The organism is Mesorhizobium sp. M0991 (assembly GCF_040318915.1).
Taxonomy (GTDB): Bacteria; Pseudomonadota; Alphaproteobacteria; order Rhizobiales; family Rhizobiaceae; genus Mesorhizobium.
Genome location: NZ_JAMYNE010000028.1, coordinates 1 through 54,570, shown reverse-complemented (window position 1 = coordinate 54,570; position 54,570 = coordinate 1). Strand labels below are relative to the sequence as shown.

The 54,570-nt window shown below is 60.7% G+C and carries 57 protein-coding genes and 7 pseudogenes (1 of these 64 only partly in view); 30 read left to right on the top strand and 34 right to left on the bottom strand.

The window, feature by feature from the left end; translation table 11 throughout:
* Window positions 1-293, top strand: a pseudogene (gene ligD, locus NKH70_RS28640) (DNA ligase D) (it extends 1,497 nt beyond the left edge of the window).
* A gap of 209 nt (window positions 294-502) precedes the next feature.
* On the opposite strand, the pseudogene NKH70_RS28635 reads toward ligD, so the two are convergent.
* From NKH70_RS28635 to NKH70_RS28610, 6 genes and pseudogenes are all read right to left on the bottom strand, one after another.
* Window positions 503-927 (bottom strand): annotated as a pseudogene (locus NKH70_RS28635) (alcohol dehydrogenase catalytic domain-containing protein); the annotation flags it as partial.
* Between the two features lie 80 nt (window positions 928-1,007).
* On the bottom strand, window positions 1,008-1,790 hold the full coding sequence (locus NKH70_RS28630; RefSeq protein ID WP_502908419.1) for an alpha/beta fold hydrolase: 783 nt from the start codon (window positions 1,788-1,790) through the stop codon (window positions 1,008-1,010).
* A 38-nt stretch (window positions 1,791-1,828) separates the two neighbouring features.
* Window positions 1,829-2,734 (bottom strand): oxidoreductase, encoded by a 906-nt coding sequence (locus tag NKH70_RS28625; RefSeq protein ID WP_352912380.1) that lies wholly within the window; start codon window positions 2,732-2,734, stop codon window positions 1,829-1,831.
* Window positions 2,735-2,802: 68 nt separating this feature from the next.
* A pseudogene (locus tag NKH70_RS28620) lies at window positions 2,803-3,316 on the bottom strand (cytochrome P460 family protein).
* Window positions 3,317-3,340: 24 nt separating this feature from the next.
* A complete protein-coding gene (locus tag NKH70_RS28615; RefSeq protein ID WP_352979336.1) occupies window positions 3,341-4,402 on the bottom strand; it encodes an alpha/beta fold hydrolase in 1,062 nt (353 codons plus the stop codon).
* A gap of 72 nt (window positions 4,403-4,474) precedes the next feature.
* Window positions 4,475-4,891 carry an organic hydroperoxide resistance protein gene (locus NKH70_RS28610; RefSeq protein WP_352912377.1) on the bottom strand — a complete coding sequence of 139 codons (417 nt, stop codon included), beginning with the start codon at window positions 4,889-4,891 and terminating at the stop codon, window positions 4,475-4,477.
* A gap of 401 nt (window positions 4,892-5,292) precedes the next feature.
* Between NKH70_RS28610 and NKH70_RS28605 the strand changes: the two genes are divergently transcribed.
* Window positions 5,293-8,154: an ATP-binding protein gene (locus NKH70_RS28605; protein WP_352912375.1), complete on the top strand. Its 2,862-nt coding sequence runs from the start codon at window positions 5,293-5,295 to the stop codon at window positions 8,152-8,154.
* 474 nt (window positions 8,155-8,628) lie between these two features.
* Here NKH70_RS28605 and NKH70_RS28600 read toward each other — a convergent pair whose 3' ends face one another.
* Window positions 8,629-8,949 (bottom strand): hypothetical protein, encoded by a 321-nt coding sequence (locus NKH70_RS28600; RefSeq protein ID WP_352912460.1) that lies wholly within the window; start codon window positions 8,947-8,949, stop codon window positions 8,629-8,631.
* Between the two features lie 134 nt (window positions 8,950-9,083).
* Between NKH70_RS28600 and NKH70_RS28595 the strand changes: the two genes are divergently transcribed.
* Window positions 9,084-11,081, top strand: coding sequence for a conjugal transfer protein TraG (locus NKH70_RS28595; RefSeq protein WP_352912373.1), 1,998 nt, complete (start codon window positions 9,084-9,086; stop codon window positions 11,079-11,081).
* Entirely contained in the window at window positions 11,065-11,520 is a 456-nt protein-coding gene (locus NKH70_RS28590; protein WP_352661268.1) for a CopG family transcriptional regulator, read from the top strand. The genes NKH70_RS28595 and NKH70_RS28590 overlap by 17 nt, the downstream gene beginning before the upstream one ends.
* A 79-nt stretch (window positions 11,521-11,599) precedes the next feature.
* On the opposite strand, the gene NKH70_RS28585 is transcribed toward NKH70_RS28590, so the two are convergent.
* Entirely contained in the window at window positions 11,600-11,830 is a 231-nt protein-coding gene (locus NKH70_RS28585) for a hypothetical protein (protein WP_352912372.1), read from the bottom strand.
* 105 nt (window positions 11,831-11,935) lie between these two features.
* Between NKH70_RS28585 and NKH70_RS28580 the strand changes: the two genes are divergently transcribed.
* Window positions 11,936-12,112, top strand: a complete 177-nt coding sequence (locus tag NKH70_RS28580) for a hypothetical protein (RefSeq protein ID WP_352912370.1) — start codon at window positions 11,936-11,938, stop codon at window positions 12,110-12,112.
* Between the two features lie 641 nt (window positions 12,113-12,753).
* Here NKH70_RS28580 and NKH70_RS28575 read toward each other — a convergent pair.
* Together NKH70_RS28575 and NKH70_RS28570 are read right to left on the bottom strand one after the other, a co-directional pair.
* Complete coding sequence (locus tag NKH70_RS28575) at window positions 12,754-13,185, bottom strand: hypothetical protein (protein WP_352912368.1); 432 nt, start codon at window positions 13,183-13,185, stop codon at window positions 12,754-12,756.
* 686 nt (window positions 13,186-13,871) lie between these two features.
* Window positions 13,872-14,755 (bottom strand): annotated as a pseudogene (locus NKH70_RS28570) (hypothetical protein).
* A gap of 272 nt (window positions 14,756-15,027) precedes the next feature.
* Between NKH70_RS28570 and NKH70_RS28565 the strand changes: the two are divergent.
* Entirely contained in the window at window positions 15,028-15,150 is a 123-nt protein-coding gene (locus tag NKH70_RS28565) for a hypothetical protein (RefSeq protein WP_352912366.1), read from the top strand.
* A 218-nt stretch (window positions 15,151-15,368) separates the two neighbouring features.
* Here NKH70_RS28565 and NKH70_RS28560 read toward each other — a convergent pair whose 3' ends face one another.
* Together NKH70_RS28560 and NKH70_RS28555 are read right to left on the bottom strand one after the other, a co-directional pair.
* Entirely contained in the window at window positions 15,369-17,387 is a 2,019-nt protein-coding gene (locus NKH70_RS28560) for an amylo-alpha-1,6-glucosidase (protein WP_353026714.1), read from the bottom strand.
* 52 nt (window positions 17,388-17,439) lie between these two features.
* Window positions 17,440-17,538, bottom strand: a pseudogene (locus NKH70_RS28555) (hypothetical protein); the annotation flags it as partial.
* An 864-nt stretch (window positions 17,539-18,402) separates the two neighbouring features.
* Between NKH70_RS28555 and NKH70_RS28550 the strand changes: the two are divergent.
* Both NKH70_RS28550 and NKH70_RS28545 read left to right on the top strand, forming a co-directional pair.
* Entirely contained in the window at window positions 18,403-18,576 is a 174-nt protein-coding gene (locus NKH70_RS28550; RefSeq protein WP_352912362.1) for a DUF2905 domain-containing protein, read from the top strand.
* A gap of 436 nt (window positions 18,577-19,012) precedes the next feature.
* Window positions 19,013-19,138, top strand: a complete 126-nt coding sequence (locus tag NKH70_RS28545; RefSeq protein WP_352912360.1) for a hypothetical protein — start codon at window positions 19,013-19,015, stop codon at window positions 19,136-19,138.
* 203 nt (window positions 19,139-19,341) lie between these two features.
* Here the strand turns inward: NKH70_RS28545 and NKH70_RS28540 are convergent, their stop codons facing one another.
* On the bottom strand, window positions 19,342-19,560 hold the full coding sequence (locus NKH70_RS28540; protein WP_352912459.1) for a DUF3072 domain-containing protein: 219 nt from the start codon (window positions 19,558-19,560) through the stop codon (window positions 19,342-19,344).
* A 309-nt stretch (window positions 19,561-19,869) separates the two neighbouring features.
* Here NKH70_RS28540 and NKH70_RS28535 point away from each other — a divergent pair, with 309 nt between their 5' ends.
* On the top strand, window positions 19,870-20,910 hold the full coding sequence (locus NKH70_RS28535) for a GSU2403 family nucleotidyltransferase fold protein (RefSeq protein ID WP_352912358.1): 1,041 nt from the start codon (window positions 19,870-19,872) through the stop codon (window positions 20,908-20,910).
* Window positions 20,911-21,085: 175 nt separating this feature from the next.
* Here NKH70_RS28535 and NKH70_RS28530 read toward each other — a convergent pair.
* Window positions 21,086-21,208 (bottom strand): annotated as a pseudogene (locus NKH70_RS28530) (IS110 family transposase); the annotation flags it as partial.
* A gap of 239 nt (window positions 21,209-21,447) precedes the next feature.
* Here NKH70_RS28530 and trbB point away from each other — a divergent pair.
* The 11 genes from trbB (at window position 21,448) to NKH70_RS28475 (ending at window position 31,250) form a co-directional block, all read left to right on the top strand.
* Window positions 21,448-22,461 (top strand): P-type conjugative transfer ATPase TrbB, encoded by a 1,014-nt coding sequence (gene trbB / locus NKH70_RS28525; RefSeq protein ID WP_352912356.1) that lies wholly within the window; start codon window positions 21,448-21,450, stop codon window positions 22,459-22,461.
* Between the two features lie 74 nt (window positions 22,462-22,535).
* Window positions 22,536-22,799, top strand: coding sequence for a TrbC/VirB2 family type IV secretion system protein (locus NKH70_RS28520; RefSeq protein WP_352474837.1), 264 nt, complete (start codon window positions 22,536-22,538; stop codon window positions 22,797-22,799).
* Window positions 22,799-23,062: a VirB3 family type IV secretion system protein gene (locus tag NKH70_RS28515; protein WP_352912354.1), complete on the top strand. Its 264-nt coding sequence runs from the start codon at window positions 22,799-22,801 to the stop codon at window positions 23,060-23,062. Before NKH70_RS28520 ends, NKH70_RS28515 begins: the two co-directional genes overlap by 1 nt.
* A gap of 10 nt (window positions 23,063-23,072) precedes the next feature.
* Window positions 23,073-25,580, top strand: coding sequence for a conjugal transfer protein TrbE (gene trbE / locus NKH70_RS28510; protein WP_352979306.1), 2,508 nt, complete (start codon window positions 23,073-23,075; stop codon window positions 25,578-25,580).
* The gene (trbJ, locus tag NKH70_RS28505) at window positions 25,577-26,326 is read left to right on the top strand and encodes a P-type conjugative transfer protein TrbJ (RefSeq protein WP_502908418.1); all 750 of its coding nucleotides are present in this window, start codon (window positions 25,577-25,579) and stop codon (window positions 26,324-26,326) included. Before trbE ends, trbJ begins: the two co-directional genes overlap by 4 nt.
* 12 nt (window positions 26,327-26,338) lie before the next feature.
* On the top strand, window positions 26,339-26,707 hold the full coding sequence (trbK-alt, locus tag NKH70_RS28500) for a putative entry exclusion protein TrbK-alt (RefSeq protein WP_352912352.1): 369 nt from the start codon (window positions 26,339-26,341) through the stop codon (window positions 26,705-26,707).
* Window positions 26,704-28,074, top strand: coding sequence for a P-type conjugative transfer protein TrbL (gene trbL, locus NKH70_RS28495; RefSeq protein ID WP_352912350.1), 1,371 nt, complete (start codon window positions 26,704-26,706; stop codon window positions 28,072-28,074). The genes trbK-alt and trbL overlap by 4 nt, the downstream gene beginning before the upstream one ends.
* On the top strand, window positions 28,071-28,757 hold the full coding sequence (trbF, locus tag NKH70_RS28490; protein ID WP_352912348.1) for a conjugal transfer protein TrbF: 687 nt from the start codon (window positions 28,071-28,073) through the stop codon (window positions 28,755-28,757). The genes trbL and trbF overlap by 4 nt, the downstream gene beginning before the upstream one ends.
* Window positions 28,754-29,818, top strand: coding sequence for a P-type conjugative transfer protein TrbG (gene trbG, locus NKH70_RS28485; protein ID WP_352912346.1), 1,065 nt, complete (start codon window positions 28,754-28,756; stop codon window positions 29,816-29,818). Before trbF ends, trbG begins: the two co-directional genes overlap by 4 nt.
* A complete protein-coding gene (locus NKH70_RS28480; RefSeq protein ID WP_352912344.1) occupies window positions 29,815-31,026 on the top strand; it encodes a TraB/TrbI/VirB10 family type IV secretion system protein in 1,212 nt (403 codons plus the stop codon). The genes trbG and NKH70_RS28480 overlap by 4 nt, the downstream gene beginning before the upstream one ends.
* On the top strand, window positions 31,023-31,250 hold the full coding sequence (locus tag NKH70_RS28475; RefSeq protein WP_352912342.1) for a DUF2274 domain-containing protein: 228 nt from the start codon (window positions 31,023-31,025) through the stop codon (window positions 31,248-31,250). The genes NKH70_RS28480 and NKH70_RS28475 overlap by 4 nt, the downstream gene beginning before the upstream one ends.
* Before the next feature lie 289 nt (window positions 31,251-31,539).
* On the opposite strand, the gene NKH70_RS28470 is transcribed toward NKH70_RS28475, so the two are convergent.
* Window positions 31,540-32,706 (bottom strand): ATP-binding protein, encoded by a 1,167-nt coding sequence (locus NKH70_RS28470; RefSeq protein WP_352912340.1) that lies wholly within the window; start codon window positions 32,704-32,706, stop codon window positions 31,540-31,542.
* 227 nt (window positions 32,707-32,933) lie between these two features.
* Window positions 32,934-33,821, bottom strand: coding sequence for a LysR family transcriptional regulator (locus NKH70_RS28465; RefSeq protein WP_352912338.1), 888 nt, complete (start codon window positions 33,819-33,821; stop codon window positions 32,934-32,936).
* A 346-nt stretch (window positions 33,822-34,167) separates the two neighbouring features.
* Between NKH70_RS28465 and NKH70_RS28460 the strand changes: the two genes are divergently transcribed.
* Window positions 34,168-35,151, top strand: a complete 984-nt coding sequence (locus NKH70_RS28460) for a GHMP family kinase ATP-binding protein (protein ID WP_352912336.1) — start codon at window positions 34,168-34,170, stop codon at window positions 35,149-35,151.
* Window positions 35,148-36,194: a pyridoxal-phosphate dependent enzyme gene (locus tag NKH70_RS28455; RefSeq protein ID WP_352912334.1), complete on the top strand. Its 1,047-nt coding sequence runs from the start codon at window positions 35,148-35,150 to the stop codon at window positions 36,192-36,194. Before NKH70_RS28460 ends, NKH70_RS28455 begins: the two co-directional genes overlap by 4 nt.
* 45 nt (window positions 36,195-36,239) lie before the next feature.
* Here the strand turns inward: NKH70_RS28455 and NKH70_RS28450 are convergent, their stop codons facing one another.
* The 6 genes from NKH70_RS28450 to NKH70_RS28425 all read right to left on the bottom strand — a co-directional run bounded on the left by NKH70_RS28450 (window position 36,240) and on the right by NKH70_RS28425 (window position 41,891).
* Window positions 36,240-36,971 carry an amino acid ABC transporter ATP-binding protein gene (locus NKH70_RS28450; protein ID WP_352912332.1) on the bottom strand — a complete coding sequence of 244 codons (732 nt, stop codon included), beginning with the start codon at window positions 36,969-36,971 and terminating at the stop codon, window positions 36,240-36,242.
* On the bottom strand, window positions 36,968-37,624 hold the full coding sequence (locus NKH70_RS28445) for an amino acid ABC transporter permease (RefSeq protein ID WP_352912330.1): 657 nt from the start codon (window positions 37,622-37,624) through the stop codon (window positions 36,968-36,970). Before NKH70_RS28445 ends, NKH70_RS28450 begins: the two co-directional genes overlap by 4 nt.
* A gap of 105 nt (window positions 37,625-37,729) precedes the next feature.
* Complete coding sequence (locus tag NKH70_RS28440; protein WP_353015577.1) at window positions 37,730-38,476, bottom strand: ABC transporter substrate-binding protein; 747 nt, start codon at window positions 38,474-38,476, stop codon at window positions 37,730-37,732.
* 169 nt (window positions 38,477-38,645) lie between these two features.
* Window positions 38,646-39,938 (bottom strand): threonine synthase, encoded by a 1,293-nt coding sequence (locus NKH70_RS28435; RefSeq protein WP_353026712.1) that lies wholly within the window; start codon window positions 39,936-39,938, stop codon window positions 38,646-38,648.
* Window positions 39,935-41,128: a M24 family metallopeptidase gene (locus NKH70_RS28430; RefSeq protein WP_353026710.1), complete on the bottom strand. Its 1,194-nt coding sequence runs from the start codon at window positions 41,126-41,128 to the stop codon at window positions 39,935-39,937. The genes NKH70_RS28435 and NKH70_RS28430 overlap by 4 nt, the downstream gene beginning before the upstream one ends.
* Window positions 41,118-41,891 carry an IclR family transcriptional regulator gene (locus NKH70_RS28425; protein WP_353026708.1) on the bottom strand — a complete coding sequence of 258 codons (774 nt, stop codon included), beginning with the start codon at window positions 41,889-41,891 and terminating at the stop codon, window positions 41,118-41,120. The genes NKH70_RS28430 and NKH70_RS28425 overlap by 11 nt, the downstream gene beginning before the upstream one ends.
* A gap of 146 nt (window positions 41,892-42,037) precedes the next feature.
* Between NKH70_RS28425 and NKH70_RS28420 the strand changes: the two genes are divergently transcribed.
* Entirely contained in the window at window positions 42,038-42,298 is a 261-nt protein-coding gene (locus NKH70_RS28420) for a helix-turn-helix domain-containing protein (protein WP_353026706.1), read from the top strand.
* A gap of 27 nt (window positions 42,299-42,325) precedes the next feature.
* Here the strand turns inward: NKH70_RS28420 and NKH70_RS28415 are convergent, their stop codons facing one another.
* Window positions 42,326-42,541, bottom strand: a complete 216-nt coding sequence (locus tag NKH70_RS28415) for a helix-turn-helix domain-containing protein (protein WP_292654544.1) — start codon at window positions 42,539-42,541, stop codon at window positions 42,326-42,328.
* Between the two features lie 127 nt (window positions 42,542-42,668).
* Between NKH70_RS28415 and NKH70_RS28410 the strand changes: the two genes are divergently transcribed.
* Window positions 42,669-43,418 (top strand): autoinducer binding domain-containing protein, encoded by a 750-nt coding sequence (locus NKH70_RS28410; RefSeq protein ID WP_353026704.1) that lies wholly within the window; start codon window positions 42,669-42,671, stop codon window positions 43,416-43,418.
* Window positions 43,419-43,491: 73 nt separating this feature from the next.
* Window positions 43,492-44,124: an acyl-homoserine-lactone synthase gene (locus NKH70_RS28405; RefSeq protein ID WP_353026702.1), complete on the top strand. Its 633-nt coding sequence runs from the start codon at window positions 43,492-43,494 to the stop codon at window positions 44,122-44,124.
* Between the two features lie 196 nt (window positions 44,125-44,320).
* Here the strand turns inward: NKH70_RS28405 and NKH70_RS28400 are convergent, their stop codons facing one another.
* Window positions 44,321-44,794: an Lrp/AsnC family transcriptional regulator gene (locus NKH70_RS28400; protein WP_254818629.1), complete on the bottom strand. Its 474-nt coding sequence runs from the start codon at window positions 44,792-44,794 to the stop codon at window positions 44,321-44,323.
* A 129-nt stretch (window positions 44,795-44,923) separates the two neighbouring features.
* Between NKH70_RS28400 and NKH70_RS28395 the strand changes: the two genes are divergently transcribed.
* On the top strand, window positions 44,924-47,314 hold the full coding sequence (locus NKH70_RS28395) for a thiamine pyrophosphate-binding protein (RefSeq protein WP_353026700.1): 2,391 nt from the start codon (window positions 44,924-44,926) through the stop codon (window positions 47,312-47,314).
* A 141-nt stretch (window positions 47,315-47,455) separates the two neighbouring features.
* On the opposite strand, the gene NKH70_RS28390 is transcribed toward NKH70_RS28395, so the two are convergent.
* Window positions 47,456-47,755 carry a HigA family addiction module antitoxin gene (locus tag NKH70_RS28390; RefSeq protein ID WP_353026698.1) on the bottom strand — a complete coding sequence of 100 codons (300 nt, stop codon included), beginning with the start codon at window positions 47,753-47,755 and terminating at the stop codon, window positions 47,456-47,458.
* 76 nt (window positions 47,756-47,831) lie between these two features.
* Window positions 47,832-47,954, bottom strand: a pseudogene (locus NKH70_RS28385) (type II toxin-antitoxin system RelE/ParE family toxin); the annotation flags it as partial.
* Between the two features lie 233 nt (window positions 47,955-48,187).
* On the opposite strand from NKH70_RS28385, the gene NKH70_RS28380 reads away from it, so the two are divergent.
* From NKH70_RS28380 to NKH70_RS28370, 3 genes are all read left to right on the top strand, one after another.
* Entirely contained in the window at window positions 48,188-49,354 is a 1,167-nt protein-coding gene (locus tag NKH70_RS28380) for an acyltransferase family protein (protein ID WP_352979326.1), read from the top strand.
* Window positions 49,355-49,445: 91 nt separating this feature from the next.
* Window positions 49,446-49,622, top strand: coding sequence for a hypothetical protein (locus tag NKH70_RS28375; protein ID WP_352716686.1), 177 nt, complete (start codon window positions 49,446-49,448; stop codon window positions 49,620-49,622).
* Window positions 49,623-49,831: 209 nt separating this feature from the next.
* The gene (locus tag NKH70_RS28370; protein WP_352716688.1) at window positions 49,832-50,077 is read left to right on the top strand and encodes a hypothetical protein; all 246 of its coding nucleotides are present in this window, start codon (window positions 49,832-49,834) and stop codon (window positions 50,075-50,077) included.
* 476 nt (window positions 50,078-50,553) lie between these two features.
* On the opposite strand, the gene NKH70_RS28365 is transcribed toward NKH70_RS28370, so the two are convergent.
* From NKH70_RS28365 to NKH70_RS28355, 3 genes are all read right to left on the bottom strand, one after another.
* Window positions 50,554-50,871: a YMGG-like glycine zipper-containing protein gene (locus NKH70_RS28365; protein ID WP_352716690.1), complete on the bottom strand. Its 318-nt coding sequence runs from the start codon at window positions 50,869-50,871 to the stop codon at window positions 50,554-50,556.
* 193 nt (window positions 50,872-51,064) lie between these two features.
* On the bottom strand, window positions 51,065-51,466 hold the full coding sequence (locus NKH70_RS28360) for a type II toxin-antitoxin system HicB family antitoxin (RefSeq protein WP_352716692.1): 402 nt from the start codon (window positions 51,464-51,466) through the stop codon (window positions 51,065-51,067).
* Window positions 51,467-51,470: 4 nt separating this feature from the next.
* Window positions 51,471-51,659 (bottom strand): type II toxin-antitoxin system HicA family toxin, encoded by a 189-nt coding sequence (locus NKH70_RS28355; RefSeq protein ID WP_352716693.1) that lies wholly within the window; start codon window positions 51,657-51,659, stop codon window positions 51,471-51,473.
* A 141-nt stretch (window positions 51,660-51,800) separates the two neighbouring features.
* Here NKH70_RS28355 and NKH70_RS28350 point away from each other — a divergent pair, with 141 nt between their 5' ends.
* Window positions 51,801-51,950, top strand: coding sequence for a hypothetical protein (locus NKH70_RS28350; protein WP_352716694.1), 150 nt, complete (start codon window positions 51,801-51,803; stop codon window positions 51,948-51,950).
* Window positions 51,951-52,007: 57 nt separating this feature from the next.
* Here the strand turns inward: NKH70_RS28350 and NKH70_RS28345 are convergent, their stop codons facing one another.
* The 5 genes from NKH70_RS28345 to NKH70_RS28325 form a co-directional block, all read right to left on the bottom strand.
* Window positions 52,008-52,325 (bottom strand): DUF7674 family protein, encoded by a 318-nt coding sequence (locus tag NKH70_RS28345; protein WP_502908417.1) that lies wholly within the window; start codon window positions 52,323-52,325, stop codon window positions 52,008-52,010.
* A 345-nt stretch (window positions 52,326-52,670) separates the two neighbouring features.
* On the bottom strand, window positions 52,671-53,063 hold the full coding sequence (locus NKH70_RS28340; RefSeq protein ID WP_352979328.1) for a hypothetical protein: 393 nt from the start codon (window positions 53,061-53,063) through the stop codon (window positions 52,671-52,673).
* Window positions 53,050-53,385, bottom strand: a complete 336-nt coding sequence (locus tag NKH70_RS28335; protein ID WP_352716696.1) for a hypothetical protein — start codon at window positions 53,383-53,385, stop codon at window positions 53,050-53,052. Before NKH70_RS28335 ends, NKH70_RS28340 begins: the two co-directional genes overlap by 14 nt.
* 172 nt (window positions 53,386-53,557) lie before the next feature.
* Window positions 53,558-53,767: a hypothetical protein gene (locus NKH70_RS28330; RefSeq protein ID WP_352979330.1), complete on the bottom strand. Its 210-nt coding sequence runs from the start codon at window positions 53,765-53,767 to the stop codon at window positions 53,558-53,560.
* Window positions 53,768-53,822: 55 nt separating this feature from the next.
* The gene (locus tag NKH70_RS28325; RefSeq protein ID WP_352979332.1) at window positions 53,823-54,011 is read right to left on the bottom strand and encodes a hypothetical protein; all 189 of its coding nucleotides are present in this window, start codon (window positions 54,009-54,011) and stop codon (window positions 53,823-53,825) included.
* Window positions 54,012-54,570: the final 559 nt, after the last annotated feature.

Here is a 54,570-nt window from a genome sequence, read left to right as displayed (position 1 = left end):
CCCGGCAGTATGCCCGAAAGCTGGCGCAGCACTTGGTCAGCAAGCATCCCGATCGCTATCTTTTGTCGGCTGCGCCGTCGGCTCGTTGTGGGCGCATGTTTCTGGATTACCTCCGCAATGGCCGCGGCAACACAGCTGTCGGCGCTTACTCGCCTCGAGCCCGTTCAAGCTTTCCGATAGCCGCTCCAGTCACATGGACGCAGGTCGAAAAGGGAATTTTGCCAGACGCGTTTACGTTGGAGAGCCCATTTCGGCCGGCGAAGGCCTCCTGGACCACGCGGAAAAACCAATAGCAATCGCGAAGTGTTAGTCCCATGCGCGAAGGCCTTAACCGCCGGCGTCACTGCGGCCGCGGCAAGTGGCCGGCGTCATTGGGGCAGTTGGGTAGATGCCTAGTAGACGCCGGCCCAGCGGGTTGGGGTCCGCCACCGGGAATAATAATGGGTCTGGAAATTCAGTAACTCCGTGATCACGGAATACGAGCCTTTGCGGTCCCGTCCGTTATGTCGGCGGGCTGTACGGGATAGAAATCCGTCGCGAAATGGCTGGCAGTAAGTCCCTGCATCATCACAGCCGCCGCGGTGCGGTCGTCGATTTCGTCGGGAATCGGCACGAGAGCATCGGCCGGTATGGCCGCCCGCTCTGCATAGCTCCCTGCCGCGTAGACCCACGCAACACGGTCCCCAACTCGGACGTTCCCAGCTTCGTCACCAACTGACACGACGCGCCCGGCACCTTCCACGCCTAGAATCTTCGGGTCGAGCCTCTCTGTCCACGCTAGGCCGTGTCGCACGCCGATAAGCATGAAGTTCACGCCCGCTGCAGCGATCTCGACCAGCACCTGGCCGCGACCCGGTACAGGTTCCGGCCGTTCGACAAATTCCATCACCTCTGGCCCGCCCTGCGGGTCATTACGACTGCCTTCATTTCAACATTTCCTGTTGTTGACGGAACAAGCCAGAACTTGGCAAGATCGAAGGCGCCGCCTCACTGCAAGGCACGGCCAGCTAGTGCACGGCCGCCCTCTCAATCAGCCTCGCGACGGGTTCGGGATTTGAAACCATCACCACGTGTGAGGCCCCCTCGACTACGACGGTTTCTCGCGAGTGCGCTCGTGCAGCCATGAATGCGGAAGCCTGCGGAGGGATATTCCTGTCTTTGTCCCCATAGATGAACAACGCGGGTATCTTCTTCCAGGCCGGCGCGGTCTGGGGCTCCTTCAGCGCCGCTTCCGTGATGGGTCGCTGCGTCGCGGCCATCAGCTTCGCCTCGGCAACGGGAACGTCCGCTGCGAATTGATCGCGAAACTTGTCCTGCTGGATATAGAGATCCTTGCCGCCGCCTGAAAGCGGAACCGGCGGAGCGAGGGTGGGACCGAGCGTGCTGCCGGGAAACTTGCCCGCCAGCCCTGCAGCCGTTTCGCCGGCATCCGGTGCAAACGCCGCCACATAGACCAGTGCCTTGACGTTGGTGTTGTCGTTGACGGCTTCGCTGATGACCGAACCGCCATAGGAATGCCCCACCAAGACGACAGGCGACCCAATGCTTGAAAGGATATCGGAAATATACGCGGCGTCATTGGCAACACCCCGCAAGGGATTGGCGGCGGCCACTACGGAAAAGCCGTCCTTCTCGAGGATTTTGACGACGCCGTTCCAACTCGATGCGTCAGCAAACGCGCCATGAACCAGGACGACAGTGGGCTTAACGGGGGCGGGCTTTTCGGCCTGCGCGTAGGTGTTGCCCGATAAGGCCATGGCGATCGTCAATCCTGCCAGCAATCTTTTCATCATCTATTCTTTCGATGGTTTTGGTCGGAGTAGTTATTTCATCGCGATGGACGCAAGGCCAAAAGCGGGGGCGTTTCAGAGTGTCCCTCGGCCGAACCCGAGATGGAACGGACCTGTTGCGGAAAGTCCGTTGAGATGCTCAGCCCGCGCCACCTCTCGAGTTCTTCCAGTTTCGCGAGATCGGCCTGCTCGATGACCTTTACGGCGTCGCTACCGAGCAGTAGGCGCAGCGGCGGGCGGTTCATCGCGGCGATCTCGAGAATCACCTGCGCGGCCCGCGCCGGGTCGCCGGGCTGATGGTTGTTGTATGCCCGTTGCAGCCTGGCGGTTGCGCCGACGACCGAGTCATATTCGGGCCGGCCCTCCCGCAGCGAGGTCGAGGAGCCCGCGAAGTCGGTCCGGAAGCCTCCGGGTTCGATGACGGTGACCTTGACGCCGATCAGCGCCATTTCCAGCGAGAGCGCTTCGGAAAAACCCTCAACGCCCCACTTGGCGGCCGAATAGGGTGCGCGACCTGGCGCGCCCACGCGTCCGCCGACCGACGAGAACTGGATGATGTGGCCAGCGCGCTGTTCGCGCATGACTGGGATGACCGCCTTGGTCACGATGATCGTCCCGAACAGATTCGTTTCGATCTCCCTGCGGAAATCGTCCAGGTGCGTATCCTCTACTGAGTTGACGTTGCCATAGCCGGCATTGTTGACGAGGACGTCGAGGCCACCGAAGCTGTCCAGGGCCACGCGGACGGCTGCCTGTGCCGCAGCCGGGTCCGTAACGTCGAGCGCAACCGTTCGGACGGCATCACCGTAGCGCTCCGTGAGGTCAGCCAAATGCGCGGGCTCTCGTGCGGTCGCGACCACACGATGACCGGCGTCGAGGACCGCTTCCGAGAGGGCACGGCCGATGCCTCGCGAACTTCCCGTGACAAGCCATCTTTGCGACATGGCACTTTCTCCTTCGATAGGGTTACCTACCCTGCAGGGCGTTCACACAAAGACTCCCAGTGAGCCGGTTAGGGCGCGTAGCGCGTGAAGACGTAGTCATTGCCCTGGACCCGCGCCGCATGACAGGCAAAGCAGGTTTGATGCTGGGCCTCGTCAGCCGGCTTGCCATCGACAAATCTGCCGAAGCCCCATCTACCGGTGGTGGCATATTTCTTCGAGTCCTTGACCATTGTCTGAACCGTCGTAGCCGCGCCAGGAACGGAGGCGGATTCGAATTCGGACGATTGGACGTGTTTCCAGGCGAGCTTTGCCAGAACGGTCCCATCAGGGAACGGCAGGTGTTCCCTCGCGGTATGCGTTGATCGCCACGGGGTTGCCGAGGACCGCCCTAAGCTCGTTGAGGGGCTCTGCTTCCTCAGCCGGCGCGACCAGTTCCCATTGCCGATATCCCTCGGGGATGGTGACGCCATAGATCGGAGATGCAGCCTGCGGATTCGCACCCACATTCGAACCGGCCAACACCACGAAGCCGTATGACGCAAGGATCGCACCCAAACATGGCAGGAGATAATGAGGTTTCATCGGAAAGCTCCGCTTCATGGATCGTCAGAACTTGCCGACATCGATGACCGCCTGCGCAAAGGCCTGCGGTGCCTCCTGCGGCAGGTTGTGGCCAATACCACCTGAGATCAGTCGGTGTTCGTACTTGCCGGAGAACTTCTTGGCGTAGGCCGCCGGATCGGGATGCGGGGCGCCATTTGCGTCGCCTTCCATCGTGATCGTCGGCACACCGATCGTCGGCAACGCTGCAAGCTTCTTTTCCAAAGCATCATATTCTGGCTCGCCCGGTGCCAGACCGAGTCGCCAACGATAGTTGTGGATCGAAATGGCGACGTGGTCGGGATTGTCGAATGCGGCAGCGGACCGTTCGAAGGTGGCGTCGTCGAAGGCCCATTTCGGCGAGGCAAGCTCCCAGATCAGGCGGGCGAAATCCTGGGTGTACTTCTCATAACCCGCCCGTCCCCGTTCGGTGGCGAAGTAATATTGATACCACCATTGCAACTCGGCCTTCGGCGGCAGCGGCATCCGGTTCAACTCCTGACTGCCGATGAGATAGCCGCTGACGGAAACCATGGCCTTGCAGCGCTCAGGCCAGAGCGCGGCGATGATGTTGGTCGTTCGCGCGCCCCAATCATAGCCTGCGACCACCGCTTTTTGGATGTTCAGCGCATTCATCAAGGCAACGATGTCGGACGCAAGCGCCGCTTGCTGGCCGTTCCTGGGCGTTGCGTCCGACAGGAACCGGGTCGTGCCGTAGCCGCGCAGATATGGCACGATAACCCGGTACCCAGCGTCTGCAAGCAGTGGCGCGACGTCGACATAGCTGTAGATGTCATAGGGCCATCCGTGCAGAAGGATGACCGGGGGTCCATGCGCAGGACCGTCGTCGGCATATCCGACGTTCAGCGGGCCCGCGTCGATCTGCTTCAGTGGGGAGAACGAGGTCCGCGGCTTAACCGGGCGGGAAGCGGTCGTTTCCGTCCCGCTGCCCTGCGCTCCCGCAATACCGATCGCGCCGAGCTGCGCTGCGGCGACCGTCGCGGCAGCCATGCCGAAGAGATGACGACGATGATGGTCGATTTTTTCCGGGGTTCTGACTGCGTTCATTTGTGCACCGCCTTGTCGTAATGACATTTTGCTGAGAGTGGTCACGCTTGATCGATCAATGTGATCGATGGGCTAGACCAAGGTGATTGCGACTTCGATGTTGCCGCGCGTAGCTTTCGAGTAGGGGCAGGTCTGATGCGCCGCATCCACAACAGCCTGGGCAACGTCGCGGTCGAGCCCGGGCACGCTCACATTGAGCCGCGCACCGAGAAAGAAGGCGCCGTCGGCAACGTTCAGATCCACCTCCGCATCGATTGCGAGGCCAGCCGGCAGGATAATGTTCATCTTGCGGGCGGCGATTGCCATCGCTCCCTCGAAGCAGGCTGACCAGCCGGTCGCAAGCAGCTGTTCCGGATTGGTGCCCCCGCCTGGGCCGCCGGGCGTGGAAAGCCTGATGTCCAGTCGACCGTCGGAACTGCGCGACGTGCCATCCCTGCCGCCAGTGGTGCGGATTTTGGCGGTATACAACAGCTTTTCAGACTGGCTCACGATGTCTGTGTTCCTTGCAAAAGGGCACTAGGAAAATCGATGGAAAATTGCGCGTGGCTTCGCTATCCACGAGAGCGCAAGCACACGGTAAGGGCTTGCGTCCGAAGCGAGTCGCGCGGCACGAGCGATAACTACAGTGCAGGCATCATCATTCTCCCTGGGCTGGTCAGCGGAAGTTCTTGCTGCTTCGACACATAGAGAAGGATCGCCTGGAGCACCCGTTATGCACTATGATGCGGTGTTAGCGCTCGCCAGTGACCGCACGTCTTGGAACTAGGGCTGGGCCAGTATCATGCCCTGCCTCAAATCGTCGCTCGACGAAATCGGAGTTTCTGCGACACAGGTCTTGGACCTGGACCCGAGATTTGCCTAAGCCATCAGGAAACACGAAGAATGATGCCATGATATCGCCAGCCGCGCCGACGAGCGACAGGATATCGTTTGGTCACTTTACGCTGGCGGCGGGTGAGCGGCTCCTGCTGCGGCAAGGCGTGCCTGTCGATCTCGGCACGCGCTCTTTCGATATACTGGCAGCCTTGGCTGCGCGCCCCAACCAGATCGTCAGCAAGAAGGATCTGCTGGCCCAGGTCTGGCCCGACGTCACTGTCGAAGAAGGCAGTCTGCGGTTTCACATCGCCAACCTCAGAAAGGCGTTGGGCGACGGCAGAGACGGGGCACGCTACATCGCCACTCTGACGGGGCGAGGCTACTGCTTCGTGGCCCCCGTCTCGCGAGTGGATGGTCAAAACAGCGTGCAAAGCGAGGTCGTCGTCAGCTATCCGCAAGCCAACCTGCCAAGTCGCCTGATCCGGATGGTCGGCCGGACCGATGATACTATCGCACTTTCAACGCGACTGGCCGGCACGCGCTTCGTTACGGTCGTAGGCACGGGTGGGGTCGGCAAGACCACTGTTGCCGTGGCGGTGGGCCATGACCTAATCGAAGCATTCGCGGGTGCCGTACATTTCGTCGATCTCGGGGCGCTGAGTGATTCCAACCTGGTTGCTGCGACCGTAGCCTCGACGTTGGGGCTGCCTCTTCAGTCCGACGACCCGACATCCGGTCTGGTCGCCTATCTGGCGGACAAGCGAATCCTCCTGATCCTTGACACTTGCGAGCACGTCATCGACGCGGCGGCAGATCTGGCCGCCCGCATCTTCGCCACTGCACCGCAGGCCCACCTGCTGGCAACGAGCCGAGAGCCTCTTCAAGTCGAAGGCGAGTACATCTACAAGCTGGAGCCGCTTCTATGCGCGCCGGACGATCAGGACCTCGCCCCATCTGTGGCGCAGAGCTTCCCTGCAACCCAGCTGTTCCTGGAACGCGCCGCAGCGAGCGGAGCGCGCCTTGACCTCCAGGATGCGGACGCCGCCATCGTGGCCTCTATCTGCCGCAAGCTCGACGGCGTGCCGCTCGCGATCGAACTCGCAGCAGGAAGGGTTGCGAGTTACGGCCTGCAGAAAACCGCCGAACTTCTCGACGAGCGGCTGACGCTGTTGTGGCCGGGACAGCGTAGCGCGCCGCCCAGGCAGAAGACCCTCCAGGCCACGTTGGACTGGAGCTACGGACTGCTATCCGAGCTCGAGCGCCATTTGCTTCGTCGGCTCGCCGTTTTCGTTGGTCATTTTTCGATTGATGCCGTCCTGGACGTCGTGACGAGCGCGACCATCGATGACGCTCTCGTGTTTGGCACCATCGACAGCCTCATTGCCAAGTCGATGGTAGCGGCAAGACCCGCCGGAGCGACGATGCGTTACCGGCTCCTCGATACGACGCGGGCTTACGCCCTTCAGCTCGACGTCGACGATGCGGAACTCGAGAGCCTCGCCGAACGTCATGCGGCCCACTACCTGCGCTGGCTGGAGGAGACGCGAGCCGAGTGGCCGACTTTGTCGAGCGCCGTGCAACGGTCGCTTCACCTAGCGGGCTTGGCCAATGTGCGAACGGCTCTGGACTGGTGCTTCGGGCCCGACGGAAACACTGAAGTCGGCGTCCGCCTGGCTGCCGCGGCGGCTCCGGTTTTTCTGTCGATGTCTTTGCTCGCCGAATGCCATCGCTGGACGGCGCAGGCGGTCCTTGCCCTCGACGACACTACGGGCGGCGGCTTGGAGGAGATGCGTCTTCAGGCCGCCCTGGGGGTGTCCCTGATGTTCACGCGTGGCGGAAAGGATGCGGCGCGCGTGGCTTTGAACAGAAGCCTTGCCATTGCCGACAGGCGTGGCGACGCGCTCGATCAGCTTCAGATTCTTGGCCCGCTGCAAATGTTCCACCTGCGTAGGGGAGAGTTCACGTCTGCGCTGCACTATGCCGAGCGCTGTTCCGTCATCGCCGGAACCCTTGAGGACTCTGTCTCAACCACATTGGCGCATTCCCTGATGGGGATTTCGCTTCACCTCAGCGGAGAGCTCGATCGTGCCCAAATGGCGGTTGAAGCGGCGTTGCGATACGGGCCGCGCTCCGACCGGACCACGACGAACTATCTCGGTTTCGACGGCAGGATTTTAGCCAGCGCGATTCTGGCAAGGACACTCTGGCTGCAAGGCCATCCGGATCGGGCTCGGGAGCGCGCGCTCCTGACGATCAAGGATGCGGAAGTCCTGAACCATCCGCTGACGCTCTCCATTGCACTTGTCTGGGCAATTTCCGTGTTCCTCTGGGTTGGCGACCTGGAGAACGCGGAGGAACAGATCGATCGTCTTTCCTCGCGCGCCGAATTTCATTCCCTCGGCCCCTATCTTGCGCTTGGGCGCGGCTTCAAGGGGGAGCTGGCCATTCGTCGAGGCAACGCAAGCAGCGGTGTCGAAAGCCTTCGAAGCTGTCTTGCCGAGCTTCACGCCGCGCCATACGAATTGCTCACCACGCCGCTCAACGTAGCGTTCATTCAGGGCCTCGCCTCAACCGGCCGATCCGCGGAAGCGCTGTCACTGATCGATGAGACGATCCGGCAGGTCGAGGCAAACGGCGATCTTTGCTATATGCCGGAGCTGTTGCGGGTGAAAGGCAGTCATGTTCTCGCGGCTTTGCGAGCTGACTCCGACGAAGAAGTAGAATTGTGTTTTCGGCGATCGTTGGAACTCAGCAATCGTCAGGGCGCGCGTGCATGGGAGTTGCGGACCGCTGTCGACCTTGCTTCCCTGTTGGCCGCTCGCGGACAACGCGAGGGCGCCCGAGCACTTCTCGAGCCAATTTTCGCGCGATTTGGGGAGGGCTTGGAGACAGCAGACCTGCAGTCAGCCGCACTCCTGCTGGCGAGGCTGAGCTAGTCGACTTGAGCCTTCGCTAACCAACCCTGCCAGTCCGCCTCATGACAGCGGACATAAGGGCTGCCCAAGGTCCACCTGTCAGATCGATCTCGAGTCCGGACACGGCCAAGATGAAGTTGAAAGTACGCCGCTCTGACGCAGTTGACCGGCGCTGGCGTCGTACTTGGGATTATCACCAAAGGCACGCTCGATCCCTTTGGCGAATTGGAGCCGATTGAGCGGCTGTGCACACATCGGCCTCGACCTTGAAGCTGTTTCATCTACCCTGGTGACTTCGCCTCGAGTTGATTTGCTGGCCTCGCTTGACCTTGGATTTGCTGTGCCCGATTGAATGCGGGAAATCGTAGCTCGGGATGGAGGGGCTGACGCGGTCATCTGTCAGGCGCCTTCGCACTGCAGCGGTAAGCGCTACTTGGTCTCAAATGCCCCATCCCCCGCCGAGGGGGCCCAGCGGCTTGGCTGCGGGGGGAACTGTCAGCTAGAGGCCGCTGGGCCTTGACGACCAGCGAGCGTAAGAGGAGGTCCTGTGCTGGCTGCCAAAAACTTGCGCTCAAGGCCACGGAAAAGCATCATTCGAACGAACACTTGCGTCGAGACGAGGAGGGCAGTGAGGCGGTCGCCGGCGCTTTGAAGGTCTCCGGCAAGCCAAGGCGGCGGCTGTGCGTCGACAGAGAACGCCGAGATCATTCCCGGCGGTCGAGGCATGTTGCCCCGCGGCTCCTCCAGAATCCCGCAGCGGATTTCAGCAACGGTCAGCGAGGCGATGAACAAATCCTGGTCGCGCTGGCTCGACATCCATTCGAGACCGCATCGGGCAAGTCTTTTCACGTCCGGATACGCCCTGCTGCTTCGACAGCTCCTTTTGTCTTGCGGATTTAGGAATTCGAGCTTTTCGGTTGTTTCCGATCATCCATTTGGGGAAACGACGGATGCCGGCAAGCAAGGTTTTATGGGGCCAGATCCTCACCGCCTTTCTGATCATCGTCGCGACAACTTGGGGGGCGACGCAGTGGACGGCAGGGCGGCTCGGCTTTCAAAGCCAACTCGGTCCACCGTGGTTCGAACTGGCTGGACAGCCCGTTTATCCGCCGCCAGCCTTTTTCTGGTGGTGGTTTTTCTACGACGCCTACGCGCCGAAGGTCTTCTTGGAGGGCGCGGCGATTGCGGCGAGCGGCAGCCTCATGGCGATCGCCGCAGCGATCGGGATGTCGCTGTGGCGGGCGCGCGAGGCAAAGGACACCACGACCTACGGCTCGGCGCGCTGGGCGACGCGAGACGAAATCAAGGCCGCTGGGATGATCGGTCAGGATGGGGTGGTGCTGGGTATGTTGGACCGACACTATCTGCGTCATGACGGTCCGGAACACGTGCTATGTTTCGCACCGACCCGAAGCGGCAAAGGCGTCGGCCTGGTCGTGCCATCACTACTGACCTGGCCGGGTTCGGCAATCGTCCACGACATCAAAGGCGAAAACTGGGAACTGACGGCCGGATGGCGGGCCCGGTTCGGCCAAGTGCTTCTGTTCGACCCGACCAATGCTGAATCCGCAGCCTACAATCCTCTGCTGGAGGTGCGACGGGGCGAGTGGGAAGTTCGAGATGTGCAGAACGTGGCGGATGTTCTGGTCGACCCAGAAGGCACATTGGAACGCCGCAACCACTGGGAGAAGACCAGCCATGCGCTGCTGGTCGGCGCCATACTGCACGTGCTCTATGCGGAGAAAGACAAGACCCTCGCCGGCGTGGCGAATTTCCTTTCCGATCCACAGCGGCCAATCGAGACAACGCTGCGCGCCATGATGCTGACGCGGCATTTGGGTGATGCAGGCCCGCATCCCGTGGTGGCGTCGGCTGCACGGGAACTGCTCAACAAGTCCGAGAACGAGCGTTCCGGCGTGCTCTCGACGGCCATGAGTTTTCTGGGCCTCTACCGCGATCCAGTTGTGGCCAAGGTGACGTCATGCTGTGACTGGCGGATCGCAGACCTTGTCGAGGAGGCACGGCCGACGACGCTTTATCTGGTCGTGCCGCCATCGGACATCAGTCGCACAAAGCCGCTGATCCGACTTGTACTTAACCAGATCGGCCGCAGGCTCACCGAAGATCTTCACGCGAAGGATCACCGGCGGAGTCTTTTGATGATGCTGGACGAGTTTCCCGCGCTTGGCAGGCTCGATTTCTTCGAAAGCGCGCTGGCCTTCATGGCCGGCTACGGCATCAAGTCGTTCCTGATCGCACAATCGCTCAATCAGATCGAAAAGGCCTACGGACCGAACAATTCTGTCCTCGACAATTGTCATGTGCGGGTGAGCTTCGCCACCAATGACGAGAGGACAGCCAAGCGCATCTCAGACTCTCTGGGGACCGCGACCGAGTTGCGCGCCATGAAAAACTATGCGGGGCACAGATTGTCGCCCTGGCTCGGGCATCTAATGGTGTCGCGGCAGGAAACGGCGCGTGCACTGATGACGCCGGGCGAGATCATGCAGCTGCCGCCGACCGATGCGATCATCATGATCTCGGGCCAGTTCCCAATCCGTGCGAAGAAGGCACGCTACTTTGCCGACCCGCGTCTTGCCGAGCGTGTCTTGCCGCCACCAAGGACCGGAGGGACAACGCAAAACGCTCGCTCTGACGACTGGACCGACACGACACTTTTTGCTGAGCCGGAAGGGAAATCTCGCGAGCTGGGGCCTGCCAGGGATCAGCAGGACGAGGATCCGGCCAATGGCGGCATTCGCCGCCAGCCCGAGCTTCCCGAACACGAAGACATCGCGCCGGAGCGAACGGAACGGCGCGACGATGAGTTCGACCTCGACCGTGACGAGCCCGACGATGACGCTCTGCGTCGTCGCAGTGTCGATCAGGCTATGAGGCGCGCTGCACGCCAGGCCGCCCTTGACCCCAATGATGGCATTGAGCTTTGAGCGCATGAAGAACGCCAAGAAAAGACGTCTGTCTGCCTATCTCGACCCTGACGTAATGAGGGCGCTGGCAGATTACGCTGGGCGGCGCGAGGTCTCGCTGTCACTGGTCGCCGAGGCTGCGCTCGCGTCGTTCCTGTCGCCGGACGCCGAAGAACGAAAGCAAGCCGCGATAACTCGCCGCCTCGACCAGATCGATCGACGCGTGCAGCGGGTCGAGCGAGACGTCGGAATTGCTATTGAGACGCTAGCATTGTTCGTCCGTTTTTGGCTCAACTCGACTCCAGCCTTGCCGGAATCCGCGCAAGCGGAGGCGCGCGCCAAGGGCTTGCAGCGCTACGACAATTTCGTCGATGCGCTCGGTCGCCGGCTCAGTAAAGGCCCAAGGCTGAGGCAGGAGATAGCCGACGATGTCCCGCCAGCGCCGCCAGCGACTGGATGAGCTGCCGGCAAGACAGGCGCTTCAACAGGTGCCCGATTGGGGAGCCATTTTGCGCAGCTGATACCCATCAGATCACCTTTCATCGGAGTGGCGGGCCTCGGCATTCGTCTCCATAGTCGATCTCAGGCAGGCGGTGTGCGTTGCCGGATTTGAGTTCAGATGACCGCGCATGCTTGGTGAAATTTCGAGCCTCGCGCGCGCCGAAACGGTTCTTGCCCGGGCCGTAACCAAAGATTGCAGATGAAAATCGGTTTGAACTGCCCGGTGACAAAGAAGGCTTATTGACAGCATCGCTGTCGAAACCGGACATCGAGCCACAACCGATGCCCAGGGCTTCTTCTCAGGCGCAATAACTTTGAAACAAATCCTGCCGGCAGGCGTTCCAGCATGGCGGGCGGCGTTGCCGGAGGACCCAATGCCCGACGAATACAATGACATCGTCATCCCCCAAAACCACGATGCATCGCCACTTCGGGAGGAGGAGTATTTCGTCGTCTGCCCGGCGTGCGGCCAGGCGTTCGACATCAGGTGTATGGCAGAGGCGCTTCATCACAACGAGCTGGGCCACGAGCCCTACGACCTCGACTCGTAGGCGGCGGTTACCGACGACCGTCGACGAAGGTCGATCCTGGTCGAGACGAACACCGAGGCTAGTTCTCGCTCTTCTGGCTGGCATTACGGTCTGATCGGCTTACAACGAATCCCCGTCGCGAGGGCGGAGCTTCGCCGGAACGCAATGTCGTGACAGATACCTTGCGGGCTTTCAGCGACGACTTGATTGCCGTTGTGGTTGTTATCGATGTGACGCGGCCCGACCGGGTTGTTAAGCCAGGGCGAGGACGCTTATTCCACCGCAACCATGTCGCCCAGTTCCGTCACGACGCTTCGAAGCAGACCTATTGCCGGCATCGGGGCCGGGACGAACATGTGATCTCCATAATGGGTACGAGCCGGAGCCCATCGCGGTTGAACTCGCCGACCGGCGACCAGGCGGTCATTCTAAAGAAAGGTTACCGTTGAGCGGGATGCCCGCGTTGCCTTCACACGAAATGTGCTGGGCGTCTCCTTTCACAGCGCACACAAGCGACGCGTCCCGGACGGGCGCGCCGCCTGTTGCCGAGAGCGACGATCGCGAATGCGCGAACGCTGGGTGTCAGGTCGCGATAGGGCCAGATCTGACTTGCTTCACTAGTAATCCGAAGACGCCAGCGACGCACTAGGTGAACTCGTGCCCTAGCAGTCGAGCCCATTTATCCCTTCGTCCGCCCATATTCCGGCTGGACAGCGCCGCACCCTTAGGCTGTTCAAAGGCGCTTGCATTTCCCCTAGGCGCACACCGGCCATTGTATCGCCGGAGCGGCAACCCGCTGAAGTCCGGCGGTGCTTTCTCAGCCGAGTGATCGCCGACTTGTCGACCGTGATCACCCCGCCGCAGTCAATCCGCACAGTGAGTTTGTTCGCCGCGCGATCGATGCGGGTAACGTCCCCAACAAGAACCACTCGGTCGCCGGCCCGGACTTTGGGCGGTGGATCAATCGTGTAAGGATGGTCATACGAAGGAATGCTCACCCTGGCGCGCCCGCTGGGGAGAATCGTGATGACGATACCTGTCAGCGCAACCTCATCGCCGACCTCAAATTCGCGAGGCATGTTAACGTGCAGCATGGTCTTCCTCCCGATGCTTTCCTAATTCACGCTTTGCTAAATTAATGCCCGGCCAACCGGGTTGGTTGCTTGCAATCGACTTCGTACGGTTCCGCACAATTCCAAGCTGGTATGCACACCAAGTTGGCCTTGGATTGGCCTTGTGTGCGTCAAATTCTGCAGAAATGGTTTGAGATGCAGCGATGACCTTGGCGCGCCCGCCCAGCCACGTGTTAGCGGAGCGGCGGACTCTTCTCGGTCCAGCGATGGCCATAAACGCCGACCCTGGAGCGGAAATGGATCTTTCGCCTTCAGGTACGTCGTTCCGGTAAATTCGAGGAACGCCGACGCCGAAGCAGGTACCGTCTGCTGTTACCAAACTGACGGCTCCCTCGGAGCGGAAGTTGACCACCGGCCCACCGTTAGGTCCGGCCGGTGGGATTCCAAACGTCATAGAAGCCGGTCGATGCCTTTACCTGCCACGCGGCTATTGGAGCCAGATCATCGATGCTGGTGTCGTGCGCCTACGCGCAGGTCAGTTCTGTTTCATGCGTCGGGAACTTCACGGTCAGCGACGTCATCATCCAGCAATGTTCAGCCAGGCCATATGTTGTTCGCAATCGTTGCACATGGAAGGCTCCGATCGGGGTGACATTTCAATTGCCGGGGGCAACCGGGAAAGACGTTGGAGCGGCGAGCCGGAAAGGCTAGAACGATGGCACAAGCCTTGCCCTTCTTCGCGCCAGGCTTCGAGCTTTTTGGCGAGCGACCCTGAGCTCGGGCAGCGTTGGTTGCCACCAGCCTCGCTGCCGTTCCGTTAACCCGGCAGTACGCCGAGCGGGCCATGTTCTAATCAATTCAGCTAACGTCGCCGAACGCCATCTGCCCCAGACATGGTCGACGTTCGCCTCGATCAAATGCGGATAGAACGCTGCTAGCTCCGAGGCGTCGACGAGTTCACCCGAAATCTCGGTGAAGACCACGATGCCGTATTGCTCCGTTGCCACGGCACGGCCAAGCTGGGGTAAATCGTCAGGGGCAGTGGATAGCGACGTCGCCTGCGTTCGGCATACCGCAATCTGGCGGCTTTATATTCCTCGGAGTCTTTGGACGCTTCCCGTCGCCGTTTCCTCTCCTCCGGTTCCGCGCGGCGTGCGGCCCTTTCGATGCTTGGCCAATGGCGCCTCAATTCCTCGTAGGAACGGAAAGGCACCCTCCAGGCCCGCAGTTCGTCGTCCCAGCTCGCCCATGGAACGGCTCGCAGTTCCTCGAGAACCGTCCGCGAATATGGCGTGCGGATGCGCAGGTCATCCGCGACTTCCAGATACCGGCTCGACAGGGGATCGAAGGCGAAGGCGTCCCGTCCCTTGCTGTCATCATGTGCTACTCGTAGATCCGCCTCTTGCGCAAGCCAGCGCTGGATGCGCCGCGCGGCGGTCTTTCCCGGTACGAACCAGCTTCTGCGCTCGTCGCTCCACCTGGCGCGCGGGAATGCCTGTCGAAACCGCTCTACCGCCGCTCTATCGTACGGAAAGTGCGCTTCGGCACCAGGAGCGGGCTGCGGTGCAGCAGGGGCGTGGGAGTTTTCCATCAGATTGCGAAGCACAGCACTGCTCGCAAACAACGCGGTGCAGCTCATTTGGGTCCAAGAACACCAGAACGTATAGTCAGAGCCGCAAGGGGAGCCGATGAGGCGATCGGTGAAACTGCTCAACGAGCTAGCGCGGCGAAACCTTCGCCGCGCCGAACCGTTTATTCTGCTCCAGGAGAGGTCCATTCATGCCCAGACGAGATGCAAAAAACCCAACGGCCAGACGGCCAACGAGCCCTCGTTCGCATCCCATGAAAGGCGAGGAGACGGAAGTGAACCACATCGTCGAAACGCAAGGTATATCGCCAGCCCAGGCGCGGGAGCTTGTGCGGCGCCACGGAAACGATTGGCGTAAGATCGATGAAGCCGCCAAGTCTTATAAGGACGACAGCTAAGCACTTCCAAGGCGGGGGAAGGGAGCTTTGTCACGGCAATCCGCGGGTGCAATCGAGCGGATCGGCTTGAGGTGACGAATGACCACCATCGCAACCTTCAACGCAAACGGCGTGGCAGCGATCTGGTCCGGGTTCATGTTGCTCGTCTTGAGCAGATGCGCGGCCGTTTCTACCCGTAGGTCCTGAAAATAGGGCAGATGGCTCCGCCGGAGCTCACCTCATACGCAGGCCAAGCGCAAGTTCGGCCCGGTGGCACAACTTCGCGCTTCCACCAGTGAAGGATCGCCGTCGCGCACTTGCCAACGGGTCTCGGCGCCGACGCGCCATAAATGGAGTTCGAGGCGATTTTTGCCCAGGCGCAAGTCGTTCAAGGTGAGTTCCTCTATCCAGTCGGGCAGCCTGGGATCGATGTACAGCTTGCCATTTGGAGCGTCGGGCTGGAAGCCGATGATCGCCTGCAGAAGCGAAAAGCAGGATCCGGCCGCCCATGCCTGCGGAACGTTCGCCCCCTTATACTGCACGGGGAAAGTCGTGGGCGTTCGCGGCAATCCGGCGAACAGCTCTGGCATTCGATGTTGCATGAAGTAGATAGCGGCGCTGCTCACGTCGCGAGAGAGGCGACAGGCTTCCGCGAAAAAGCCATAGCGCCGGAAGCCGAGCGCGATCAACCCGTTGTCATGCGGCCATACAGAGCCGCGTTGATAGGAATGTGGATTGTAGGCCGGGTGATCGGCCGAAAGTGTCCGGACCCCCCAACCACTCCACATATCCGGCCTCGTCAGCCTATGCACCACCCTGACGGCTCGTTCGGGTGGGACTATTCCCGACCAAAGACAGTGACCAGGGTTGGAAGCGACGCTCAGCACCGGCTTCTTGTCGCCATCCAACGCGAATGCGTAGAAGCCGGACGCCTCGTCCCAGAAGACCTGGTTGAATCTATCGAACAAGCTCTTGGCTTTGAGGCGAAGCTGCCCGGCACGATCGCCATCGCCTCTGGCATCGAAGATTTCAGCCATGCGCTGCCAAGCATCATAGACATAGCCCTGCAATTCGCAAAGCGCCTTGGGTCCCTTCACCAGGGTGCCATCAGGATAAACCACGGCGTCACCGGCGTCTTTCCAGCTCTGGTTCTCGTACCCGGCAGCCGAGCGGGTTTCGTATTCCTGGAAACCGTCGCCGTCACGATCCCCATACCGGTCAATCCAATCCAGGCACTTCTCGGCCGTTGCGATATGTCGCTCGAGCAGGCTGGCGTCACCGGTGCAACGCCAGGTGTTGTGGAGCACGATAAGATACAGAGGCGTGGCATCGGCCGTGCCGTAATAGGGCGTATGGGGGATCAAATTGAAATGAGCGAGTTCGCCGGTGCGCAGCTCATGCATTATCTTTCCCGGTTCCGCATCGCGGTAGTCATCGCGTTCGGTGGCCTGAAATCGCCCTAAGACGTCCAACGCGCCGCGCGAAAAATCTGGATAGACCAGGGCATTCTGAAGCGAGACTATCAGGCTGTCGCGACCGAAAAGGCTTATGAACCAGGGCAGTCCGGCGGCCGGCACGTATTCTAGTTCGTCCGTGCCTTCGATCGGCAGCCGCAGCGCGGCCATGTCTTCGACCGCCTGATGGTAGAAGCGGTGAAATTCGTCATTGGAACAGTTGAACTTCAAGGCGCTGCCTTGCCATCCGCCGAGGCGTTTTGCAGCCTTCGACTCGAGGCATTTGTCAATGCAGGCTCGCGGCGCCCGATAGATTGTCTCGCCATTGCCAAAGTCGTAGAGAAGGCAAGCATGCCATGTCGCGCCCGGTTCGAGCTTGATGTCGAAGCTGATCCGGCCATTGGCATAGACGGGCTTTGTGGCCGTCCGGCGGACCTTCACGATGACGTCTCGCTTGAAGTCCCGATTGGCGTAGGAGGTACGAAGGCTCGCCGCTCTGGACAACCATTCCGTGGTAATACGTCCGCGTCGGATGATTGCGTCGGCCTTGACTTCGAAAAGATCGGCAAAGTCGCTGCGCATGGCAACTTCCAGATTGAAGCGCACTGGCTTTTGCCCGTGGTTTACGAGTTCAAAATCCTCATGCAGCCCACCATCCAAGGCGCGGCCGATTACCAGCCCCAGGTTGCCTGCTGGCACATGGTTCGTTTCGGTCGCGAACGCCTGATTGACCAGATAGATCTTGGCGGCGAAGTAGGCGATGTTTCCGGAACTGAGGAGGTCCCATGGTTGCCCATTTGGCAAAGATCTGCCAGCTGGATATCAGGCGTGTGTCAGACGCATACAACCCGTTATACGTGGGCCAGGCGATCTGGCCATCCGGTTCGGTGACGAGGAAGCTGCGTCCCTGGTTGATCGCCAGACGCGGTGGTCCGACTGTGATCTCTAGCGTCATCGGTTCAACCGTCACCCGATCGATCAGCATCCACGGGAACAGATTGAACAGCCAGCGTCGGCCGCCGCCGCGATCTTCGGCCACGAGACCTGACGTCTGCCTTGAACGCCTGGCCCCAGATCGTCACGAAATCACGTCCCAGGGAGGCGACCCACCACCCGGTCATCGACGAGTTCGAACAATCGGACCGCTTCGAGCACATCCTCCAGCCGACCCACAACCACGCGCTGCGAGCCTCACCCATTCATCACCAGCGTGTGGGCGAAGCTGTGAGCCCACGGCCATTGCGCACATCTGCCCTTCGCCACCGGAATCGAGCCGGCGAACTGCCATCCTCCAACGCGCGAGCCGGAGAAAGATGGATGCGCTCTGGCGACGCGCGGCGACACTGCAATCTGGTCGCTCGACGGCACGCGTCCATCCGGAGTTGTCCTCGACCGTCTTTCATCAAAATAGTCGCCAGCATCAGGTGCTTGCGGGCGCCAACCTTCGAAGTGTCTTCAGATCAAACTGGTGTATTCTCGGCGAGTGTCAACGAGGAGCCTTGGTGACGAGACTGAGACCGATCCGAGCATTTGGGACACTGCAGACCGTGCCCAGGCCAAAATGGCTTGGCTGGCATGGCGCTGCCACACTGGCGATCTGGATTATTGGCGCTGTTCATCCAGCTCGCCGAGCACCGCGATACTCAGGCTCTGCACGCCAAGATGGACGAATTTGCTTCGCGCAGTCGGCGATGCTGACAATGAGACGGCGAAGATCGACAAGAAAGAACCAAAAGAAATTGAGGCTCAACGAGAGCAAAAACAGCAATGAGATTGAACAAGCCACGGGCTGCCACCATAGTCCCGGCCGGATGCCGCCATGCCCAGAACTCTGATTGTCATTGGTTTGATCATAGTTGCCATAGGCCTATTGTGGGCCTGGTTGTCGCGGGTCGGTCTGGGCAGATTGCCCAGTGATATCGTGATCCAACGTGAGAGCTTCACGTTTTATGCTCCGAACCGGGATTCTGATCAGCATCATTCTGTCGTTTAGTACTGTGACTACTCAGCCGATAGCGAGGACGGCGAACCCGCGTCGCCGGAGGATAAGAACGACGCGGGCCGATCGGAGATATCCGATCTGGCAGCAAAAATATTAGGGAAAGAGTTTGCTGCCGGGACAGAACTTTCCCTGCGCGCCGGTGTTCCATCGCGTGAATAAAAAAAGCCCGCCGCACAGTTTGATGCGGCGGGGCCGATCACGCGCTGTTGCACCGGGCGGGGGCTCGGGGTCGGGCATGCCCTGTGCGCGCGGATCAAGGGAACTTTAGATGCATCAGCTGCAATACGTCCACCAACCGACGGTTGGACAACACGAGGCTTGATTCCGAGAGCTTTCTCTCAGTGCCGAAGGGGCAAGATAGCTGCCAGGAACTCAGCGTTGGCGCGGCACGTTGCTAAGTCGTTGACCTTCGCAAAGGATGCATGCAATGGCGAAAGACATATCTCGCGAGGAAGAGCAACGCGGCACCGAAAAAGTTCTCTTCTGGGGCGCTGCGATTGCCCTTATCCTTTTTGTGTCTCTGCTGACCATCGCCCTCATCGGGACGTCCTGATCTGTTTCGACAGCAGGATTGGACCGGCGGGCGCGAGTCTTGGCGAGCTTAGGGCGGATGCCGGGCTGCTGCCCGTATAAGCCACTCCCATCCGCCGTTTGTCGTCTCGATCGCGAGTGGCAGCAACGCGCAGAATTCAGAAACTGTCCCAATCCGACCCGGTCGGCTGTCCTTCGCTGGAGACGAAAAGCCACGAGCAGACGCTACAGGCCTAACTTCTCCCGCAGTGCATCAATGCGTTTAGAAGCCTCCGCCTTGCTGAGGCCATCAGCGTAGGCGTCAGGGTCGTCGGCCTGTTCGGCAAGAGTTTTCAAATAGGAGGCTTGCGCGGGAGTCATTGGGTCAGCTCCGCTGACCCAATCTTCCGGGTCCTTTTCGACATTTGCCGATGCCTCGATTTTTGGGTTGTGCTGGTCGCCCATGATCAATCTCCCTCGATGATCACCACAATGAGAAATGATCATGATTTGTTCCGCCACATTGGTAGCTTTCTCAGACCGTTTGCACTGGCCCGGTCTGCGGATCGAATAGAACCAGCGAAGGCCGCGTTCGAGCGGCGCCTTTGCTTGGACTGCGCTGCCGTAGAAAAGCTGCGTCGTCGTCATATTTTTTAATTAATTCAGCTACTTCAACAGTCGCAATGGAATCACGTGAGAGCTGTTGCAATCGGCCGCTCCGCCGCCTATTGTGTCTTGCAACAGCTCGGAGCTAAACGTAGGGTAACTGTTGAATTGGCTGATTTTGTTGAATTAAATAACGATCAGCGTCGGGAAAAAGTCAATTCCGACCAGCGCTTCATTGCGCTCAAGGAGGCCCAAAGGAAGGCGAAGAGCTTTCGGGGATCCCTCGTCTGGCACACCGTGAACAGCATCGACCACCTGATGCGAAGCTACTACGACGCCGCGGGCGTACGACACCAAAAGGCAGAGGGTCGGCGCTCGCCGACGAGCGAAGCTCTCAAGGCGGATTGGGAAGCAGCTCGCGCGTCGGCCCAAGAAACGCTCTCTGCGCGACAGGAGCAGATGGAGCGCCAATCTGCTGTCAATCGCGCGCTCCGGCTTGGACGTGTTCCCCTGATCGCCGCAAGAATTATCAGAGCAATCGATGACGCCGGTCTTCTCGGGGAAGGCATTCGTATTGCAGGCACGAATGCGGTCTACGCCTATGAGGCGGCGGCCGGAGTGTTCGTGGATCCCGGAATCACATCGACGCAAGATATCGATCTCCTCATGGACTCGCGCCAGTCCCTCAGGATCATGTCTGGCGCCAACGTCGAACATGGAGCGCTCATCAACCTTTTGCGTAAGGTCGATCGGTCTTTCGAGCGTTCATCCGCCACGTTCCGCGCGGTGAACCGCGACGGATACCTCGTAGATCTGATCAAACCGCTTGCAAACCCGGCGTGGAAGCCGAGCCGGGAAACTGTCGGGAAGGCCGACGACGAATTGGTGGCCGCCGAGATCGCCGGCCTGGCATGGTTGGAAAGTGCCCCTGCTTTCGAAGCAATCGCCATCGATGAAAAAGGCGGACCGTTACGGCTCGTGGTTCCCGATCCGCGTATTTTTGCCGCTCACAAGTTCTGGGTCTCAAAACGAGCGGATCGCGAGCCAATCAAGCGCCGTCGCGACCTGGCCCAAGCGCAAGTGGTTGCCCGGCTGACGACGCAGTATCTCGAGCATCTCCCCTACGAAGCAAGCGAGCTTCGGGTCCTCCCAAGGGCCGTTTTCGACGAGGCTAATCATTTATTCGCGCGACCAGCGTCGCGGCTGTGAATGTCTGAGCTACATGTTGGCCGGCTGAATTGGCCCTCAACTTCCAACCGATCGAAGACGCGGCCCAGCAGCGCCAGATCGGAGGGACGAAAGACGCCAGCTTCCTCTGCTTTGGGACCAATTGGCATGACACCCCTTGATGTAGGCTCAGCCGACAGAATCGAACTAATTGGGCGGCTGCCAGCCGCCGAACCAGATCCTCCACCCCCGCGTGGTCGTTCTCCACCGAGAACGTCTCGCCGGAAGGCAAAACATGCACGTCGAGCCGATCCTTGGAAACGTCGATGCCAACAATGATTTTCTAATCGGGCTTCGCTTGTGGCCGCCCTAGACATAGCGGGCTGTTCTGCTGGAGCGGCGATGGCCAGTCGGGCACCGGGTTGCTGAGCTATCGCGGTCGCGGCACCGCATTTCGCAAGTCTCTGCACGTCATGCCACGATCGCCGGTTTTGCTTGTTGCAAGGCCGGCACTCCTGCCTTTTCTAATGATCCCCGACCGCGCCACGAACCAGTTCGTGGGGAGAAACGGGGACCCGCATGGCGAACAACCATCATGCCAGCAAGGGAGTGGCGTCGCGCGGCGCGCGCATGCTGCGCACCGCCCTCGGCCCGGCCATCGCAGGCTTCCTTGACGATCCAGCCATTGTCGAGGTGATGCTCAATCCCGACGGTCGCCTGTGGGTTGATCGTCTCAGCGAAGGACTCGTTGCAAGCAATGAAATCCTGATCGCGGCCGACGGCGAACGGATCGTCAGGCTGGTCGCGCACCATGTCGGTGCGGAGGTGCATTCGGGCTCGCCGCGCGTTTCGGCTGAACTGCCCGGGGGCGAACGGTTCGAGGGTCTGTTGCCGCCTGTCGTTAAGGCACCAACATTCGCCATCCGCAAGCCGGCAGTCGCGGTGTTCACGCTTCAAGATTATGTCGCTGCCGGCATCATGACCGAAGGCCAGGCTGACGTACTGCAGCTTGCCGTCGAGACACGGAAGAACGTGCTGGTGGCCGGCGGCACATCGACCGGCAAGACCACGCTGGTCAACGCGCTTTTGGCGGAGGTGGCTAAAACCGCCGAGCGCGTCGTGCTGATCGAGGACACACGCGAGTTGCAGTGTGCTGCGCCCAATCTTGTAGCGCTGCGCACCAAGGACGGTGTCGCCTCGCTTTCCGATCTGGTGAAGTCATCATTGCGGCTTCGGCCCGACCGCATCCCGATCGGCGAGGTACGCGGCGCGGAAGCGCTCGATCTGTTGAAGGCCTGGGGCACCGGCCATCCCGGCGGCATCGGCACCATCCACGCCAATTCTGCCATTGGCGCATTGCGCCGCCTGGAGCAGCTCGTGCAGGAGGCCGTCGTTACGGTTCCGCGCGCACTGATTGGCGAAACCATAGATATCATCGCAGTTCTCGCTGGCCGCGGCTCAGCGCGCCGGCTCGTCGAGATCGCCCTGGTCGACGGGCTCGATCCGGCCACCGGCGACTACCGCACCCTGGAAGCAAATTTCGAGACCACAACGACCGTGAATCACCACTCGCCCTATGGAGCTTCAGAATGACCCGGATCCGATTCAATTCCTCGACTTTCCGTAAGCTTGCCGTGGAGCTGTCGTATGCGGCGACCGCTGCGATCATGACGATTGCGCCCGCCCATGCTGCCGGTTCCTCCATGCCTTGGGAGGAGCCCCTTCAGCAAATTCTCGAATCGATTGAGGGTCCAGTCGCCAAGATCGTGGCAGTGATCATCATCATCGTAACCGGCCTGTCGCTCGCTTTCGGCGACACGTCGGGCGGATTTCGCCGGCTGATCCAGATCGTCTTCGGGCTGTCGATCGCTTTCGCGGCAAGTTCGTTCTTCCTGTCCTTTTTCTCCTTCGGCGGCGGAGCGCTGATCTGATGGAGGAAGAGATCCGTGGCTTTTTCGCGCCGGTGCATCGCGCGCTCACCGAGCCGATCCTGCTCGGCGGCGCGCCGCGTGCAGTCGCGATTGCCAACGGCACGCTGGCCGGCGCGATCGGATTGGGACTTCGCTTGTGGATCGCCGGGCTCGTCATCTGGGCGGTCGGGCATCTCGTGGCCGTCTGGGCGGCAAAGCGCGATGCGCAGTTCGTCGACGTGGCCCGCCGGCACCTTCGCTATCCCTCGCATTTCGGCTGTTGAGCTCCTCATCATGATGAACCTCGCGGAATACCGAAAGAGCGGCGCCAGCCTCGTCGACTATCTGCCGTGGGCTGCACTGGTGGCGCCGGGCGTGGTGCTCAACAAGGATGGCAGTTTTCAAAGGACGGCGCGTTTTCGCGGGCCGGATCTGGACTCCGCCACGCCGGCCGAGCTGGTCGGCACGACCGCGCGGCTCAACGGCGCGCTTCGCCGGCTCGGCTCCGGCTGGGCAATTTTTGTCGAAGCGCAGCGCAATCCTGCCGGCGGCTACCCAGACAGCCGGTTCCCGGATTGCGCATCCGCACTTCTCGACATCGAGCGTCGCGAACAGTTCGAAGACTCCGGTGTGCTGTTTGAAAGCAGCTACTTCCTCACCTTCGTGTGGCTGCCTCCGGCCGAGGAAGCGTCGCGAATGGAGAGCTGGCTCTACGAAGGCCGGGAAAAGACGGGCGTCGATCCTTGGGAGCTCCTGAAGATTTTTATCGATCGGACCGACCGCCTGCTCAACCTCATCGAGGGCTTCGTTCCCGAAGCTGACTGGCTCGATGACGGAGAGACGCTGAGTTACCTGCACTCAACCATTTCGACCAAGCGGCATCGCGTTCGCGTGCCAGAAACGCCGATGCATCTCGACGCTCTGCTTGTCGATCAGCCGTTGGCCGGCGGGTTAGAGCCGAGGCTTGGCGATGCGCATCTGCGCACACTCACCATCACCGGGTTTCCGACGATGACCTTCCCGGGGATTCTCGACGATCTTAATCGGCTTGCCTTCCCCTACCGCTGGTCGACGCGGGCGATCATGCTGGACAAGACCGACGCGACCAAGTTGGTGACGAAGATACGGCGTCAGTGGTTCGCGAAACGAAAATCCGTCGCCGCGATCCTCAAGGAGGTGATGACCAACGAGGCATCCGTTCTCGTCGACTCTGACGCCGCCAACAAGGCGGCCGATGCGGACGCGGCGCTCCAGGACCTGGGCTCTGATCAGATCGGCGAAGCCTATGTCACCGCCACCGTGACAGTCTGGGACGCCGATCCGTCGCTTGCGGACGAAAAGCTGCGTCTGGTTGAAAAGATCATTCAGGGCAGGGACTTCACCTGCATCGCCGAAGGCGTCAATGCTGTCGAAGCTTGGCTGGGCGGCATCCCTGGCCATGTCTATGCCAATATTCGCCAGCCGCCGCTTTCCACGCTCAACCTTGCGCACACGATTCCGCTCTCCGCGGTCTGGGCAGGTCCGATCGCGGACGAGCATCTTGGAGCGCCGCCGCTGTTCTTCGCCAGGACGGAGGGCGCCACACCATTCCGGTTCAGCCTGCATGTTGGAGACGTCGGCCACACCCTAGTCATCGGCCCGACGGGCGCCGGCAAGTCGGTCCTGTTGGCGCTGATCGCGCTTCAGTTCCGGCGTTACGAGAACAGCCAGGTCTTTGCCTTCGATTTCGGTGGCTCAATCCGAGCTGCCATGCTCGCCATGAATGGTGATTGGCACAGTCTCGGAAGCAATGCTGAAAGCGGGCAGGGCTCTGACGATCCGTTGCCCTTGCTCACCTTGTCCGATCTGTCGGACGACGTTCATACCGTGGCGCTACAGCCGCTTGCCCGCATCCATCATACGCCAGAGCGGGCCTGGGCGGCCGACTGGCTTGTCGACATTCTGCTGCGCGAGGGCGTGACCATCACGCCGCAGGTCAAGGAACATCTGTGGTCGGCACTGACATCGCTGGCTTCTGCGCCAGTCCAGGAGAGAACGGTGACTGGCCTGTCCGTGCTGCTGCAGTCCTCGCCGCTGAAACAGGCCCTTGGCCCCTACTGCATCGGCGGTGCTTATGGCCGGCTGCTTGATGCCGAGCACGAGCGTCTCGGCGAAGCCTCCGTCCAGGCGTTCGAAACCGAGGGCCTGATCGGCACGGGTGCTGCTCCCGCCGTGCTTGCCTATCTGTTCCACCGCATCGAGCAGAGGATGGACGGCCGGCCAACACTGCTGCTCATCGACGAGGGCTGGCTGGCGCTCGACGATGGCGGTTTCGCCGACCAGCTGCGCGAATGGCTGAAGACGCTGAGAAAGAAGAACGCCAGCGTGGTCTTCGCCACGCAGTCGCTTTCCGACATCGACGGATCGCCAATCGCGCCGGCAATAGTCGAAAGCTGCCCGACGCGGCTGTTCTTGCCGAACGAGCGCGCCATCGAGCCGCAGATCACCGAGATCTACCGACGCTTTGGCCTCAACGATCGCCAGATCGAGATCATCGCCCGGGCGATACCGAAGCGCGACTATTACTGTCAAAGCCGCCGCGGCAACCGTCTGTTCGAACTGGGGCTCGGTCCGATCGCGCTGGCGCTCTGCGCCACATCGTCCAAATCCGACCAGGCCGCGATCGACCGGATAGTCACCGAGGCAGGCCGAGACCATTTCCTCGAGGCCTGGCTAGCGGAGCGCGGTCTCTCCTGGGCGGCCGACCTCATCCCAGGTCTCACCAACGTGATCGACCAGTCCACCAAGGAGATTTCGTCATGAATTCCATTCTTGCAGGCAGCCGTATCCGTCGCATGGCGGCAGCCGGCGCCATCGCCGTCGTCACGGCGCTTTCATCGGCACCAGCATCAGCGCTGATCGTGTTCGATCCCAGGAACTATGCCGAAAACCTGCTTTCGGCATCACGTGCCCTGGAGCAGATTCACAACCAGGTCACCTCGCTGCAAAACGAAGCGCAGATGCTGATCAACCAGGCGAAGAATCTCACGTCGCTGCCGACCTCGCTGCTTGGCCAGATCGAGGGCGATTTTTCCGAGATGAAGACCCTGCTCGGCGAGGCCGAGAAGCTGGCCTATAGCGTCCAGGATATCGAGAGCCAGTTTGCCTCCACTTACACGAATTTCGGTTCGGAACTCTCCAGCCAGCAGCTTGTCGAGGGCGCGCGCCAGCGCTGGCAGACCTCGGTGTCTGCCTTCGAGCATTCGCTGAAAACCGGCGCCGTCGCAGTCGACAACATCGCAGGGACACAAGGGCAGACGAGTGCGCTGGTCAGCGCCAGCCAGTCGGCTGTCGGCGTGCTGCAGGCGACGCAGGCCGGCAACCAGCTTCTTGCCGTGCAGGCCAAGCAAGTTGCCGATCTCACCGCGATGCTGGCAGCACAAGGCAGGGCCGAGGCCCTTGAGCAGGCGAGGAGGGCAGCCGCGCAGGAGCAGGCACGGGAACAGTTCAGCCGTTTCATGACGGGCAGCAGCTACAGCCCGTCACCCGTAAAAATGTTCCACGACTGAGGCGAAGACCGCATGGATCTCAAGATCGCCGCCCGGATGACAGCTGTTCTTGCCCTTGGCGCCGCCATGACCGCCGCCTTCATGGCGCTGCGCGGCGACGGCTCGCAGGACGCGTCCTCCCCGCGCTCCGCACATTCGGGCGGCGAGCCGGCAAGCGTCGAACTTGCCAGATGCCGGGACATCGGCATGGCGGCGATTGATGACGACACCTGCAGGAAAGCCTGGGCTGAAGGCCGCCGACGCTTCCTGCAGCCATCTCGTCCCGTAGCGCCGAATCCGGCTCCGTCGATCGAAAAAGACCCGAGCCGAATGTTGCCGCTGCAACCGCCAACATCGCCTCTCGCGGAAGACCGGCTACATCGGGAAACGGTGGCGCCATGAACGACACCGGCGTCATCGACCGCTTCCTCGAGACTTTCACTCGCTACATCGATTCCGGGTTTGGCCTGCTCGGCGGCGAGGTGGCATTCCTGACCTCCACGCTGATCGTCATCGACATCACGATTGCCGGCCTGTTCTGGGCTTGGGGTGCTGACGAGGACGTGCTGCACCGGCTGGTGAAGAAGACGCTCTATATCGGCTTCTTCGCTTTCGTCATCGGCAACTTCAACCGCCTCGCCGGCATTGTCTTCGAGAGCTTTTCCGGGCTCGGCCTGAAGGCTGGTGGTTCGGCACTTTCCGGCTCGGCATTGCTGCAGCCGGGCCGCGTCGCGCAAGTCGGCATCGACGCCGGCAATCCGATCCTCGAGGCCGCCAGCCAGCTGATGGGCTACGTCTCGTTCTTCGAGAATTTCGTCCAGATCGTAGTGCTTATGATCGCCTGGGCGATCGTACTGATTGCGTTCTTTCTTCTGGCCGTCCAGATCTTCGTCACGCTGGTCGAATTCAAGCTGACGACGCTTGCCGGCTTTGTGCTGATCCCCTTTGCGCTGTTCAACCGGACCGCCTTTCTTGCCGAAAAAGTGCTCGGCAACATCGTTGCCTCCGGCGTGAAGATCCTGGTCCTTGCCGTCATCGTTGGCATCGGTTCGGGCCTGTTCGGCGAGTTCACCCAAGGCTTCGGTGCCGAGCAGCCCACAATCACGGATGCGCTGTCGCTCGTCCTGGGCGCTCTGTCGCTGATGGGGCTGTCGATCTTCGGTCCCGGCATTGCGACGGGGCTGGTTTCTGGTGCCCCGCAAATGGGCGCAGGTGCCGCTATTGGCGCGAGCCTCGTCGCTGGCGGCGTTGGCGTGGCTGGCGCTATGGGTGCTCGCGCCGGATTGAGCGGCGCAGCAGGCGCTCTCAATGCCGGTGCGCGTATGTCGGCAGCAGCCGCACGCGGCGGCGCACACCTGGCCGGCAGCACTTCTGCCGCCTGGGAACTTGGCGCGGCGACATCTGGAAGAGACGGTGCAGGCTCGGTCGCCGCCGGCATGGCAGGTGTCGCCAGGGCTGGCGCCAGAGCTGCCGTTCAACCGGTGAGGCAGGCCATGTCGCGCGCTGCGTCGGCGCTGTCCGACAGCTATGAGGCCGGTCGCTTTGCGGCTTGGACTGCGACGACTGGAAAGCACTCGTCGGGCACGGCTTCCTCCGGTGACTGGCCGACCACCGAGGCCAGTTCCGACGCCCCGCCCGCATGGGCAAAACGCATGAAGCGCAGCCAAGCCATGAGCCATGGCGCCAGCGCCGCCGCCCATTCTGTCCATTCGAGTGATGATGGCGGCGGCTCGATGAATGTTTCCCTCGATCAGGACGACCGCCGATGAACCCCTTTAGACGCCCTTTCGTTCGTTATGCAAAAACGCCTCACCCTGAGACGCCATATCAGCGTGCAGCCCAGATTTGGGACGAGCGCATCGGCTCGGCTCGCGTCCAGGCGAAGAACTGGCGGCTGATGGCCTTCGGCTCGCTCGTCCTGGCCGGCGGTTTTGCATCCGCATTGATCTGGCAGTCGACGCGCGGCTCGGTGGTTCCCTGGGTGGTTCAGGTCGACAAGTTTGGCGAGGCGCAGCTTGTCGCCCCGGCCGTTGCCGACTATCGGCCGACCGATCCCCAGATCGCCTGGCATCTGGCCCGCTTCATCGAGCAGGTCAGAAGCATTCCGGCCGACCCGGTCATCGTGCGCCAAAATTGGCTGCGCGCCTACGATTACACCACGGACAGAGGCGCCATTTCTCTCAATGATTACGCCCGCTTGAACGACCCGTTTGCCAAAGTGGGCAAACTCCAGATCGCGATCGAGGTTTCCAGCGTCATCCGTGCTTCGCCCGATTCCTTCCGCGTCGCCTGGCACGAGCGCCGCTACGAGAACGGCAACCTGGCCGGCACCGAGCGCTGGACCGCAATCCTCACGATCGTGATTCAACAACCTCGCAACGCCGATCGGCTGAAAGCCAATCCGCTCGGCGTCTATGTCAACGCCATCAGCTGGTCGAAGGAGCTTTCATGATGTGTGCGGCACGAACAAGGAGATCGGCGAGACCGGCCACGCGCAATGCGCCCAAGGCACGTAGGCTTGCCCTGGCGCTGCTGTCGGCAACGGCGCTCGCCGGCTGTGCTTCGAAAAAATACATTCCGCCGCAGATCGCCTATGACGATGCGGTGCCGGCCGTGCGCAAGGTCGACCCGCCTGGTCCGGTGAAGGTGGTCGAAGTGCCGAAACCGCTTCCGCTGCCGGGTCAGTTGAAACCGGTCGACGCCACGAAGGTAAAGCCGGAGCCGACCGATCCGAAGCAGCGGATCAGCCAGGCGAACGAGGCAGCACGAATGCAGCCGGTTCGCGACGGGTTCGTCAATGCCATCCAGCTTTATCCCTGGAGTGAGGGGGCGCTCTACCAGATCTATGCCGCGCCCGGCCAGGTCACCGACATCGCCTTGCAGCCCGGCGAACAGCTTGTCGGCTCCGGGCCTGTGGCCGCCGGCGACACGGTGCGCTGGATCATCGGCGACACACAAAGCGGGGCAGGGGAGCGCCAGCAGGTCCATATTCTTGTGAAGCCGACACGGCCAGATCTCCAGACCAATCTCGTCATCAACAGCGACCGCCGCACCTATCATCTCGAGCTGCGTTCGACCGAAAACACCTACATGGCTTCCGTCTCCTGGCAGTATCCACAGGACCAGCTGATTGCGCTGCGGCGCCAGAACGCGCAGGCTTCCGCCGCACAGCCGGTTGCGTCCGGCGTCGACATCCAGAAGCTGAATTTCCGCTATCGCATCGAGGGCGACACAGCACCCTGGCGGCCGCTTCGCGCCTTCGATGACGGTGCAAAAGTCTACATCGAGTTCCCGTCAGGCATAGGGCAGGGCGAAATGCCGCCGCTCTTTGTCATCGGCCCGTCGGGCGGCTCGGAACTGGTCAACTACCGTGCTCGCCAGAACTACTACGTCGTTGATCGGCTGTTTGCCGCCGCTGAATTGAGGCTCGGCGACAAAACAAGCGAAAAGCGCGTCCGCATCGTGCGCACGGACGGCAAACGAACCTCGCCCAGCACGAGGCTGTTCCGATGAGCGATCCTGCAAATGCACCCAACCAGGACATTCGAGCGGAACTGCGCCTGCGGCCCGAACCGGCCAGGGTCACGCGATTGTCGCGCAAGGTGCTGATAGGCGTTGGTGGAGTTGCCAGCGCTGCGATCCTCGGCACGTTGATTTGGGCGCTCGACACCAGACAGCGCGGAACCGAACAGCCGCCCGAGCTTTTCACCACCGAAAACCGCTCAACGGCCGACGGGCTACAGAAGCTGCCGAAAGACTATGCCGGTGTTCCGCAACTCGGCCCCGCGCTGCCTGGCGATTTGGGCCGGCCGATCTTGCGTGCCCAGGAGCGCGGCCAGCCGGTTGGGGCGTCCAACGTCAGTGGACCGCGCGCCGATCCGGAGGAGCAGCGCCGACTGGCCGAGATCGAGGCCGCACGCGTGGCGAAGCTCTTCACCGATACGAACACGAGAGCTGGGCACGCACGACAGGCTGCTGGCAGCAGTGTCATAGAACCGGACACCCAATCTGGTCTGACTCTGCCCCCCGGGCCGCCACCGATCGATCCTGGTGCCGCGCAAAACATGCAGGATCGCAAGCTGGCCTTCGTCAATGCCGAGCCAGACCTTCGCACCGTCAGTCCCAATCGGCTCGCCGAGAAGGCCTCGCCCTATGTGGTGCAAGCCGGCACTGTCATACCAGCTGCCCTTATCACCGGCATCCGCTCCGACCTGCCTGGCGAGATCACCGCTCAGGTCACGGAAAATGTCTACGACAGCCCAACGGGCTCATTCCTCCTGATCCCGCAGGGTGCACGGCTGATCGGCCAATACGACAGCCAGGTCGCCTTCGGCCAGTCGCGCGTGCTGCTGGTCTGGAACCGGCTGATCATGCCGGACGGCACTTCAATCGTGCTGGAGCGCCAGCAGGGCGCAGACGCTGAAGGATTTTCCGGACTTGAAGACGAGGTTGACCATCATTGGGGCCAGATGTTCCGTGCCGCAGCACTCTCGACATTGCTGGGCATTGGGACATCGCTTGGGTCCAGCGACGACGAAAGCGAAATCGCCAAGGCCATCCGCGAAAGCGCGCAGGATTCGGCCTCCGATATTGGCCAGCAGCTCGTGCGCAATCAGCTCAATGTCCAGCCGACGCTCACCGTGCGGCCCGGTTTCCCGGTTCGCGTCATCGTCAATCACGACCTGGTGCTGGCGCCGTACGGCGGGAAGGATCCATCATGACCAAGCTGAAACTTTCCGCCATTCCCGATGACCGTCCGGTCAAGATCACGGTCGAACTGCCTGCCGCCGTTCATCGCGACCTTGTCGCTTATGCCGATGTGCTTGGCCGTGAAAGCGGCCAGACAATCGCAGATCCGGCAAAGCTGATCGCGCCAATGCTGGCACGATTCATGGCAACGGACAGGGCATTCGGCCGAATGCGTTCCCAGACGAACTCGGGGTAATCAAAGGCAGCGATCGGCCTGATGCTTGTCTGCTCGGCCTGACGGTTGTCCGCACTGAGAGCCACCCCGCATCTGCTCAAGATCAGCATTGCTGTCGGCTGGCGATCAAGGTCGCGTCAGATTCCTATGAAACCGGCCAGACGAAGACCAAGACAGCAGGGCTGACAGACGTGTAGCCTCATCGTGAGGCTAAACAAACAAACCGTCGACCTTCACCACCGTCTCGAGCCTAGGACGAGAGGGGCCTTTGAGCCTCCGCCCTGACGGGATGAATACCAAAGCTATTCTATCATGTTTGGCCAAGCAGCGCCCGGCCTAAGTCTTGCAGGGGCATCGCTTCAACGCCGTGCTGGAGCGGAAAACGCTCTGATCCGGGAAAGACGACGATGCGCCGCACCGGAGCAAGATCCTCGCAGGCCTGATGAAAACCCTTTTCCACCTTCGGCGTCAGGCTACGCTTGACCTCGATGGCCCAGACGCGTTGGCCCGGCAACGTGAGCAGCAGGTCGATCTCCGCGCCCGCAGCTGTTCGGTAGAAATTGCTCAGCGTGCCGGCAGGGGCGGCCGCGGTGAGGGTCTCGATAACAAAGCCTTCCCAGGAGGCGCCGGCCACTGGGTGCCCAAGCACGTCTTCCTGCGTGGCGAGACCAAGCAGCGCATGGGTGATGCCGCTGTCGCGAACGTAGACGCGCGGGGATTTAACCAAGCGCTTGCCAACATTGGCATGCCAGGGTTCCAGCCGGCGAACCAACAGGAGATCGACGAGCAGGTCGAGATAGGACGCGACTGTCTTGGCGTCGACGCCGAGCGCGCGGGCGAACTCGGCAGCGTTGAGCAGGCCGGCTTGACGGTGCGCCAGCATGGTCCAGAAGCGACGCAACGTCTCGGCAGGGATGCGCGGACCGAGGAGGGGGATGTCGCGTTCCAGATAGGTGCGGATGAAATCCAGCCGCCATCGCTGGCTGGCGCGGTCACTCGCGGCCAGAAAGCTGTCGGGGAAGCCGCCGCGTACCCATAGCGGCCCAAGGTCGGCAGCGCCGACCTCGAGACCGTCGATCGGATGCATTTCGAGATAGGCAATGCGGCCGGCAAGGGTCTCGCCTGACTGCCTCATAAGATCGATCGACGCCGAACCTAAGAGCAGGAAGCGGCCGACTTTGCGACCGCCACGCCGACCGCGGTCGATCAGCCCGCGCAGGTTCTGGAACAGGTTCGGTAGCCGGTGAACCTCGTCCAGGATAACCAGCTTGTCCTGATGCTCGGCCAGATAAAGCTCCGGCTCGGCAAGCCGCGCGCGGTCGGCGTCCGATTCGAGGTCGAGATAGATCGAAGGACGCCGTTCGGCTATTTCCAGCGCCAGGGTTGTCTTGCCGACCTGACGCGGCCCGAGCAGCGCCACAGCGGGCATGCTGTCCAGCATCTCAGTGAGTTCTGTGCTGATGCGGCGTTCAATCATCCTTGCAATTATGGAGTATAGTTCCAGTTTTGCAAGGAGAAATCGACCCAGCGGTGCAAGGCGAGAAGAGGGAAGGGGCGCGTTAAACGTGCGGACGCCTTGGGGGATTGGCACCGAAAACCGATCGCACTGATGCTGACACGATTCATGACGACAGGCAGAGCGTTGCCAGGGCCCGATGCACTTTAAACCGGGTGATTGTTCGGGTCATGCCGGTCGGATGACTGTCAGCACGAATACCGATCTCGCAGGAATGAGATGAAGGTCGGCAGGGCAGGATTGGCGTTGTCGGGGCGCCAACGGGCTAAACTGGAGATCTGGATTGGTTTGCCCCCGATCCGCAGCTTACGACAGACCGCATCCTGAGGAACACTGTCGGCATCTCGGTCGTGGATCAGAGCGACTCCAAGCCCGTTTCCGACAAGGCGCAAAAGGATGCCCGCACTGACGTGATGTTCGACGATTGGAGGAAGCTGCACGCCGCGTCCAACAGCGTCGGCGAGCTGAAATGCTTCGCCCCTGCGCACCAGCAACGTCTCTTGGTGCAACTCGTGCCACTCGATCACTGAACGGCTGGCGAGAGAATGATTTGAGGCAAGAACGACAGCCAGAGTGTCTTTCCACAGCGTCAATTCGAACGCGCCGCCGGTAAATCGGGAGGAGGAGGTCACGACCACGTCGACCTGGGTGGCACCCAGAGCAGCCTCAGGCGAAGGGTAAGGACTCTCCGTCAAGCTGACGGTCACATTGGGATGAGATTGCCCGAACTCGATGATTGCATCCAAGGCTCGCCCGGCAAGCATGATCCCGTTGGAGCCGATGGAAAGCTTTTGTTGGTCATCTTTGGTGCCGGACCTGGCCAGGCTGAGCGTGTTGTCGAGCTCGAGCAGCACGGAGCGTAGACGCTCCAGGAAGCGCTCGCCGGCCGGGGTTGGGCCGACGCCGCGAGCATGGCGATGGAATATCCTCGTACCCACCGCGTATTCCAGATCGCGTATGCGCCGGCTGAGCGCGGAATGATCGATCCCTGCGCGTCGCGAGGCGCGAAGAAAGCTGCCCTCCTCCGCGACCACAAGTGCATAATTGAGGGTCGCGAGTTGGATGGAGCTCCGCATCTCTGCTCAAACTCAAGTTGACGACAAAACGCGTTTGAGCGCTTTTGGCCGCTGCGGGCTATCGCCAAATCTCAGTATTGACACAGGGTGAGCAGTCCAACTCTCCTTACAAGAACAATAATGAAGACACGGTGCATGGTGCACTGTTTCGGAACGGTTGTCAGCATGGCCAACCGCACTCGACGAGTGCTGCTGTGCCTAGTCCAGTATCGGACGCCCTATTCGGCGGGCCGATCTTGTCGATATCTTTGCATGATGCGCTTGCCAGTGGCGCTACCAAGATTTGGCGAGTGACAGCATGGATCAGTCATACGCATCATCTGTCAATTCCAGGTGAGGAGATGACGTGGTGACAAAGACGGGGATGCCGAGATCCGGCCATCGGACAAATTCGAGCAACATCAACAACGAGACTCTCAGGCTGCCTCTGGCGGTAGGAGTCGGACGAGCGCACGCCCATCATGGGGAATTCCTCCAAGGCGTCTTTGAAGGGGAAAACGGAAGGCTTTGCCGCGGACTCGTAACCCTGCCGCTCACTTCGCAAGAGTCGCTGGCGACTTTCTGGCCGCATGAACAAACTGGGATTCGACCGCGGCCTGCAAACCGGACCAAAGCGGCACGCGCGGCGGCCCTCACGCTCGAGCATATCGGAGTAGCTGAAGGAGGTGGAGAACTTACGATCGAAAGCCCTATTACGATAGGGCATGGCTATGGTTCCTCGACCGCAGACGTCATTGCAGCGATTCGTGCGGTGGCAGCTGGAGCGGGCCTCACGCTGCGCCAGTCAACGATTGCGCGACTGGCGGTGGCCGCCGAAGGGGCAAGCGACGCCATTGCGTACGGCGACCAACCTCTCCTCTTCGCCCACCGGGAAGGCCGTACGATAGAACATTTCGGTGGCGAATTCCCGCCCCTTCTCTTGGTGGGTTTCAGGGACGGCAGTGCCCGGCCGATCGATACGCTAAGCATGCCACGGGCACGTTACGATGGTGAGGAAATCGGGCTGTTCCGTGTTCTGCGGGGACTGGCGAACCGCTCAATCCGACAACAAGATCCCCGCCTGCTTGGACGTGTCGCAACCATCAGCGCCAGTATCAGTCAGAGGCATCTGCCGAAGGCATCCTTCAATACCGTTTTGGATATAGCACGGGCGCATGACGCGTGCGGTGTGCAGGTGGCCCACAGCGGCACGTTGATCGGCATTCTTCTGGATGCCAACGCACCCAGGGCGGCCATGCGCGCTGCTGAGCTCGCAAGGGAGGTGAGCGGCGCAGGCCTCCAAGGCGTCCATACGTTTGCCCTTAATGCCGAAATGGGGCTAATCCAGTGAGCGCGGCGCAAGACTATTTACGCGCTTATGAGACGCCGCGATTTGCCCAACTCGCACCTAACCTCAACGCCGCCTGCTTTTCCCTCATGAAGCTGATCCCCGCCCGGTTCATGGTCGATCAGGCGGAAGCGTCAGGGCGCCTCAGGCAGGAAGGTCACATCATCGAAACGACGTCGGGCACATTCGGCCTCGCCATCGCCATGCTGGCTGCGGTTCGTGGCTATGCGCTTACACTTGTCACGGCCTCCAGCCTCATCGACCTGAAACTCAGGCGGCGACTGGAACAACTTGGTGCCAAAGTCATGGCCATCGACGATCCTCAAGGAGACGGCAATCAGCGCGGTCGGCTCCAGTATCTTCAGCAGACCCTGCAAGATAGCCCGGGCACGTATTGGCCTCGACAATACGACAGTCCGGAAAACCGTCTTGCCTACGCACGCCTGGCCGACCTCGTTGTTCGATCATTCGGCCGCATCGATTGCCTCGTCGGCTGCGTGGGCACCGGGGGATCGCTTTGCGGAACCGGAGGCTTCCTTCGTGAGCTCTTTCCTGATCTCAGGATGATTGCTGTCGATACCCACAGAAGCATGCTCTTTGGCCAGCCTGTCGGACGTCGCATGCTGCGCGGGCTCGGCAACAGTGTTTTGCCGGACAATGTTCGTCATGAGATGATCGACGACATTCATTGGGTGGGCGCATTGCCGGCTTACGCAACGGCGCATGGGCTGTTTCGCGATCACGGGCTATTCATGGGGCCGACCAGCGGGGCCGCAGCGTTGGTCGCCGCCTGGTTCGCCAGGCAAAATCCGGAAGCCTCCACCGTCGTGATTATGCCAGATGAAGGGCATCGTCATTCGGATACTGTCTACAACCCCGACTGGCTCGCCGGTTTGAAGGATTGGCCAATCTCGATACCCCTTGAACCAACTGTTCTCACGCAAATTCGTCCAGCCGAAGAGACGGCATGGACGAGATTCCCATGGAACCGCAGAACTTTAAACGCCGTCCTCGCAGGGCTGGGCGGCCTGTCCCCTGCGCAGTGACAGGTTCGAATCCAGGCCAGGCGACAAACCAACATCGGCCAGGAGTCAGACGGGGTGCATGACCCGGTGAAGAAAATCCCTAGTGCGTTCGTGTTTGGGATGTCGAAGGAGCTCCTTGGCCGGGCCTTGCTCAACGATCCGGCCGCCGTCGAGAAAGAGGACGCTATCGGAAACCTCTCGCGCGAACTGAATTTCGTGCGTAACCACGAGCATGGTCATGTTCTCGTCTGCCAGCGCGCGCATGACCTGCAGGACCTCGCCGACCGTTTCCGGGTCAAGTGCGGAGGTGGGCTCGTCGAAAAGAATGGCCTGTGGGCGCATCGCCAGGGCGCGGGCGATGGCTACGCGCTGCTGCTGGCCGCCCGATAATGACGCGGGATAGGCATTCGTCTTGTCGGCCAGGCCGACGCGATTGAGCAATGCCATGGCCCGCTCGCGGACCTGGTTCCTATTTTCCTTCAGCACGTAGAGCGGCCCTTCCATGACGTTTTCCAGGGCGGTGCGGTGCGGAAACAGGTTGAAGCGTTGGAAAACCATGGAAACACGGGTGCAGATGGCGTGAACCTGGGGCGAGGCGGCATCCACCACGGTGCCATCGATGCTGATGCGACCGCGCTGATAGGTCTCAAGCCCGTTTACACATCGTAGAAGCGTCGATTTGCCGGAACCCGAGGGCCCGATCAGACATACGACCTGTCCCTTGGCGATCTCGGCGTTGATTCCCTTGAGGACTTCATGGGCGCCGAAGGACTTGTGCACGTCGTCGAAGGTGATCATCCCGCCGCCCCAAGATAGCTCTCGACTCTGCGCATAAACAGGTTCAGCGGAACGGTCAGGCACAGGTAAAGCAGTGCCACCAAAGTAAAAACTGTCATGTTGTCGAAAGTGGACGACGCGAGCATCTTACCCTGCATGGTCAACTCCTGAACCGAAATCACCGACACAAGCGAGGAGTCCTTCAGCAGCATGATCATGTTGTTGGCGTAAGGCGGCAGGATAATCTTGACCGCCTGCGGCAGCACGACGCGGCGCATCATCAACGCACGCTTCATCCCGATCGATTTTGCCGCTTCCACCTGACCTTTGTCGACCGCCTCGATGCCCGCGCGGAAGGTTTCGCCGAGATAGCAGGAGTGAGCCAGGCCCAGCCCGATCGTACCGGCCTGGAGCGCAGTCAGGTTGATGCCGATCTCGGGCGCGACAAAGTAGATATAAAAGAGAACCACCAGCAGTGGTATGCCGCGCACGAAGTCGACAAGAAGCCGCGTCGGCACGGCGAGACAGCGTATCTCCGATGTCCTCAATAGCGCCCAGACAAGGCCGAGCGCCGTCGCAAGACAGAGCGCAAGAAGGGTTATCATGACGGTCAGCCAAACGCCGTGAAGAAGAAGCGGTAGATATTCCGTTGCGTGCGCGATGAAATTGGTCATGGCCGGCTTCCTCTTGGCACGTTCCCGACCGTCAAGGCCGGTCATTCCGATGCGATCCTATGGTCCTGCCAGCCGACGCTAGTTTCGAGCTCGATGGGGATGGCTTCAGAGGCCATATTTGGCAAATATTCGGCTTAATTCGCCGCTTTCCTTCAGCTTGGCGATGGAGGCATTCACCTTTTCGAGAAGCAGTGGATTTTCCTTGGCAACCGCCAACGCGACTTCGCCTTTTTTCATCGGCCGATAGCCGTCGACGAGGCGGACACCCAGTTCGGGGTTCTTTGAAAGCTGATAAGCGACGATCGGGGCGTCTCCAAAGCCGGCCTTGATGCGGCCCAGGACCACATCACGCATCATGTCAGCGATTGAGTCGTAGAGCTTGACTTGACCGAAGACGCCAAGCGCTTCCAGAGCCTCAGCGTAGGTCGAGCCGATCTGCGCCCCGACCGTCTCCCCTCTCAGCTCTTCGATCGTATAGTTCTTGCTGTCGCCGGCAGCAACAAACATGGCCTCGCCATAGGCGTAAACCGGCGTGCTGAAATTGATCACCTGCTTGCGCTTGTCCGTTATGAACATGCTGGCGGAAATCAGATTGATCTTGTCGGTCGTCAATGCCGGGATCAGGGCTGGAAAAGCGTTTACCTGGAAGTCGGCGGTCGTGCCAAGGTTCGCGGCAATCGCACTTGCCAGATCGACCATCGCGCCAGTCGGCTTTCGGGTTGCGGTGTCTACAAACGTGAACGGCACCCCGGTTGGCGTGACGCCGACCCTGAGGGTTTCCTCAGCCATCGTCTGAGTTGCCATTGCGACACCGAGGGCTGCTAGCCAGCCGATGAGTGTTTTGCGAAGCATGAAAATTGCCTTTCATCATGTTTGAATTTTGAATCGAGGTTCCGCTCGCTAAGCGAGTTGAATTTGCCTCTCGTGGATAGCTTTTGGAAGTCGCAATACCGTCCAGCGGTGGACGAGATCATCAATCGATCAGAAATCGCATCTGTTCATGATCGTCTCTATCTTCTCTTCAGGACATCTTGGCCGCGCGTTGTTCATGAGAGGGCGTGAAATAGTCGTAGTCCCCGGTAAGGTGTTGCCACGCGTCGGCAACTGACCGAAACGATTGTTGTGCTTGGTCCGGGCCGGTCGAACGATCCAAATCCTTGAGGCCGCTCGCTGTCACGATGGCAACAACGCTGTCCGACCGCGCGATCGTGCCCTCCCGTCTCAAGGATTCAATAGCCGCAAATGGCGTCACCGAGGCAAGCTCCGCAAACACTCCCTCGGTGGCCGCAAGCTGCTGCTGCATGTCTATCAGGCCGAAATTGCCGACCGGCATCGCCATGCCGCCAGATTCCCGCAGCGCGTTGAGCGCCTGAAACGTGCTTCGTGTGGTGCCGATCGAGATGGCAAGCGTATCGAAACCCGCGGGAACCTCGGCGACCAGATCGGCCTTGCCGGCAAGCGCTTTGGCCAAAGATCCGTGCACTTCCGCCGCCACGAGTCTCGGCAACCGATCGATCTTGCCTTGGCTGAGAAGATCCTTGAATCCCGCCCAGAGCCCGGCGAGCGCGTCGCCATAACAAACAGGCAAGGCGCACCAGTCCGGCACGGATCCGTGCATCTGTTCGACGATCTCGTAAGCCAAGGTCTTGTAGCCCTCGATCCCAACCGGATGACTGCCGACCACGGGGCTGTGAAACGGGGACGTCGCAAACCATCCGAGGCGCTCGGTCCCGGCGGCAAGCAATGGCCAGCGATGGGACTTGTCGGCCAGGGATACGACGCTTGCGCCGTATTTGCGGATCTGCGCCAACATTGCGCCGGCGGTGCCTGAGAATGTGACAACGACGCACTTCAGGCCCGCCCTTGCAGCATAGGCGGCAAGTGAGGCCCCGGCGTTGCCCGACGAAGCGGTCGCCACCACGCGTGCGCCACTCAAACGTGCCATGGACACCGCCACGGTCGAGAAGCGGTCCTTGTGGGACCAGGTGGGGTTTGCGCCCTCGTCCTTGATAAGAAGCTTGGGGACGCCGAGCTGTTTTCCCAGCCTCTCGGCGCTCAGCAGCGGCGTCAGGCCCTCGCCCAGGGAGATTGCATCGCTGAGCCCACAAGGAAGCATCTCGGCATAGCGCCAGAGCGAGGGCAGCGCGGCACCCGCCGCGGAAGCGGCCGATGTAGCTCCGGATGGATCGTAGACGACCTTAAGATTGGCTGGCGCTTCGGCGCTGCACATCGGGCAGCCGCGTGAGTCTATTTTGGTATCGATCCGGAACAAGGCACCGCATCGAATACAGGAAAAACCTGCCGCGCGGCTCATAACGGCACCCGGGTGATTGCATCGTGCGTCTCTGTCAGCCGCTCCACGCCGCCCTGGCGAACAACCACCATGTCCTCAACCTGGAGTCCCCAGCGGCCGATTTCGTAGTAGGGGGTCTCCACGCACAGCACCATTCCTTCTTCAAGGACGTCTGTACTGCGCGCCGAGAGCGTCGGCGCGTCATAACCATCAAGGCCGATGCCGTGGCCGACGTGATCGCGCTCGTAGTGGGCAATTCCTTCGCGCTGAACCACACGTACCACCGTCTCGAAGAGCTGTGCTGCTGGCATGCCGGGCCGGATAATGTCGCAGGCATGCTGAACGCCGCGCAGCAGCGCCTGCTGAAGCCGATACGCCTGCGGCGGCGGCTCGCCCAGCGTGGCGATGCGGGCAATGTCGGCGCGGTAGTGCCGAAAGCGACCACCGACGTCGAAGCGGATGATTTCTCCAGCGCGCAACTTGCGGTCAGACGGCTGGACGTTCATGAGCGCGCTGCGCTCGCCAAAGCCGATGCATCCCAGTACGGGCAGGGCGCCTTCCTCGACCGTCCTGACATGAAAAGCGCGCGCCAGGTCTGCTTCGGTGGCGCCTTCCTGAGCAACGGCGAGTGCTGCTTGAATTGAGCGTTCGGCGATCTGAGCAACTTGGCCGAGCCGTTCGATTTCATCTGCCGTTTTTACGGCACGAACCTCGCGAAGCAACGCGGTGGCTGGTAGGAACGACGCATTGGGAAAATGGGCTCTGAGGGTTTCCTGGTATCCTGGCGCGAGCCCCGCCTCGTCTATGCCGATCCGCCCACGGCCGAGCTGGGCTTCTTCCAATGCGGCGATCAAAGCCGCAATTGCATCGCCGTGCCTCGGCAGGTCGCGAAGCTGGAGGTGTTGTTCATTGGCGCGGTCCACGGTAGTCGAGGAACCGACATCGGCGTAAAAGTCGCCGTAGCGCCGCACCTTGGTTACCCAGACGTCCTGATCAGCAACGAGGTCAAGGGTGCTGGTGCTGGCGATGATTTCAGGCGTGCCCTTGTCAGGAGCCGGCCACACCACATAGGCCTGCGGGCCACGACGGATCCATTGCGACAGAGCCCAGAAGCCGCTCATATAGGTCACGTTTTCCGGCGTCGTGGCTATAACGGCATCAAGCCCGGCCGCCGACATGCATTGTTTCAGGCGAACCTCGTTAAGCAGCATGGTGGGAATCCCGAGCCTGTTTTGCTTCCGGAAAGCCGAGGCCGGCTGAGATGCGCGCCGCGGCTGCCATTACTGCCTCTCCAACCTCGGCGATCTCCACATGCGGCCCCACAGACCGGGGGTAGGCCACGCTTATCGCCGCGATGATCATGCCCGATGCATCGCGAAGCGGTGCGCCGACCGCTATCAGCCCGGTAAAGTTCTCGTCCAGGGAGGTTGTGTAACCGATAGATTCGGACGCTCTGATCTGAGCCACGAGCTTGTGTGGGTCCGTGACGGTGCGTACGGCAACCTGCTCCAGCGGACCTCGTCCAAGGATACCAATGACTGCTTCGCCGCTCAGCTCCATCAGGAGTGCCTTGCCCAAAGCGGTCGAGTGCAAGGGGAAAATTTCACCAGGGGAAGAACGAATGACGACCGGACTCTTGCTTTGCACGGTCAGGAGATAAATCCCGCAATTGCCCCGCCTGATGCCGAGGAATGCGTTGAAGCAACCTTCGGCGGCCAGCACCTGCAGTTCGATTTCTGCCAAACCAACCAGGCGGTCTCTGCCCAGGACCTTCCGCGCTAGCGCCAGGACAGAGTGACCGAGCCGGTAGCGCCGCGAGTCTGGCGGCTGCTCGACATAGCCCTGCTCTGCCAGGGTGTTGAGAATTCGCTGCACGGCTGGAGCACTCTGCTCAAGCCTGCGGGCGAGTTCGCGCACCCCGACCGCTTCGTCCGCTTCCTTGAGGACGTTGAGAACCGCAAGGCCACGTTCCAACGAAAGATTTCCTGTCACTGGCGTTCCTTATTTCGGAATGGCGTTCCATAATATGATGAGAAAAGCAGCAATGGCGGCGTCTGTCAATGACGAATGTTCACTATAGTGTGTCGTCCTAAAGTGTACGCAGCGACGACCATGCCCTCATGGACCTACGGGTGGTTGTCGGCCTGAACGTACAGAGGATTCGGCGCGCACAAGCCCTCTCTCAAGAGGAACTGTCGTTCCGTTCAGGGTTCACGCGCGCCTATCTGAGTGGTCTCGAGGCCGGCAGGCGCAATCCCACAATTCTGTCGCTTGCAAAGCTTGCCACTGCATTGAGCGTCGACATCGAGGAATTGACCAAACGGCCGGGCAAAGGCGCCCTAGCCGAGACGCCGCGTGCGCGACGTAGCAGAAAATCCTGATCCTCCCGCGGCCTCCTGGCCGGTGGATCACGGCGCGTTGCGACGGATGAGCTGCTCCACATCAACCTGCAATGCCAATGCCAGTACTTCCAGGGTATCGACGGTCGGTGAGTTCTCCTCCCGCTCCAGCTTGCCGACATAGTTGCGATCAAGGCCGGCAAGGTCCGCGAGCTGTTCCTGCGACAAGCCGGTACCTTGGCGAAGCAACCTCAGATTGCGAGCAAAAACCGACCTCAGCCTCATGCGGCGAGGCAGTCAGAACGCGCCCTTTAGTGCCACCTACTATAGTAGTCAAACGTCATGCCGCCGGTTGCGGTCGGGCCTAACTTATTTATTCTTTCTTTGTCTCAGTACATTGAAGGGGCGTGAAATGTCGGCGGTTCATGGGAGCGTCTTGCAGCACCAGTTAACGCAAATCTTTGAAGCAACCGCGCTGATTGATCGTGCAAGCAGCGTCGCAGAAATCATTCGGCAACTGCGCAAGAGCATCGAACGTCACGGCTATGCAGCCTGTCTCGTCACCGAATTGCCACGCCAGGACACCGGATCGCTCGATGGACACATCCTTGTCAACGGTTGGCCGGGGGAATGGTACGACCACTACATGGCTGCCGGACACTATCGCCATGACCCTTGCGTTGCTTTGTGCCGTGGTGCGATCGGGCCGTTCCTTTGGAGGGACGTCCATCACGGCCTGACGAACAGCAATGCCAGGAAGGTGATGGATGAGGCAAAAGAGTTTGGGCTTTGGGACGGGATCTGCATCCCAATCCAGGCTACATTTGGCGATCCGGCCTGTGTAACGGTTGCCGGACGCGAAATTGATTTGGCGCCGACGGTGCGCTGCACCGTTCATGCCCTTGCGCGCCATGCCTACTCGGCTGCCGAACGACTCGTTGGCAGCTCGCTCAGGCGGCCGAGACAAAAGCTTTCCCAACGGGAGCGTGAAATCCTGCAGTGGGTCGCCGGCGGGAAGACCGCATGGGAGGTTTCCCGAATACTTGGTATTTCGGAAAACACCGTGACAACCCATCTGCGCAACATCAAGCAGAAGCTCAGCACCGCCAACGTCGTGCACGCTATCGTCGAGGCTTATCGCAGGCGCGAAATCGAACTTTGATCCATCCTCAGATCTGGGTATTTCATGGGCAATTGTCGCGTGGTCGGATGGGGTTCCATCTCGAGGAACCGCAATGATTCAGGTCCACGTCGTCGACGCATCAAACAGCTTTGCCTATCGAGGGGATCTCGACAGTTACTTCCGCCTGCGACATGAAATCTATGTCGATGAACGTGGCTGGCATGAGCTGAGGCGCCCCGACAGTCGCGAGATCGACCCGTTTGATACACCAGAAGCGATTCATCTGCTCGGCATCCAGCCGGGAAGAGGTGTCGTTGCCGGATCCCGCCTGGTGCCGAGCCTCAGGCCGCATCTGATGAGCGAAATCTTTCCGCAACTTGCCGAAGGTGGCGTTCCGCGCCGAGCCGATATCTATGAATGGACGAGATTTTTCGTGGCCCGCGATTTTCGCGAGCCCGGCCGACCCTGCCAGGCCGCCGGCGTGATCTACTGCGGAATTCTGGAATTCTGCATTCAAAGAGGCATAAGCAATCTGACGATTGTCTGTGAGGATTACTGGTTCGACCGCTTGGCATCGATCGGCTGGCGCCCAAGGCAGCTTGGGCCTTCATTCAAGTGCGATGACATGACCATCATCGGCGTGATGGCCGACGTCGGCCCGTCCGCCTTGGCCGCGACGCGACAATTCTACCGCATAACCGACCCAGTGCTTTGGGCCGAAACGCCAATCAAGCGGCTGGGCTGACCGCGGGCGTCGTTGGGCGTCACGCCTCGAACGAACATGCTACCTGGCGGACAAGTTCGTGCATGCCGGCGATCGCGCGTCCACCTGCCAGCCAAAACGCTCATCGCAAAACCGGCCGCTCCAGTCGCCACCGGGCGAAATCGGGCTGTTCGAAACCGGGGAACCTAATCGATCGACTTGCCAACGTTTGGAAAAATCATGTCTCGACCGGCAGTCGGTTCGACCGCTTGATCTGCGCAAGCGCGAAGCTTGACTCGATGGAGGAGACGCCATCGAGCCGCGTCAGCTTTTCCTTCAGGAAGCGCTCATAGGCGTGCAAGTCGCGCACCACCACACGCAGCAGATAATCGCGCTGGCCAGTCATCAGATAGCAATCGACCACCTCCGGCCAGCGCGCGATTGCCGCATTGAACCGCTTCAGCTCGTTCTCGCGCTGGCGCTCAAGCTTGATCGAGGCAAACACCGAGATCGGCAGATCGACCATGTCCTGGTCTATCAGGGCGGCATAGCCGGTGATCACCCCCATATCCTCCATCAGGCGGACCCGGCGGGCGCAGGGCGAGGCCGAAAGGCCGACCCGCTCGGCAAGCTGCTGCGCCGTCATCCTGCCGTCGACCTGAAGCGCGGCAATGATCTTTCGGTCGATATCGTCCAGTCGGCGTTTTGGCATGGAACGTTACTCCATCGGTCGATATTGCCGAAACCAGCTAACGCAGCTGCCAATCTCATGCAAGTTTAGCGACAATCGGTTTTTGCTCAGCTCTATGATTGCGACGATCGCAACCGGGAGTCTTGCAGCATGGACAAACAAAAACTGGAGGCACTTTCGGCGCTGGAGAAGAAGGTGCTCTGGCTGTCGACATGGATGATCCATAACGCCAATCACCTGCGCGAGAACGCCGACGGGCTGAAGGTTGGCGGCCACCAGGCATCCTCGGCGTCGCTGGTGACGATCATGACCGCGCTTTATTTCTTGGTGCTGAGGCCGGACGACCGCATCGCAGTGAAGCCGCACGCCTCGCCCGTGTTTCACGCCATCCAGTATCTTCTGGGGAATCAGACGAGGGAGAAGCTCGAAGGGTTTCGCGCCTTCGGTGGCGCGCAAAGCTATCCGTCGCGGACCAAGGATGTCGACGACGTCGATTTCTCCACCGGCTCCGTAGGTCTCGGCGTCGCGCAGACGCTGTTTGCCTCCCTTGTGCAGGATTATCTCGGCGCTCGCGACCAAAACATGCCCGAGGGCCGCATGGTCGCGCTGCTCGGCGATGCTGAGATGGATGAAGGCAACATCTTCGAAGCGCTGCTCGAAGGCTGGAAACACGGCCTGCGCAATTGCTGGTGGATCGTTGACTACAATCGCCAGAGCCTCGATGCCGTTGTCCGCGAAGGACTTTGGGAACGCTTCGAAAGCATCTTCAGGAATTTCGGCTGGGATGTGGTCATCCTGAAATATGGTTCGCTGCTCGAGGCCGCCTTCGCCGAGCCGGGCGGCGAGGCGCTGAAGGCCTGGATCGACGCCTGCCCGAACCAGCTTTATTCGGCACTGACCTTTCAAGGCGGCGGCGCCTGGCGCAAGCGGCTGCTTGACGATATCGGCGAAAAGCCGGGCCTGAAATCGCTTCTCGACCGGCGATCCGATACCGAACTCGCCGCGCTGATGACAAATCTCGGTGGTCACGACCTGCAGTGCCTGATCGAAGCTTTCGAGACGGCGCGCGGCAACGACCGGCCGACCTGCTTCATCGCCTATACCATCAAGGGTTTCGGCCTGCCGCTGGCCGGCCACAAAGACAACCATGCCGGGCTGATGACCAAGGATCAGATGGCAGTCTTTCGCGCCTCGATGTCGATCGGTGAGGGGCGGGAGTGGGATGCCTTCGAAGGCTTGGATATTGGCAAGGTTGATCTCCGACGCTTCCTCAATGCGGTGCCTTTTGCCGCGAAAGGCCAACGCCGCCGGCAAGCCCAACGCATCCTCGTCCCCGATCGTCTCGGCCCGGAAGCCAAGGGCAGCGTTTCCACCCAGGTCGGCTTCGGCAGGATCCTGGACGAGATTGCGCGGGCCGGCGGGCCGCTTGCCGACGCTATCGTCACAACATCGCCCGATGTCACCGTTTCGACCAATCTCGGACCCTGGGTCAACCGGCGCGGCCTGTTTGCGCGTCGCTCGCTCGCCGATACGTTCCGCAGTGAACGCATAGCCTCGCCGCAGAAATGGGAATTCGGCCCCTCCGGCCAGCACATTGAGCTCGGCATTGCCGAGAACAATCTGTTCATCCTGCTGTCGGCCCTCGGGCTGTCGCATTCGGTGTTCGGCAAACGGCTGTTGCCGATCGGCACGCTCTACGATCCGTTCATCCAGCGCGGTCTCGATGCGCTCAACTATGCCTGCTACCAGGATGCGCGCTTTCTGCTTGCTGCCACCCCGTCGGGCGTCACGCTGGCGCCGGAGGGTGGCGCGCATCAGTCAATTGCCACCCAGTTGATCGGCATGGCGCAGGACGGGCTGGCCGCTTACGAGCCGGCATTCGTCGATGAGTTGAGCGTCATCATGCGTTTTGCACTGGACTACATTCAGCGCGACGGCGACGCCGTGCAGTCGGAGCGCACCTGGCTGCGCGACGAGACCGGCGGCTCCGTCTATCTGCGGCTCTCGACGCGCCCGGTCGAGCAGATCATTCGAACGATGACGCAGGACGTCGAGCAGGACATTGTCGACGGCGGCTATTGGCTGCGGCCTCCAGGTCCGAATGCCGAGGTGATCGTGGCCTATACAGGCGCCGTCGCGCCGGAAGCCATCGAGGCGGTCGGTATGATGGCGGAGGATCGTCGCGACGTCGGACTTTTGGCAGTGACTTCGGCCGATCGGTTGAACGCAGGCTGGACGGCGGCAAGCCGCGCACGCGAACGCGGCCTTGTTCATGCCAGGAGCCATGTCGAACGGCTGTTCGCCGATCTTCCATCCCATTGTGCGATCGTCACCGTCGCCGACGGCCACCCAGCGGCACTCGGCTGGCTGGGCTCGGTCTACGGCCATCGCACACGTAGTCTCGGCGTCGAGCACTTTGGCCAGTCGGGGACAATCGGTGACCTTTACCGGCACTTCGGAATCGACGCCAATTCGATAGCGACAGCCGCCGACCGGATTGCTGGTGGGCGCCCCATCCGCTATCTGCGCGCGCTGGATTGACCGATGATGTCGTTGACGGCTGTTGCAGACCGGAAGGGTGAATATTGTGCCCAAGATGCGGCCTCGCCTGCTTGGCCCTTCGTCGCCATGCCGGCTCCAGGCCGCTTCGTCTCCAGTCGGGTGCCGCGACCGCAAAACTGTTCAGCCCGCGACTTTGAGCTGTTCGATCTCAGCAATCTCGGCCTGCTTCGCTCGGCCTTGGACAGCGAGGTCATAGCTGGCCTGCATGTTCATCCAGAACTGCGGCGTGGTGCCGAAGAACTTGGCCAGGCGCAGAGCGGTATCTGGAGTGACCGGGGTCGCCTCGTGCGTCAAGCGCTCAATGCGGGTGCGCGGTACATGCAGCTTCTTCGCCAGCGTATAGGGCTTCAGGCCAAGCGGTGCGAGATATTCCTCGCGAAGGATTTCTCCCGTATGGATCGGGGTGTCGAGGTTCAACATCGTTAAGCTCCTGGCAGTGAGCGAGAAGTTGGTTTGCTTTAGTTCTTTGCCAAGGGCATCGACAGTCGCGATATCCTTAGTGATAGTTGGTGATTTCTACATCCTCTGCCGCCCCATCTACCCGCCGAAAGCAGACACGGAATTGATCATTGATGCGGATCGAATACTGTCCGGCACGATTGCCTTTCAGCGAGGCAATTGGCGTCCGGCTCAACGTCCGATCGGCGCTTTGGCCCGGCACGTCATTCAAGTGCAGCTCCGATTATTGGTTCTATGACCGAACTTGATCGTCATTATAGATGATGGCAGTCAAATCATGGCGTTGGACGTTTTTCCGTAACAACCCAGCGCAAATCGTGTTCCTTCCGCACGGTTGACATTCCTCCCTCAGCCGCCATGCTGCATTGCAACATGGCCATCGAGGAGTTCGGCATGACGGAAGGCCGGTCATCGCGCATCGAGTGCCTGGACGGGCTTCGGGCGCTCGCCGCGATCTGGGTGCTGATTGGGCACTGCCTGCTGTTGACCGGCTGGCAGATTCCCATCCTCGGCGAACCGGATCTCGGCGTCGATCTCTTCATCATGCTGTCCGGCTTCCTGATGGTGTTCCACTACCAGCTGCGCCAGGACAAGGAGCCCTGGCAAAGGCCGGAAACCTGGCTGAAATTCTGGACCCGCCGCTATTTCAGGATAGCGCCGCTGTTCTATGTCATGCTGTTCGCTGCCCTGGCGCTTGGCCCCTATCTCTACCAGTCGAGGATGGTCATCGACGAGTTCCTGCTGCGGTCGCCGCAGGCGCCCGAGCGTTATCTCGACAGCGGCCTGAAGAATATCGGCGCCCATCTGCTGTTCCTGTTCGGCCTGGTGCCGAATTTCGCCTATCGCACGCCGCTGCCCGACTGGAGCCTGGGGCTGGAGATGCAGTTCTACGGACTCTTCCCGGCGGTCATGCTGCTGGTGCGCAGGCTTGACTGGATATGGAGCGCCATCCTTGTCGCCGCGATCGGCAGCGCGATCGTGTTCTTGATGGGACAATTATCGGTGCATTTTCCGATGCCGTCGTTCCTGCCGCTGAAGATGCAGATTTTCCTGTGCGGGATGCTGCTGGCGGGCGTCGTCCATCAAAGGCAGAAGCGGCCCTTCGCATATCTGGCATTGGCCATGGCTCTGGCCGCGCTGCCCTTCGGCGGCGGCTACGGGCTTGGCAAGTTTTTGATGCGCGAAGCGCTCGTCGTGGGTTTCTTTGCCCTGGTTCTCTACCGGATGCTGCCGGGAATGATGGGCATCGTGGCCAGAAAGATCGCCATGACGCTCGCCAACAGGTTCTTTCATTTGATGGGTGAGCTTTCCTTCAGCATCTATCTGATCCATCTGCTGGTTCTCCAGCCGGTGGCGGCTCTGGTCATCACCCGGTTCGGCCACGAATTGTCGGCGCCGGTGCGGTTTGCGATCGTTGTTGCCGTCGTCTTGCCGGTGGTGTGCCTGCTGTCCTGGATCACCTACACGCTGATCGAAGTGCCCGGCCAGAAGATGGGCCGTTTCGTCGTGCAGCGCTTTGGGCGGACCCCGGCGCTCGAGGCGGTCAAGCCCGGCCCATGACCAGCCGCCAGACGGGGGTTTCGAGCTGCACCAGCGCCCTGTCATTGGGGCTGCGGGCGACGTCAATCATACTGGCCTTGTAAGTCAACGGATGCGCCATCTTGATGGCGAGCGCCGCCACCAGCATTTCGCTGAACCGCGCGTCCCGATCGTTGGGTTCGGCGAATTCGCCACCGATGCCGAGCTGGCACTGGCGGCAAACTGGGACCGCACGCCCTCGAGCCTCAAGCGCATTACGTTCATCGCGCTGAAGACGACCGAGGCGTGATCGGGCGAAGGGGCGGGCGTCAGACGTCCCACTCTTTCGGGACGCCAGGTCGGCCACTGTGGGGAATCCCAAGTTCACCCGCTGCGCTGCATCAGAGTGATGTGAATTTTGGGGTTCGCTACAACATTCATGTTGCCCTTTGGCCAATCGGCGGCACCAAACAGTTACAAGAAAGGGCGATGCTGACTGTCTCGGCAGGGGAGGTAACTATGAACGTGAAGTACAAAACAGTTCAGGAAGTGCTCCGAAAAGCGGGCATTGTCATGAGCAAGAAGGGGGAAGTTCATCGCATAAACTTCTTCAGCGGCCTGGAAAACACCGCCTACTACACACCAGCTCTTCAGGATGCCCTGGAAAAGGGCTTGGCTATGGCGGGAGGTGCCGGAAGGGTGAAAGCAAGCGTCTTTGCCAAGTCAGCCGAAACAGGGATCTCGACCAGCGCACGCATCGGCTGACACAATCCAAGCAAGACATCGCCGCGTTGCGCGGCGGTGCCCTGAAACTGCCGAAGCATTGCCGTCTTCCTTGCTCGAATGGGAAAAAGACGGCTGACGAAGCATCTGCCACGCCATTTCCTGACGGGCGGTTGGCGTCGTGACGGCCCCCGAGCACGAGACGTGCAACGTTCTGCCCAACCCAAAATCACAAGAAATCCCCAGCCGCATTGAAGCGGCTTTTTGCCGTGGAGGCACCATGCCCCGTTTTCCCCGACCAACCACACAGCCGGAGGCCTGAGCCATGGCCATCACCCCGCTCGACATCGCCAATATGGCGCTCGCCGTGCTCGACGAGGCCCCAATCGAGAGCCTCGATCAGAGAGAGATCTGCCGACAAGCAGGTGAGGGCGGTGCCAGCATTTCAGAACCGCGCCTCCCCTCACCCCCGGTGGGGCGCTCTCCCCAAAATTGTGACGGGGGAGAAGCGTTAACGGTCAATAATCGCCGTTGTAATAGCGCTCGTCGCAGGGCGCGGTGTAGATGCGGCCGCTGGTGCGGTCCTGATAGCGGCAAAGCTGTTCGCTGCGCGGCTGCGGCGTGGTGGCGTTGCCGACGACGGCGCCCAGCAAGGCGCCGGCTCCGGCACCGATGACCGTGCTCTTGGTGTTGCCGCCGATCGCCTGGCCGGCAAGCGCGCCGGCGCCGGCGCCGAGCAGCGCACCGGTGCTGGTTCTCTGCTGTGCTTCGGTCTGCGCGCAGCCTGCCAGCGCGGCGGTTACGAACATGGCGGCAATGGCTCTGGACATGGTCATCGTCTGATACTCCCTTGAAGTTTATGAACTAATACGCAGGCTGATTTGCCAAGTACGGTCGCATTTGCGGCGGAACATAGGCACCGTGCCTCACGAAATGAGACATGGTTGTTTTTGTCTGACAACTCCGGTTCGGAAAGAAATGTAACCGAACAAGACCACAGAGCTTCATCCCAAGTCGACTTTCGAGGCGCTACGCTGCCTCGATCTGCATCACCTTTTTTGCCGCAGCGGTCAGAAATCCCGATCGGCTGTAGCCGTGGCGCACCGCATATTGGTCGATCTGGTCGAGGACATCTTCCGGAATGGTGACATTGACACGCACGACCTTCGCCGCTTCGGCCTTCAAGGGAACCAGAATGGCGACACCGCTCAGATTGTCCCTGTCCGACATCACTTCCTCGAGGGAGGACGGCTCGGGAATGGCTTCGCCATCCTCGATCAACCCCTCGACATGAAAGGCCAGTGCTTCCTCGGCCATAGCGCGGGCATCATCCAGGCTGACGCCAGCCGTCACCAGGCCCGGAAAATCGGGAAAGGAGACGCCGAAGTCGCTGTCCGCTTGCTTGTGGATCAATCCGATGTAGTTGCGCATTTCTCTACCTCAGCTTCACGCCGGATTGTTTTTCAATACTTTTGAGAGTGCCGATCGGGATGTCTCGCTTAGGGTGCGGTACTGTCACTCGGCCCGATTTGGCTTTGTGCTTGAACTGGGCGTGACTTCCTTTTCGAGCCACCTCGTACCAGCCATCCGCCAACAGCCTGTGAATGACATCGGCGCTCTTCATGTTGTGTATATATACACACAGCTGACCCAAATGTCCATGAGATTTGCCGCAGATTACATGCCGCGGTCCAGTTGAACCTTCCTCAAATTCCTCAAAAATGGAGAAACCAGATGACCCGAGGTCTTCCCCGGACGCTTTCGCGTGCCGCCGCCAGAGAAGCCGGCCGTGCCCCGCCAGGCGGGGCTTACCGCCAGGACGATCGGGCAGGGCGGCGCCTACCGAACCGTCTTCTCCTTCAATGAGCCGGTGCCGGTTACACTACTCTGGGGGAACTGGGGCGACAGTGCCTGAGGCCGCTTGGCTTAGACCAATGGCGTTCTGTCGGACCAGAATGGCGTAGAGTTTCATTCACCAGATAGCCGACTGAGGCCGCAGCCATGGCCTGAGATCGTCGGGGTGTGCTGCGATGCAGGCTCGCGTTCTGCAGATCTTCGAGCAACCCGTCGCGGCTTCCCTCACGTGGCGATTGCCTTCGACGTTCCAGCGCTCGACGAGATCGAAAATGTCGCTGAAGCGATCTGTCTCTCCGACCTCGAGATTGTGGATCAGGTGGAGTGCTAGCTTCGACACGGCGAGACACGGCGGTTCTTCCGGCCCATCGCACCACTCGTCCTGGGAACGGGTCCCGCTGCCCGCGGAATGGCGGCTCGAACATGTTCGAGCCATCGAAGGTGAGATCTGCGGCCTCGTTCTCTCCGGTCATGCTGCCTCTTTTCGCGCGGCAGCGTGCCACCAGCGGGCACCTTGCGCGGCCACCGGCCAACTGAGACAACGGGTCCGCCCCTGTCGCCAAAAGCTGGTTTGACGGTCTTTCCGAAGGCAATCGCAACCTCGCTGAACCAATGGCTGGACCAAGCCTGACAGGCTCGATCGCGTTTTCGCCTCCTATGTGGACTGGAACGGCAGCAGGGTGAGAGCTTGCGCGTTCGACTTCTCGGTCGCTTTGAACAGGACACTTCGAAAGACACGGAAAATCGGTAGCGATCGGACGTCGACGTTAGCTGAGGGTAGTTACGCGCTCCCGTCCGTCTCGCTTTCCTCGTCGATCGCCCGAACCGGCAAATAGGCATTCGTTTCCAGCCATTCTCCCAAAATGATCTGAATAAGGTCTGGCCTGCCGATTTTCATCTCAGCTGCTATGGAATCGAGTGCATCTGCGGTCGCGGACTCCAGCGGCACGCCATCGACGTTTCGGAGCATCAAAGCAGCGCGACGCAGGAGGATCTGCAAATCCGCGCGAGACATGTCGGCTATGCGCTGAGTTGCGCTTTCGAGATCTTCAGCAACAGATCGGCGTGTCATTGGTATCACTCGGTGTATGGCATCCGGCCTTCGCCCTGCTGCTCGGTTTTCGGCGCTTTTTGGAGAGGATGGCTGGCCTTCAGTACGCTCATCGTCCTTCATTTGCGGTTGCCGGGCCGGTGCGTCGGGCTCGTCTGATGGCCAGAGCTACAGGGTCGCTTCGGCTGATTGGGCCTATTGCAGCAGTGCCGACTATGGGCACCATCGACGGTTCGTCATCTTGTACTTTCCTGGTTTTTAACTCCGCGATTTCCTCGTCACGCCTGGAAATGCGACTTTCCAGATTTGCGAGACGCTCGGTCAACAAATAGCGGCCGACCGCAAATCCGCCTCCTCCGAAAAGAACGGCAAAACTGGCAAAGGCGGCTGGGTTGGCCAGCATCAGCGCGGAGTTAGTTTCCAAAAAGCTGATAAGATCCTGCATCGTCAACTCGACCTCATCATGCTGCGAACAAGCGAGCTATCGTCACCGGCTCGCTCGGCCGTGGTTGGCCTATTTGTCGCGAATCATCCGGGTTCATGTGCGTCTCGAAAAACCTGAGCAGCTCGCCGTCGTCACCATAGCCATCGGGCCGCATGGTCCCAACCTTCATGGCTCATCCCAAGATTGGCGGCGTGTCGTCGTAACCGAACGCCACGAGTCCAGGGTGCCGGTGAGCGAGGGCCAGAATTTGAGTCTCAAGCTCGCAGTTATACGCCATGAGCGCCTTTACGGTCTCAAGGGGGCTGTCGTATCGGGCGATGAGTTTGACCGCTTCAGAATGGAGTTCGGCTTTCGCTTCAGCGTCCAGGCGAATAATGCCCATTGTCGTTCCTCCTACTGTTTGCCCGACGCGGAGCCGAGAGTTCGTCAAGACGGCCTTAGAGACAGCCATTGAGGACGATCATTTCCTTGAGCGCCTTCACCGCGTCGCCCTTGTGCTGGGCGATGAATTTGTCGGCGATCGCCTGCAGCGCAGCTTCTTGCTGTCCAGTCTCACAATGTGGTCCACGGCCGTTGCTCCAAACCTTCTCTTTGCGAAGTGAACAAAAACGGAACAAAAATGTCAAGAGCGAATTGACTCGACGAGGAATAGATTCCTATTTTGACGGCGTGTGGGGCGGGTGCTTACAGCCAAGGAGAGCCGCATGGGCAGACGAAAAAGCCGGTATGACAGACTGTTGCTCGGCACGCTGAGGAGATCATAAGGGAGGCACTAAGCCGCCGCGACGCGGTGCTTTCTGCGCAACTCAACCTGAAAGCAAACGGCCCGTTGTTTTGGCAACTTTGTGGGCTAGTCGACAAATTGCACGAGGTCTGGCCACTGTCGCGGAGAAGGAGCCTGACTACCGCGTGCCGAACCTTGGTCTTCTACCACTCCCGGAGGACTATTCCACGCGGAAATGACCACAGCGGGGCCGATGGACAGCTTGGGGCGCGCCAAGGCCAACATGCTGCTCATCGTCGAGTGTGGCTAGAAGCGCCTTGTTGCGACGATTCGCGTTAAGTCGCGATGCCACGAGCGGCACCTCCAGCTCGCCATATTAGAGCGGTTCCCCCTTTGACGGAATCAAAGGGGATTCCAGATTTATCTGTTTTGTGATTCAAGATGCTGGCTGGAGTGGAGGC

What these genes read in the sequence shown, in the direction of transcription:
- NKH70_RS28630 (WP_502908419.1), bottom strand. Translation starts at nt 1,790, where the DNA reads ATGAAAAGATTGCTGGCAGGATTGACGATCGCCATGGCCTTATCGGGC.
- NKH70_RS28625 (WP_352912380.1), bottom strand. Translation starts at nt 2,734, where the DNA reads ATGTCGCAAAGATGGCTTGTCACGGGAAGTTCGCGAGGCATCGGCCGT.
- NKH70_RS28615 (WP_352979336.1), bottom strand. Translation starts at nt 4,402, where the DNA reads ATGAACGCAGTCAGAACCCCGGAAAAAATCGACCATCATCGTCGTCAT.
- NKH70_RS28605 (WP_352912375.1), top strand. Translation starts at nt 5,293, where the DNA reads ATGATATCGCCAGCCGCGCCGACGAGCGACAGGATATCGTTTGGTCAC.
- NKH70_RS28600 (WP_352912460.1), bottom strand. Translation starts at nt 8,949, where the DNA reads ATGTCGAGCCAGCGCGACCAGGATTTGTTCATCGCCTCGCTGACCGTT.
- NKH70_RS28595 (WP_352912373.1), top strand. Translation starts at nt 9,084, where the DNA reads ATGCCGGCAAGCAAGGTTTTATGGGGCCAGATCCTCACCGCCTTTCTG.
- NKH70_RS28590 (WP_352661268.1), top strand. Translation starts at nt 11,065, where the DNA reads ATGGCATTGAGCTTTGAGCGCATGAAGAACGCCAAGAAAAGACGTCTG.
- NKH70_RS28585 (WP_352912372.1), bottom strand. Translation starts at nt 11,830, where the DNA reads ATGTCCGGTTTCGACAGCGATGCTGTCAATAAGCCTTCTTTGTCACCG.
- NKH70_RS28580 (WP_352912370.1), top strand. Translation starts at nt 11,936, where the DNA reads ATGCCCGACGAATACAATGACATCGTCATCCCCCAAAACCACGATGCA.
- NKH70_RS28575 (WP_352912368.1), bottom strand. Translation starts at nt 13,185, where the DNA reads ATGCTGCACGTTAACATGCCTCGCGAATTTGAGGTCGGCGATGAGGTT.
- NKH70_RS28550 (WP_352912362.1), top strand. Translation starts at nt 18,403, where the DNA reads ATGCCCAGAACTCTGATTGTCATTGGTTTGATCATAGTTGCCATAGGC.
- NKH70_RS28545 (WP_352912360.1), top strand. Translation starts at nt 19,013, where the DNA reads ATGGCGAAAGACATATCTCGCGAGGAAGAGCAACGCGGCACCGAAAAA.
- NKH70_RS28540 (WP_352912459.1), bottom strand. Translation starts at nt 19,560, where the DNA reads ATGGGCGACCAGCACAACCCAAAAATCGAGGCATCGGCAAATGTCGAA.
- trbB (WP_352912356.1), top strand. Translation starts at nt 21,448, where the DNA reads ATGGCGAACAACCATCATGCCAGCAAGGGAGTGGCGTCGCGCGGCGCG.
- NKH70_RS28520 (WP_352474837.1), top strand. Translation starts at nt 22,536, where the DNA reads ATGACGATTGCGCCCGCCCATGCTGCCGGTTCCTCCATGCCTTGGGAG.
- NKH70_RS28515 (WP_352912354.1), top strand. Translation starts at nt 22,799, where the DNA reads ATGGAGGAAGAGATCCGTGGCTTTTTCGCGCCGGTGCATCGCGCGCTC.
- trbE (WP_352979306.1), top strand. Translation starts at nt 23,073, where the DNA reads ATGATGAACCTCGCGGAATACCGAAAGAGCGGCGCCAGCCTCGTCGAC.
- trbJ (WP_502908418.1), top strand. Translation starts at nt 25,577, where the DNA reads ATGAATTCCATTCTTGCAGGCAGCCGTATCCGTCGCATGGCGGCAGCC.
- trbK-alt (WP_352912352.1), top strand. Translation starts at nt 26,339, where the DNA reads ATGGATCTCAAGATCGCCGCCCGGATGACAGCTGTTCTTGCCCTTGGC.
- trbL (WP_352912350.1), top strand. Translation starts at nt 26,704, where the DNA reads ATGAACGACACCGGCGTCATCGACCGCTTCCTCGAGACTTTCACTCGC.
- trbF (WP_352912348.1), top strand. Translation starts at nt 28,071, where the DNA reads ATGAACCCCTTTAGACGCCCTTTCGTTCGTTATGCAAAAACGCCTCAC.
- trbG (WP_352912346.1), top strand. Translation starts at nt 28,754, where the DNA reads ATGATGTGTGCGGCACGAACAAGGAGATCGGCGAGACCGGCCACGCGC.
- NKH70_RS28480 (WP_352912344.1), top strand. Translation starts at nt 29,815, where the DNA reads ATGAGCGATCCTGCAAATGCACCCAACCAGGACATTCGAGCGGAACTG.
- NKH70_RS28475 (WP_352912342.1), top strand. Translation starts at nt 31,023, where the DNA reads ATGACCAAGCTGAAACTTTCCGCCATTCCCGATGACCGTCCGGTCAAG.
- NKH70_RS28470 (WP_352912340.1), bottom strand. Translation starts at nt 32,706, where the DNA reads ATGATTGAACGCCGCATCAGCACAGAACTCACTGAGATGCTGGACAGC.
- NKH70_RS28465 (WP_352912338.1), bottom strand. Translation starts at nt 33,821, where the DNA reads ATGCGGAGCTCCATCCAACTCGCGACCCTCAATTATGCACTTGTGGTC.
- NKH70_RS28450 (WP_352912332.1), bottom strand. Translation starts at nt 36,971, where the DNA reads ATGATCACCTTCGACGACGTGCACAAGTCCTTCGGCGCCCATGAAGTC.
- NKH70_RS28445 (WP_352912330.1), bottom strand. Translation starts at nt 37,624, where the DNA reads ATGACCAATTTCATCGCGCACGCAACGGAATATCTACCGCTTCTTCTT.
- NKH70_RS28440 (WP_353015577.1), bottom strand. Translation starts at nt 38,476, where the DNA reads ATGCTTCGCAAAACACTCATCGGCTGGCTAGCAGCCCTCGGTGTCGCA.
- NKH70_RS28435 (WP_353026712.1), bottom strand. Translation starts at nt 39,938, where the DNA reads ATGAGCCGCGCGGCAGGTTTTTCCTGTATTCGATGCGGTGCCTTGTTC.
- NKH70_RS28430 (WP_353026710.1), bottom strand. Translation starts at nt 41,128, where the DNA reads ATGCTGCTTAACGAGGTTCGCCTGAAACAATGCATGTCGGCGGCCGGG.
- NKH70_RS28420 (WP_353026706.1), top strand. Translation starts at nt 42,038, where the DNA reads ATGGACCTACGGGTGGTTGTCGGCCTGAACGTACAGAGGATTCGGCGC.
- NKH70_RS28415 (WP_292654544.1), bottom strand. Translation starts at nt 42,541, where the DNA reads ATGAGGCTGAGGTCGGTTTTTGCTCGCAATCTGAGGTTGCTTCGCCAA.
- NKH70_RS28410 (WP_353026704.1), top strand. Translation starts at nt 42,669, where the DNA reads ATGTCGGCGGTTCATGGGAGCGTCTTGCAGCACCAGTTAACGCAAATC.
- NKH70_RS28405 (WP_353026702.1), top strand. Translation starts at nt 43,492, where the DNA reads ATGATTCAGGTCCACGTCGTCGACGCATCAAACAGCTTTGCCTATCGA.
- NKH70_RS28400 (WP_254818629.1), bottom strand. Translation starts at nt 44,794, where the DNA reads ATGCCAAAACGCCGACTGGACGATATCGACCGAAAGATCATTGCCGCG.
- NKH70_RS28395 (WP_353026700.1), top strand. Translation starts at nt 44,924, where the DNA reads ATGGACAAACAAAAACTGGAGGCACTTTCGGCGCTGGAGAAGAAGGTG.
- NKH70_RS28390 (WP_353026698.1), bottom strand. Translation starts at nt 47,755, where the DNA reads ATGTTGAACCTCGACACCCCGATCCATACGGGAGAAATCCTTCGCGAG.
- NKH70_RS28380 (WP_352979326.1), top strand. Translation starts at nt 48,188, where the DNA reads ATGACGGAAGGCCGGTCATCGCGCATCGAGTGCCTGGACGGGCTTCGG.
- NKH70_RS28375 (WP_352716686.1), top strand. Translation starts at nt 49,446, where the DNA reads ATGCGCCATCTTGATGGCGAGCGCCGCCACCAGCATTTCGCTGAACCG.
- NKH70_RS28370 (WP_352716688.1), top strand. Translation starts at nt 49,832, where the DNA reads ATGAACGTGAAGTACAAAACAGTTCAGGAAGTGCTCCGAAAAGCGGGC.
- NKH70_RS28365 (WP_352716690.1), bottom strand. Translation starts at nt 50,871, where the DNA reads ATGACCATGTCCAGAGCCATTGCCGCCATGTTCGTAACCGCCGCGCTG.
- NKH70_RS28360 (WP_352716692.1), bottom strand. Translation starts at nt 51,466, where the DNA reads ATGCGCAACTACATCGGATTGATCCACAAGCAAGCGGACAGCGACTTC.
- NKH70_RS28355 (WP_352716693.1), bottom strand. Translation starts at nt 51,659, where the DNA reads ATGAAGAGCGCCGATGTCATTCACAGGCTGTTGGCGGATGGCTGGTAC.
- NKH70_RS28345 (WP_502908417.1), bottom strand. Translation starts at nt 52,325, where the DNA reads ATGGCTCGAACATGTTCGAGCCGCCATTCCGCGGGCAGCGGGACCCGT.
- NKH70_RS28340 (WP_352979328.1), bottom strand. Translation starts at nt 53,063, where the DNA reads ATGAAGGACGATGAGCGTACTGAAGGCCAGCCATCCTCTCCAAAAAGC.
- NKH70_RS28335 (WP_352716696.1), bottom strand. Translation starts at nt 53,385, where the DNA reads ATGCAGGATCTTATCAGCTTTTTGGAAACTAACTCCGCGCTGATGCTG.
- NKH70_RS28330 (WP_352979330.1), bottom strand. Translation starts at nt 53,767, where the DNA reads ATGGGCATTATTCGCCTGGACGCTGAAGCGAAAGCCGAACTCCATTCT.